Below are 57,671 nucleotides of genomic sequence, written 5' to 3'. Positions count from 1 at the left end.
TGGCTGTGGTAACCTATTGTGCTATCTCCATGTCCCGAAAAGACGAACCTTTCACGGAATTTTTCATAGGTGGCATCAGCGCTTTGGTTTTCTCTTTAAACTATCTGGCTTCTCTGATCGATGCGCCGATATCAGCCTCCAAAATAAACAAAAGGCACCCCAATGGAATGTTAAGCTGGAACTTAGGAAAAGAGTCCCAACTTGGGATTTCGCCTAAATTTACCTTTCGCTCCCTTAATCACACTGAAAAAATGCTAGGTTTGAGACTTCGCCTATCGCTTTGAACTGTACAATTCTCTCATTGCATTGGAAATAGTAGAGATTATACCGATTAATTCATTGCTTAATTTTTGCATTTGACCTCTCCCCTAGCCCCTCTCCCGAAGAGAGGGGAAAAATCTGCAAAATGAATTCATCCTGAATATTTCACTGCCTGACTCCTCCTCCCCTTGGGGGAGGAGGTTGGGTCAGACGATAAATGTCTGACTCTGACACGCAGTCGTCGAGAGGAGAGGTCTGCAGTTGAAATTTATATACACTTAATCGTTATAATGTCTAGTAATATCCACCGTTTCTGAATAACGATTAATTTATTTCCTCAAGTCGAAATATCCCCTGAAATCTTGTTAATTGAGGATAATATTTACTACTGAAATTACCGACGGTTTGTTTTTTTCGTAAGTTTGTCGCATTAAAACTCACAACGTAATTTTTGCCGGCATGAAGAGAATTACAACAATAATATTATCGCTGTCACTATTCGGCGCATTGGCTTTCGGGCAATCGTCTGAAAAGCTTTATACCGGAGAAAACAGCATCAACCAACCGACAATTACGATGCCGGTTGTCGATTCTTTGTCCCGGCAAAAAATCAGCGTCATAGCTCCTGCTCCGACAGCTTTGCCTTCGTTTTACCTGAACGACTCTTTATCGCTAAAAGCGCAGCAATTGCCAAAGCCGGTTTTCTCACGCGGACCCTTTTTCATCAACGAACAATTTTCGGTGGCGCTGGGCAAGTCGAGCTATAATTTCAAATACGAAAATATCACATCGTTCGGCACCTCATTTCTGCTCCGCCCTATGAACAAACTGACTTTCGAAGTAACGCCGGTGATTGCACATTACTTTTTCGGCAACAAGCAACTCTCCCCATTTACCGATTTCTCTTGCAGCTTTGGGGCGCAGTACGATCTCTCCGAGAAAGTAGCTGTAAAGGCTTTCGGACAGGTAAGCGCCTCCACGAATACTAACAAATTCTACGGTTATGCTCCTTTTATGCCTCAAAATGCCTATGGAGTGGGATTGAAATACAAGCCGAACAAAAGTCTGAGCTTTGAAGTCAGCGTCGAAAAATCGCAATACAACGGAATGTGGTATAACGAGCACAACGATATGCGGACAGCTTATTAAGTTGACGAAGCTACAGAAAGGGAACCGCCGCGATGGAAACATTGTAACGGTTCCCTTTCTATTGCAAATAAGTGAAATATAATCCGTACCTTTGCATCCAGAACAATCAAGTGAGTATTGAATCCTTCTCTACAATGTTTTGCTCCGTCAGCTTTTGACGGAACTACCATCGTCAAAATCGACATCAAAATCAGCTTTCTTGTTTCGAAAGACCGGTCACGCAAGTAAAAATTGCATCGGCTTTACCCGACAAAAACAAAGACCGGCAAACAGATGTTTGCCTACAATAAGCTTTTACACCGATTCCGCGCCATCTCCCTTGTAAACAACTTATTGGCATTATTTAATTAAAACAAAGGCGGCTCAAACGCCATCGTACAATTCATGACATTTAAAGAACTTAATATTTCAGAGCCGATATTGAAAGCTCTGGCAAACAAAAATTACGAAAAACCGACACCCATTCAGGAACAGGCTATACCGGGAGCGCTCGACGGCCGCGACTTACTGGGCATAGCACAAACAGGAACAGGCAAGACAGCGGCATTCGCGATCCCCATTATCCAGCAATTAAACCAATCTCAAGTCAAAGGAAACAAGCGTGCAATAAGGGCTCTGGTGCTTACACCCACACGCGAGCTGGCAATACAAATCGACGAGTGTTTCACCGACTATGCCAAATATACAGGACTGCGCAACACGGTTATATTCGGAGGAGTAAACCAACGTCCTCAGGTAGAACAATTAACACGCGGAACCGACATTCTGGTGGCAACACCGGGAAGATTGCTCGATCTCATACAACAAAAGCATATCAAGCTTGAACATATTCGTCATTTTGTGCTCGACGAAGCTGATCGGATGCTCGACATGGGCTTCATACACGACATTAAGCGTTTGTTGCCCCTGTTGCCCAAGCAGAAACAGACTCTGTTTTTTTCGGCAACCATGCCTCCGGCAATCGCTCAACTGTCTAAAACGATCTTGAATAAACCACTACGTGTGGAAGTTGCACCGGTTTCATCAGTTGTTGATACCATTGAGCAACATCTCTATTTTGTGGAAAAACCCCAGAAAAGCGAATTGCTTGTTTCTTTACTTGAAAAAGCGCAGGACAAATCGGTTCTGATTTTTTCGAGAACCAAGCATGGAGCCGATAAAATTGCCCGTATTCTGGGAAAGAAAGGTGTTGGATGCGAGGCCATTCATGGCAATAAATCGCAGGGAGCGCGACAAAGAGCGCTGACCAACTTCAAATCGGGCGCTACCAAGGTAATTGTAGCTACAGATATTGCTGCGCGGGGAATTGACATTGCCAATCTGGAAATCGTCATCAACTATGACCTGCCCGATGTAGCCGAAACGTATGTACACCGCATCGGACGAACCGGACGTGCAGGAAACCGTGGCACAGCGCTTTCGTTTTGCGCGGAAGAAGAACGCAGTATGCTCCGTGAAATTCAAAAACTAACAGGCAAGACTTTGAATACAAGGTCTGTTCCGGCATAAAGAATCTCAAAATAAACAATAACCACTAAATTAATTTCAGTGAATAAAAAAGAATTAGAAAAGAAAAAAGAGCAGAAGAAAAAAGACAAGCTGAAACGCAAAGAAGAGCGTAAAGCCAGTGGAGGTAGCAAATCCTTTGAGGATATGATTGCCTATGTAGACGAATTCGGCATGATTACCGACACTCCCCCTGATCCCAATAAAAAAACAGAAGTAGAGCTCGAATCTATCGCTGTTTCCACCCTTAAAAAAGAGGATATTGAAAAAGAACCACTTAGAGGCCGTGTGGAGCATTTCAACACAGACAAAGGGTATGGATTTATCAAGGACATGGGAAGTGTAAACAAATATTTCTTTCATATCAGCAATGCTCCGGAAAACATTTCTGAAGGAAATATTGTTACCTTTGAGCTGGAAAAAGGCCAAAAGGGCATGAATGCCGTTCGAATTGAACTTTCGAAATAAGACTTTTCATCACATCAAGCCGTTAATCACTGGGTAACATTCCTGATGGCGATGATAATCTTCAGCAGCATAAAGGTCCATCAGCCAATTATAAAACAAATTATATACTGATGAATATTTACGTTTCAAACTTAAGTGACGATACAACAAACGACAGCCTGGAAGAGTTATTCGAAGAATACGGAGTCGTAACCTCGGCGAAGGTTATGTATGACAGAAGAACCGGATATCCCAAAGGCTGCGGGTTTGTGGAAATGCCAAATGACATACACGGACAACGCGCCATTGACAGTTTACACGAAACCGAATTTGAAGGCAACAACATTAGTGTGAGTATTGCTCGTCCCAAAACCGAACAAAATAACCGAGGTTATGGCAATCGTGGTGGTTATAATGGCGGACACAATAGCGGATACAATGGTGGATACAACCAAAGACGATATTAAGCGGCTTCGGGTTTAATCAACCCGAACCGTTTCTTTTCCGTTTTTATTCGCTTTGGCTAACAGGCAGCGAAAACTATCATTGAGAAGTTCAACGCTATAATTTGAATTGCGCAATGTCTTCCACCACCTATGTTTTTCCTCCACGAAAGGCTGAAATTGCCAATAGCATCACTCATGCATTCGGCATTATTTTCAGTGTGATAGCGGTTTTTCTGCTATTTCGAAGTACCGCCATGATCTCCGAAACCCGTTTCGGCATTCTGGCGTTTGCCTTTTGCATGTTCGAAATGTATAGTGTTTCAACAATCTACCATTGGGTAAAACCGATAAAGTTGAAAACAACTTTACGCTTATTCGATCATATCTCCATCTATTTTCTGATAGCAGGAACGTACACTCCGTTTATATTGCTCTGTTTGCAAGGTTCCCTCAAATGGGTATTACTCTCCGTCATTTGGGGTATTGTGATCTTAGGAATTGTATACAAACTGGTGTGGTGGAAAAAACACCCCAAATTATCGCTCTACATTTACCTTGCAATGGGATGGATCATTGTTTTTTTCATCCGACCGGTATATGAAGCTTTATCTCTCGAAGGCTTTCTGTGGCTTATTGCCGGAGGAGTTCTTTATAGTATCGGGACAATCTTCTATGCCAACCGCAAACCCTTGTATAATCATGCCGTTTGGCATTTGTTTGTGCTTGGCGGGAGCGCCTGTCATTTCATTTCAATCCTGACGATCTGAAATTATTCAACAAGACCAACGATATCAAGACTAATTATCTGATGTAAAGAAAGTTAAAGAAACACCGTAAAACAGGGTGCTTTGGTGATTTAATCTAAAAGAAATCTTAGACGATAAATAATTTTCTTCTATTGCATAATAATTCAACGTATTATGTGTATCTTTGCACCATCATTGAACAACAAGTCCGGGTTTATTCGCTATTCAATCCACTTCATCTTAGATTAGGATTATTAATAGAGTTTCTTTCTCTGCCTTTCTTTTCAATAACAAATCAAATTTTATTTAATCCTAATTTCAAAATGAACATTTTTGTAGCAAAATTAAGCTTCAACGTAAACAGCGCTGAACTTGGAGAACTTTTTACCGAATTTGGCGAAGTAACTTCCGCAACTGTAATCACAGACAAAATGACCGGCCGTTCAAAAGGTTTCGGTTTTGTTGAAATGCCGGACAACGATGCAGCTAAAGTCGCTATCAGCAAATTGGATGGTGCTGAAGTTGACGGTCGTCCTATTGCCGTTTCAGAAGCACGTCCTCGCGAAGAACGTCCTTACGGCGAACGTCGTCAGGGTGGTTTCGGTGGTGGTAACCGTGGAGGTGGTTACGGTGACCGTTCCAGAAGATATTAATCGTAAGATATTGATATTGAGAAATGCCTTTACTTTTTGTAGAGGCATTTTTTTTTGATTATCCGCTAGAGATTCTAACACGATCAAATATTCAGAATAACCGGGCAGCTTAATTCACCATCGCGTAATCAGAAAATCTTCATTTCAAAAATTCGTTATAAACTCACTGATTTAAGCATAAATATGTACTTTTGCAATCGTTTTTCGATAGCAACAATTACCTATGATAAATATGAAGAAACTAATTTCAATTTTCACTCTGCTGATTTGCATGGTAGCCATCTCAGCATTCGCTCAAAAAAGAGCCTTCACCATTGCCGATTTGTATAAAATAAAAGGTGTGGAAAGTCTGTCAATTTCTCCCGACGGAAATCGCATTGCTTTTGCAGAAAGAAGCTACGATCTCCCCAAAGGAAAAACATTTACCAACGTTTACGTGATGAATACCGAAGGTACCAACAAGGTTGCAATTACTACCAACGGAAAAGCTAACGAACCTTTCTGGAGTAGCGATAATAAGAATCTTTATTTCGTCTCTTCCGAAAGCGGCACACCACAGGTTTACCGTTATTCGTTTGCTGACGCAAAAACAGAAAAGCTTACCGATTTTTCGATGGGCATTGGCGGACCGGTTTTGTCGCCCGATAACCAACTGATCGCATTCACGGCTGACGTATATCCCGAATGTGGTGCCGACAGCCGTGCAAATGCCATTGCCGACTCGCTGGCTACCAACGGTCCTACTCAGGCTTATCTGGCCGACCACCTGTTGTTCCGCCACTGGACATCCTACTCTGAAGGAAAATGCTCACACATCATCATCTATAATATTGCAAAACAAACATACACAGACCTTACTCCGGGCAATTTTGTTTCTCCGATTTTTATGCTGGGCGGAGGCATCGGCTTTAATTTCTCTCCCGACAGCAAAGAATTGTGCTTCGTTTCCAATCACACCGATCATCCCGAAGCCAACACCAATGCCGATATGTTTTTAATTCCGGTTACAGGCGGACAAGCGGTAAACATAACGAAAGAAAACACAGCCTGGGACGGTTCGCCCATCTATTCGCCCGATGGCAAGTACATTGCTTACCGCAAACAACTGGTACCGGGACATGAATCGGATCGTTTCCGTCTGGCCCTCTACAACCGCCAAACGGGCACTTCCGAAATCATCACCGACGCATTCGACAACTGGGTGACCGATTTCAAATGGAGTGCAGACTCGAAGTCTATCTATTTTGCGGGCGACGTAACCGGCAACCAACCGATCTACAAAATTGACATTGCATCAAAAAAGATCACTCCGGTTAGCGGAGACAAAGCTACCTTTGCTTTTGATCTCGATAACAAAGGCAACATTTACTATACCGCCAGTTCTACCGGCAAACCAGTTGCTCTTTATCGCCAGAACCTTGCCAAAGGCAAAACCACACAGATTACCTTCCTCAACGAAGAGTTGGAGAACGCCGTGGATATCCGTCCGTCCGACACACTTTGGGTAGCCGGAGCCGACGGTCGCAAACTGGAAGTGTTTATCGTGAAACCACACAATTTCGATCCGAACAAGAAATATCCGTTGATCCTCAATGTTCATGGCGGTCCGCAAAGCCAGTGGATGAACTCATTCCGCGGCGACTGGCAGGTATATCCCGGCGCTGGTTACGTGGTGGCCTACCCCAACCCGCACGGTTCTACCGGTTACGGACAGGAATATACCACTTCCATCTCGGGCGACTGGGGTGGCAAACCGTTTATAGACCTGATGAAAGTAACTGATGCACTGGCAAATCTTTCGTATGTGGACTCTACCCGCATGGGTGCCATGGGATGGTCGTACGGCGGCTACATGATGAACTGGTTTCAGGCACAAACCAAACGATTCAAATGCCTGGCCTCAATGATGGGCTTGTTCGATCTGGAATCGATGTGGGGAACAACCGAAGAAGTTTGGTTCCCGAATTTCGACCTGAAGGGTCAACCCTGGAATTCAAACTTGTACAAGAAATGGTCTCCCTCGGAATACGTGAAGAACTTTGCTACTCCGACCCTGATTATCACCGGCCAACTTGACTTCCGGGTATCGTACAACCAAAGTCTGCAATACTTCACCACCCTGCAAACGCTGAATATCCCGTCGCGCCTCATCATTCTGAAAAATGACGGGCACTGGCCTAACACAGTAAAATCGATGCCGCTCTACTACGATGCGCACCTCGACTGGTTCCACAAATATCTGGGTGGCGATCCGGCACCGTATGACGTGGACAAACTGGTAAAAAACCAGGTATTCAACACGAAATAGCATCATTCTCATTCTACCGAGCAGATTAAATTATCCTGTAATCAGCAGATATAAAATACTTTATATATATATCGCGGCACAAACATTCTATACGCCAATGAAATTTTAAGTAATGAGACATATTTTTCTCTCAATTATTTGCAAAACATCAAAAAACATTATACCTTTGCATAAGAATTATCGCCCTTAGGTGGGAAAAACTAAGGCTTACCCTCTGCTTGTCAGAGGGTTTATTTTTATATGGGAACAGAACAAGAAAAACAAAAAGTCATTGTTTATATCGATGGATTTAATTTCTACTATGGACTAAAATCTCCAAAGTGGAAAAAGTATTATTGGCTTGACATCGTAAAGCTGTTCGAATCTTTTATGCGTCCCAATCAAGAACTCATTGCTGTCAAATACTTTTCTGCAAGACCTACAGATATTGGCAAAAGCAAAAGACAAGATGCTTTTTTTCAAGCCAACAAAGAAAACCCCAAATTTAAACTTATTTTAGGCAAATACCTCAAAAAGGAAATTGAGTGTTTCAAATGCCATAATATTATACACACCTACGAAGAAAAAGAATCCGATGTGAGAATAGCCACTCAAATTGTGGCTGATGCTTATCAAAAAAACTGCGATGTTTCTATCGTTGTTTCCGCAGATAGTGATATGGTTCCTGCAATAGAACTAGCAAAAGAAGCCAACCATAGAGTATTTATTTACTTTCCTCCTAATCAATATTCCAATAATCTTGCTACTTGTGGAAGTGGAACAATCCTGCAACTGCAACGATATGAAGTTCGATTTAAACATGCTCTTCTACCTGAGACTGTACATTTAGGACAAAGCAATTTTGATATTACAATTCCTGCTGCATGGAAAGCATACAAATAAATTTCATAAGGATCTTACCCTTAGGCTCTGAGAAATAGGCAAAATATATTTGTCTATTTTCGTTTTATAATCGATACAATCCTATCAGCTGACGAATAAGATGTCACGCTCACTTATCTCTACGCAACAATCCGCAAACAAAACTCTTTGGTACGACAACCTTCGGGTGATTGCCGCCATCGGGGTGATCGGCATCCACGTTTCGTCGGATTACCAACCATCGTCCGGTTCTATCTCAGAATACAACTTCTGGATTGGTAATATTTTCGACAGCCTGTCGCGTTTCAGCGTGCCGGTTTTCGTGATGTTGTCGGGCGCACTGCTTTTGTCAAAAGAGTATCCTATCGGTGTATTTCTAAAGAAGAGATTGATGCGATTGGTGATTCCATTCCTCTTCTGGAGCTGCATCTACATCGCCAAATCGCTTTGGGATATGCACGACGAAGGCGTTCTACTGACGCCCTACTCCATTGCACGAGAGATTTTCGTACAGTTCCGCGACGGCAGTTCGCTTCACTTCTGGTATATCTACATGATTGTCGGTGTCTATCTCTTTATTCCCATCATCGGGAAATGGGTGCGCAACAGTACGGAGAAAGAACAACTCTATTTTTTGGGGATATGGGCTTTCACTATCGTTTTCGGACAACCAATACTTGAGAAACTGAAACCGGATATTGAGTTGAGTTATTTCAGCGGATTTCTCGGCTATCTGGTGCTGGGTTATTATCTCAACAAGAAAAATTTCAAAAGCCGGAGGCAACAAAACACACTGGCTCTGAGCTTCCTGTTTGCCGGATTACTGTCGACCATCGCCGGCACCTACCTCATCTTGCGGGTCCAACACGAGTATGCCTCCACCTTTTATGAATGTCTTTCTCCCAACATTTTACTCTATTCCATGGGTATGTTTCTTCTATTGAAAGACAAAGATATCCGTTTCCGGCCGTTGGTAAAGGTGCGTGATTTTATTTGCCGCTACAGCTACGGCATCTTTTTGGTGCATGTGCTTATTTTCTTCCAGCTTGGAGATTACGGCATCAACTGGCAACTTTTCAATCCCCTTATCGGCATTCCGGTCACCATTCTGGTTTGCCTCGTTATCTCGTCGGCCATTATCTTTGTGGTCAATAAGCTTCCTTACGGAAAATATATTTCGGGGTAACATCCATAACCATCAAGAAATGAAGGAAAATTCAGGAGTAACATAACGACCCAAAGAGCCCTCTTTTTAAAACAACAAAGCCGCAGATCAAGTTACCTGCGGCTTTGTTGTATAAAGAGAAACCGATTAATAGTAAACCGGAGTCGGATTTTCGCGATTGGTGTTATCTACCGGGCGAACCGTCGGACGGGCATCGACCCATTCGGAAACAACTCCACCAAGGGTTCTGTTGAGCAGCACCACCTTGATAGGATAATAACCTGCTGTAAGTGGGACGGTAATATCTGTCTTAGCATTTTTCTTCATTCCCGGATTTGCGATCAACAGCTTATCGCCTAAGAAAAATTGATCGCCGAGGCAATGGAGAATGTAAGAACCATCCTTTTCAACATAGATGTAACCCTCAAAAATAGCAGCGCCACCAGCCTGTTCCTTTTTCTTTAGTTTGAAAAAGTCGTTCAAAGTGGTTACCACGGTATCTTTCCAGTTGGTCACCGATGCCAGTTGTGCTACCGTTTTGAAATCGCCGTCCTTTACAAAACGCATCTTCATTCCTTTTTGCAAACCATCTACTTTCTCAACTCCTCTATAAGGTTCAACCTTGGTTAGTTGGATAGTTCGCACCGGACTCAGTTTGCCCTGAGGCAACACACTCCTGAGTTTTACGACAGAAGATTTATCGATAGTAATCGGCTGGCTATACACGGCTGATGCGGCTGTAGGTTCAGAACCGTCAAGCGTATAAACCATTTTCACCGGGCGGTTACTGGTGAACGGCAGAGTCACTTTATCCTTAAATTGAATGTAGTTCATATTACCTTCCGGCATCGGAATGTAATAGTTGATGTTGTGATAGTCCCAACGCACTTGTTGATCATCAAGACGTTTGATAAAATCATCCACATTTTTGTTAGCTTTCTGCGTCCAACCCACTTCGGCAATAGCAGGCACTCGTGGAAATAACTGAAACTCGATCTGGTTAGGCTCATACATATACTCTTGCCAGAGATTTCCCTGTAAGCCTAACACATGATGCGATTTATCAGCTGCAATGGCTTTTGGAATCGGATCGTAACCATAGACGTTCTGTAAGGTAGAAAAGCCACCAATTTTCAACTGTTCGCACAGCAAATCGCCCTGATAATGGTCGAGATAAACATATCCGGTGGGAGTCATCACCACATCATGACCGGCATTGGCAGCATCGATACCACCCTGCTCACCTCTCCACGACATAATCATTGCACTCGGAGCAACACCACCTTCGAGGATTTCGTCCCAACCGAAAAGACGTTTGCCTTTAGTAGCAAGGTACTTTTCCATCTTCTTGGTGAAATAGCTCTGCAGTTCCATTTCGTTTTTCAGACCCTCTTTTTTCATTAAAGCCTGACATTTTGGACATTCATGCCAACGCACCTTCGGACATTCGTCACCACCAATATGGACATATTTAGAAGGGAATAATGCGCAAACTTCGTCAAGGACATTGCAAAAGAATTTATAGGTATCTTCATTACCGACACAGAACACATCGTCTTCTACGCCCCAGATGGTACGAGGCTCGAAAGGACCGCCGGTGCAGGAGAGCTCCGGATAAGCAGCAAGAGCAGCAAGAGCATGACCCGGCATTTCAATCTCAGGAATAATCTCGATGTTGCGAGCAGCAGCGTATTTGATAACATCTTTGATCTGTTCCTGTGTATAGAAACCACCGTAAGGTTTACCGTCATCAATACGGTTGGATCCTATTTCAGTCAGCTTCGGATAACGTTTGATTTCGATACGCCATGCCTGGTCTTCGGTGAAGTGCCAGTGAAACTTATTGATTTTGTACATGGCAAACATATCGAGCATTTTCTTTATTTCGTCGATCGTACTGAAATGACGGCAGCAGTCGAGCAGCACACCGCGATACGAGAAACGGGGCACATCTGTAATTAAAACACAAGGCACCTTCCAGGCGGCAGCTGTTTTTGTTTTGCTTTCCACTTGCGGAGGCAACAGTTGCAGCAACGATTGAGCGCCATAGTACAACCCGTTTTGAGTAGCGGCCTCAATACTGATTTTATTCTTTTCCACTACCAAACGATAGCCTTCTTGTCCGAGTTCGCTGCTTTTTACCAAAGCAAATACGATAGCAGCTTTTTGTCCGGCTTTATTATTTTGCAACGTGATCCCGGCTGCAGAAGCCAGTTTTTTTACCAACAGGTTTTTTCCTCTGCAATCGGGCGGAGCCTGTATTGTCATCCCGCTTTTAAAAACGAAGTCACCGTCATTCACGGTAATCTGATTTGGTTTCGGGATAATGGCAATGTTAGATTCTCCCGCCATACAATGAGTTGAAAAAAATAGCACACTGATTATCAACCCCAGCAATTTCAAGTTTTTCATCATCAACAATTTAATCAGGTTATATAGTTATAAAATTCAAATTCAAAGTTGAATGTTGGACTCCAACTACTTCAATCCATCAAATATGGTTCAGCATTTTGCTGCGCGCCAACATGCAGGCCCCCATAACGCCTACATCGTCGCCAAGTTTGGTAAGCCGCACCACGGTATCTTTATTCACCAGATTGAGCGAATATTTCCGAATGGCTGACCGAAGAGGCAACAGCAGGTAATCGCCAACCATAGAAAGTCCGCCTCCAATCACGACCAGTTCGGGATTGAAAATATTGATCAGACCTGCAATGTGTTTGCCCAGCGTTGAAGCCACGTATTCCACCATTTCTATGGCCAATACGTCGTCGTGAAGAGTGGCTGCCACAATATCTTCCATAGTAACACTATTCTGTCTGAATTTTTCCTCCAGACTGGTAGTACTGCCGTTTTCGATCTTCTCCTTTATCATCCGGTAGATAGCCTGCCCCGAAGCTTCGGTTTCAAGACATCCTTTTTTCCCGCAATGGCAAAGAACTTCGTTATCGGCCGCATGGAAGTGTCCAAATTCGCCGGAGAAACCCGAACGGCCGTAATAAAGTTGTCCGTTCAGAATCATACCCAGCCCAAGACCCCAGCTGACATTGACGAACAGAAGATTTTTCTCACCGTTGGTTGCACACATATACTCGCCATAGGCCATCGCGCGTGAGTCGTTGTCAACGCTTACCGGACAACCGATGCGTTCCTCTATTTTTTGAGACATCGGAGTTTCGTCGAAATAGAAAAAACTGTAGCTATAGCCCGACTCAGAATTGACACGACCCGAAATATTGATCGCCACATTTTTTATCTTCTCTTTCGGCACACCTACTTTGGAGATAAAATTCTGGATAATCACACAAAGCTGATCAAGGCTTGCCGGTGTATTTTCGAGTAAGAAAGGAATATCGTGCTTCACTTTGATAACCTCTCCCTTGAAATTTGTCAGCGCCACATTCACCCGAAAACGACGAATATCCACTCCCACAAAATAGCAAGCTTCAGGGTTCAGTCCGTAAACACTCGGACGACGACCTCCATTGGTCTCCTGTTTACCGGAATCCACCACAAAACCCTCGTCCTGCAATTCACCCAACAATTTGGTAATGGTAGGCACACTCATATCCATCTCTTTTGCGATTTCAGCAATAGGAAGATCACCCTGATCGATAAAGGTGTTGATGATAGCCTTCTTGTTAAGCGCATTTTTGCTGGACGATTCCAGATCTGTCAGAAAACTTTTTGACATAGTATTCTATTTCGAATTTAAGATTTCAAAATTAGAGATAATGAGGCAATTATCCTATTTTATTACAAACACTTTTTTCAGGAGGTATTCTGCCGAATTTTTACCAATGCAGAGCGAATACTGTCCGTTGTAAATCTTCCATTTATGGGTTTTCAGATCCCATTTCTGCAGGTCTGCAACAGGAATCGACAGGGTAAATGTTGAGCTTCCACCCTTTTCCACCGTCTGTTTTTTGAAGGCTTTCAACTCTTTCAGCGGCATCCGTTCCACGCCCGGATATTCGATATAGGCCTGTAACACTTCATCTGAAGTGTAGTTACCAACGTTCTTTACCGTTACGGAAAACTGAATCGAATCTTTAACCGTATATTTTTCTTTGGGCTGTTGAGCCCATTCGTAATCAAACTTCGTATAACTCAATCCGTAACCGAACGGATAAGCAGGAGTTCCCTTGAAATAACGATAAGTGCGACCCTGCATGGCATAACTGGTAAAATCGGGCAGATCGTTTACTGATTTATAAAAAGTAAGCGGCAAACGTCCGGAAGGAGAAACTTTGCCAAACAAGATATCGGCAAGCGCATTACCACCTTGTTCGCCCGGATACCAGGCAAGAATAATAGCATCACAATAAGGTTCGATAGCAGTCACATCTACAGCACTACCGGATGTGACCACTGCAATGATTGGTTTGTTATGAGCCGCACGAAGCTTCTTCATAAACAAAATCTGAGCTTCGGGCAAACTCAAGGTTGTTTTATCTCCATTGGTTTGCGACAAAAACGCATCACCTTCTTCCCCTTCGAGCAATGGCGACAAGCCAATGACAGCTACGGTCAAATCGCAGCATTGCGAAGTCCAGATACCTCCGAAATGAAGTGTATCGGCATTATCGCAACCCTGATCGTACTGCACGGCACAGCCCGGTCCGGCAGCCTTGGCGATTCCTTCTGTAAAGGTAACCAAATTCCCATTTATCCCATGATAATTTCCGACCAAAGCTTCAACAGAAGCACTATTAACACCGGTAACCAGCATCGATGCATATTTCTCTTTTGCAATAGGAAGCACTCCGTTATTTTTCAGCAGCACCATCGTCTGCGTGGCCGCTTTACGGGCTAGCGCAATGTGCGCTACATTATTGATGCTATCCTGGCCATAAGAGGCGTATTTGTTGAACGGGCTCGAATCAAGCAATCCGAGCTTCATCTGTGTTTTAAGCGTATTGTACAAAGCGCTATCTACCGAAGCCGGAGTCAACAGCTTCTGATTGATGGCTTTCATCACATCCTCCTGCAAAATATTGGCACAGTCCATGTTAACTCCGGCACGCACGGCAGCAGCGGCTACCTCTACCCGTGTCGGAATGGTTTTATGACGAGCCCAAATATCGTCAAGAGCCCAGCAGTCGGTTACCACCTGACGGTCAAATTTCCACTCTTTCCGCAAAATATCCTGAAGCAGTGTATTGCCGGTACAACATGGCTCTCCGTTCAGCCGGTTATAACCACACATCACCGACTCAACTCCTGCATCGATCAGTTTTTTGAAAGCATATAGATACGTTTCCCGCAAATCCTTTTCATCGACCACTGCATTGAAACTATGACGTAAAGCCTCTGGACCACTGTGAGCAGCAAAGTGTTTGGCACAAGCCGCTGTTTTCAGGAAATGAGGATCGTCACCTTGCAGCCCCTTGATGAAAGCAACTCCCATATTGGCAGTCAGAAATGGGTCTTCCCCATAGGTTTCCTGTCCACGTCCCCAACGCGGATCACGAAAAATATTGATATTGGGAGTCCAGAAATTTAATCCCATGTATTGATTATGACGATTCATGGCAATGGCAACGTTGTATTTAGCACGGCCTTCGGTGGAGATTGCAGAAGCCACCTGATTGAGCAAGGGCGTATTGAACGAAGCTGCCATGCCGATAGCCTGCGGAAAAACGGTTGCCTCGCCACTACGTGCCAATCCATGCAAAGCCTCGTTCCACCAGTTATAGGCCGGTATTTGCAGTCGGTCAATACCCGGAGAGACATAACCGAGTAACGAAATTTTCTCTTCCAGCGTAAGTGTTTGAAGCAAGTTTTTGACGCGCTGATCATACGGCAACGATGTGTCGCGAAATGGGAATTTAGTCTGAGCAAAGCCTGTCTGCACGAAACAGATTATCAATAGAATAAAGGAAAACCGCTTATTTATTTTCATCATATTGTTTGTTTTTTACCATTAAGGAATTAAGAGCTTTAAGTCGAAACTCAATGCATCTTAACTCCTTAATGTTTTATTTTCTTCGGATCTCGTAATCGTTTATTGAATTATTGTACCGATATGGTTTGTTTCTGCACATTCCAACCTTCAACCGTCACTTTACCCTTTTCGGTTCCGTTGTACTCAAGACGAATAGTTTTGGAAGTTCCGGGAAGTACGGTTACATAATTGTCGTCATAGAATACCGGCATCAAGCGTTTGCCCGTAGACGGATCGACTAAGGAAATGCGATTGAAGAAAGCCAGCGGATTGCCTGCCGGATTCTCCATCTTCACTTCAATGGTATTGCCCGACACACGATGAGCAGAGACAGACAGGTCTGCTTTTTTCATCTGCTGCAAACCGCTATAATTTCCGTTAGCATCGGGTAACCAGTAGATATTTTCACTCAAAATAGCCTGTTTTGCATCTACGATTTGTAGTTTCACAAAAACACCCTTTTCGGCTCTCAGTTTATCCATGTTTGGTTTGATGGACAAGTATGGCTGCACTGTAGTCGGACTAAGTTCCAGCATCAGATTGGTTTCCGGAGTTTCTTTGCCATCTAGGTCAAAATAAGAGATTTTCAACATCACATCGTGGTAGGGATGGAAAGTGTTATTCACAATCATCACCATGCCATCTACCGGATTGCACATCACATGTAATGGTTCACTACCGTTTCGAAGTCCATACAGACAAGCATTTACATCGAGATAATAATCGTACATCTGTCCACGAAGCGCTGTCCACGGATTTTGCGTTTTCCAGATAATGAAACCGGTGTACCAGTCCCAACTGTGAGCGCTGAAGCCTTCGGCCAATGCACGGTACTGATCATAGTTTACCAACTGCGCAATATCACCAAACTCTTTAATATTCTTTGGATTGCCATACAGCGAAATCCAGTTACCATAACCAATATCTTTGTGGTAATCCCAAACCGAATCGATTTTGTTATTCGCATAATCGGGAACTGCCTGATTTTCTTTCGGAAGAAAACGTTCGAGAGATTCGGCATCACCAGTCCCTACCGAACCCACTTCAGAATTGAACGGGAAAGTGCGGTAACTCCAGAAAGTTTTCGGATCCTGGATGGTATAAGGGCCATCGCCGTTTCCTCCTATCGAGTTGTACGACATCTTATCGCTGTTGGAATAGGGGAAGAAATAACGGGTGCCGTCCAGTTTCGGGAGGATAGAATCCTGCAACGGCAGCAAAATATCTGCCGGAGGCGGGATTTCGTTACCACCGCACCAGATAGCCAATGAGGCGTGATTACGGATCATCTTCACCATGTCGGCCATCGATTTAAGCGACAACGCGTGATCGTCAGGATATTTGCGGCGTGTCCACTGGTCTTCACTCTTCATGGGGTCTACCCAGCGACCGTTGCAGTCGCCCGAGAACCAGAAGTCCTGGAATACCAGCATTCCGTATTTGTCGCAAGCTGCATAAAATTCAGGACGTTCGATAATAGCACCACCCCAAATACGAATCAGGTTGAGGTTCATATCGCGATGAAATCGGATTTCGGCATCGTAACGCTCAGGAGAGAATCGAAGCATTTCGTCGGAAATAATCCAGTTACCGCCTTTGATGAATATTTTCTGACCGTTAACCTCAAACTGCATGCTACGGGTATGGTCGTTCCATACAGGGGTAATTTCACGCACTCCGACTTTCACTTCAGTATCGTCCAATACTTTTCCATCAGCAGTTACAAAGCGAAATTTCAGATCGTACAACGGATGAGCTCCATACATGTTAGGCCACCAAAGTTTCGGATTTTTCAGCGTAAAATCAGCAAGTTTCACTTCGGTGGTTCCGTTTGCTGCCAACACAGCCGATTGTTTCACAGTCTGACCATCGATGGTATATTCCACAGTTCCGCGGATGGCTTTTGCCTGCGGATTTTCCACTTCAACAGTTGCCTTGATAATAGCCGGTTCCTGTGATTTTGCTTCCGGATCGCGTTTACCCGGCACCAATGTAATAATGTGCGGATTGCGCAATACCAGGCCGTGTGTTTTTTCTATTGTCACCTTGTCCCAGATACCGGTATTGCGGTCGCGGATAGGCTGAATCCAGTCCCAACCAGCGGTGTACTGATGAGTCAAATTTTTGGCAATGCGACCGTCACCACCCTGGCCTCCGTTGGGATTGCCCACCGGATCGGGAGGAAATACGATGACTGCCAAACGGTTGTTGCCGTCTTTTGCCAACAATGAAGTGATGTTGTACGACTGGCGCAGTTCCATCCCGAAGTGACGTTCTTTGTTCACCCGTTTACCGTTCAGAAAAATATCGCAGGCGTAATTGACACCGCGCAGATTGAGGTAAACCTGATCACTGCCGGCAGCAGGCATCTCTTTGAACTCTTTCACAAACCAATAGGTGTAATAATCACGTCCGGTATAATAGATATCCTTGATTTTGTTGTTGTTCATACCAAAGAACGGATCGGGCACCTGCTTGTTGTTAAGCATAGTGGTGAGTACGGTACCCGGCACGGTAGCCGGCTGCCAGTCGTTCAACGCATAGCCCGACAGACTGAGCTGTTCGCCCGTCACCGACACTTGCTTCATATTTTGACATTTCCAGCCACTTTTCAGTTCGTACTGCTCATGAGCAAAAGCTGTTACGAAGAAAAAAGCAAGCAGAAAAAGTGAAATTAATTGCTTCATAGGTTTTAAATAAAATCAATGCACACGAAATACGCTGATTGTACAGATATACTCGAAGGATTCGTACATTCAGGGTATTCCGCATGCTTAAAAATTAATATACTTTCGATTGCGGACGATCTTCCGGTTTTGCACCAAAATTCTTATTTGGTTGGTCTCCCATTACAAACTCCAGAGTTCCGCCAGCCATAATTTCTTTATAAGTGATAAACGACCGACTATAGGGTTTGCCATTGAGTTTTACCGACTGAATATAAATATTGGTAGCGCCTGGCTTACGAACATTGATAGCAAATTTTTTCCCGGCAGGCAAAACAAACGATGCTTTGTCGAACAACGGAGAGCCGAAAACGAAACATCCGCTGGCAGGATTTACCTGATAAAAGCCGAGTGACGAAAGAATATACCAGGCCGACATCTGGCCACAGTCTTCGTTTCCGCTCAAACCGGCTGGCTGATCGTGATATTCGTTATTCAGTATATAATTTACCTTTTCGGCGGTTTTCCACTGTTGACCTGCAAAAGCGTACAAATAAGTGATGTGGTGACTCGGTTCGTTACCGTGAGCATACTGGCCAATTAGCCCCGAAATATCGGGAGAGGCATTATCCCCCATATCGCCCTGCACGATAAACAGGCTATCCAACTTTTGCACGAACGGTTTCTCTCCTCCGAAAAGAGAAATCAGGCCTTCCACATCCTGCGGAACCAACCAGGTGTACTGCCATGCATTTCCTTCAGTATAATCGCCCCATTCGTGAATCGATTTGAACGGATCGAGAGGTTCGCGGAATTTTCCATTATCCAGTTTCGGACGCATAAAACCTGTTTTCGGATCAAAGTATTCGGTATAAGCTTTTGCCCGTTTTGCATAATACTCATAATCGCTTTGCTTTCCGAGTTTTTGAGCCAATTGAGCAATTGCCCAGTCGGAAAGAGCATATTCCAGTGCCTTGGAAACTGATTCTTTTTCTTTATCGGCAGGAATATAACCTTTGGCTTTAATATAGTTCATCCCGTAATCGTCGCGCATAGACGAAGCTTTCATTGCTTCCAGCGCCAACTGCGGATCAATACCTTTGAATCCCTTAAAAATAGCATCAGCAACAACCGGAACTGCCGGATAACCAACCATACAGTCGGTCTCGGAACCCATCAACGGCCAGATTGGTAATTTACCCTGTTGTTTGTAAATGGCCAGCAGCGATTTCACCATATCTGAAACCCGGCCGGGCTGAATCAAAGTATACATCGGCTGACAAGCACGATAGGTATCCCAAAGAGAGAATACAGTATAGTTGTTGAATCCCGGATTCTTGTACACTTCTTTGTCGGTTCCCCGATAATCTCTATTATGGTCATTAAACAAAATTGGAGACGTAAACGTATGATACAATGCTGTATAAAAAGTACGGAGCTGGTGTTCGTCTTTCGTTTCAACGCTCACGCGTCCCAATTCCTTGTTCCATTTGGAATAAGCATTATCCACTACCTGTTTGAAATTCCAGGCTGGGGCTTCAGCCGCAATGTTTGCTAAAGCATTCTCTTCGCTCACAGGAGAAACACCGATTTTCATCATAATCACTTCCCCTTCGTCCGTTCGGTAGTTAATAACCAAAGCTGCAGAGTCACCTTCCAAAACGTCACCTGTTTTAGCATTCATACCGTCGAACAATAACGCAGCATCGGCTGGGCGCGACAGTTTGATTGCAAAATAGAGGCGTTGATCTTTCGACCATCCGGTTGAGAATCGATAACCTGTATATGTAGAAGCGTCTACTTTTTTGATGAACGTCTTCACCGGTTTGTCCCAGCCAATGCCCATTGCCAGATTAATACCGATATGAGCCTCAGCCGACTGCGGGAAAGTATATTTATGAAAAGCGACACGTTCGGTTGCCGACATTTCAGCATTAATCAGATATTGCCGAAGATTTACCGAAAAATAACCGGGCTTTGCGATCTCATCTTTGTGTGTATATTTGGTTGCCCAACCTGACAATGGAGCTTTCTCTGTGCCCGGAGCAAACTGTACCTGGCCTGTATAAGGCATCACCAGAATATCCCCCAAATCGCCGATACCTGTTCCATTCAGGTGCAACTGCGAGAATCCGGTCAGGATGCTGTCGGAATAGTGATAACCGGAACACCAGTCCCAACCTTTCACATAATTAGTCGGACCTACCTGTACCGCCCCAAACGGCACATGGGCACCCAAAAATACATGGCCGTGATCGCCTGTACCAATATAAGGATCAACATACCGCGCAACATCCCTTGTTTGCGCCTTTCCGCTCTGCAATGCTGCAAACAGCAGAATCGTAATAAATAGCAAACTCTTTTTCATCATCATGTGTTTATTGTGTTTTAATTCAGTCAAAGTATTATTCAAGCTGACAAAAGAGCCTTGTGATCTTTCGCGACTTTGATAATCAGCTCACCAAACAAGGTATTGGCCCATGCAAACCACGGACGCGTAAACCTGGAGGCATCGTCTTTATGGAAAGTTTCGTGCATAAATCCGGTATCGGCATCAGTTGCCACCAACGTTTTCAGACACTTTCCTATCTCCTGTTCGTTGGTCGAAGTCAGCGCCTGCATGATAAAACTCATCGGCCAGATCCAATCAAGACCCACGTGCGGCCCCCCAATACCAGCAGCTGCTTTTCCCGAGAAGAAATAGGGATTGTCGCTGCTCAACACCAAACGGCGTGTATTCTGATAAACAGGATTGGTAACCTTTATAAATGAACAAAGGTAAGGTAAGCCGAGCAGGTTAGGCACATTGGCATCATCCATAAATACATGACCGCCAAAACCATCCACCTCGTAAGCATACACTTTTCCGTATTTTGGATGAGTGGCAACTCCATATTTATCGACTGCCGCCAGCACTTCTTTTGCAAGTGCCGAACATTTGGCTGCAAAGGTCAGATCACCGGTTACTTTTGTCGAAATTTCGGCCAACTGATTCAACGATTCAACGGCAAACAGGTTGGACGGAATCAGGAAACTAAAGAGCGTTGAGTCGTCCGACGGACGGAAGGAAGAGCAAATCAGCCCGACCGGTTTTATCGGACTGCCGAAGCCTTTGTTGAGTACCGTATCGCTCTGTTTATCGGTGTCGCGGGTAAACGAGTAGGGCGTATCCATCGTTCCGTTTTTACGCTGTTGTTCTACAAATGTTTCGTAGATGCGTTTAACGGCATTGCGCCAGTCGGTATCAAACATAGCCGTATTGCCGGTCTGTTTCCAGTAATAATATGCCAGACGAACGGTATAGCAAAGTGAATCGATTTCCCACTTGCGCTCGTGCAATTCGGGAATCATCTTGGTATGGTCTTTGTCCCATTCGCTGCCGGTTGCCTCTTTATTGAAGGCATTGGCATACGGATCAAGGTTGATGCAAAAGCTCTGACGACGGATAATTCCTTCAATCATCAGGCTCAGTTGGCTGTCTTTGGATGCCAGTGGCAAATAAGGAAATACCTGTGCCGACGAGTCGCGCAACCACATGGCATGAATATCGCCGGTGATGACAAAAGTATCGGGTTTGCCGTTTTTCATGGCAAATTCCACCGTTGTATCGAGCGTGTTGGGATAGCAATTCTCGAACATCCATGCCAGTTTCGGATTTTTGATCTGAGGTTTTATCTTCGCAATCTCCTCTTCCACGGCTTTGGAGGTAAAGTTACGTTTAGCAAGCTCCGGACGTTTGCTCACATAGGTTAGTCCGGCAGCATCTTTTGATGACATTGTTCCGGCAAAAAGGGAACGGCTCATAGCCAAACCTGCCAATGCAAGGCCTCCCGAACGTAAAAAATCTCTGCGTGAACTCATAAATTAGGTATAAGGGATTAGGTATATGGTAAAAGTAATTTGATAGTTATTTCTGATGCTTTGTCAATGACGAAGGTATGTCAGATTCTAAAGTTCCCCGCTTTGTATTGGGAGTGTCACTCATTTGCAGTTTGAAAGTTCCTCCGTCACGTATCTGATCGAATGTCAGATAGTTTTTCGTGAAATTCTTTCCATTCAACGTCGCATTCTGAATGTAGACATTCTCCTGACTATTATTAGAGGCATCAATAACAAATCGTTTCCCATTTTCGAGTGTGATAGTGGCCTTTTTGAACAATGGACTGCCCAGCGCATATTCGTTGGTTCCGGGACAAACCGGATAAAAGCCAAGTGCAGAAAAGACATACCATGCCGACATCTGTCCGTTGTCCTCATCACCACAATAGCCCTTCGAACCTGAATTGTAGAGTTTGTCCATCACATTGCGAAGGTGGTATTGAGCCCGCCAGGGTTTATTCAGATAGTCAAAAAGATAAACCGCATGGTGAATCGGTTCGTTGCCATGACCGTACTGCCCCATATTGAGCGCGGCCATCTCTGCCATTTCGTGAATCACAAAACCGTAGGTACCCACTTTGAACGTATTCGGAGCCTGAAACATTGAATCGAGCAGAAAAGCCATTTTTTCATGTCCTCCCATCAATTGCGACAAACCTTCCGGATCGTGCATCGCGCTCCAGTTGTAGTGCCATGCCGAACCTTCGGTAAAAGGACCGCCCCACTCCGTAGCATCGAAAGGACGACGCCATTCGCCCCTGGCATTGCGTCCATTCATAAAACCAGCCTCCTTGTCGAAAACATTGCGGTAATTCAAGGCACGTTTGGCATAGATATCAGCAGTCGGTTTGTCGCCGGTTGCTTTTGCCAACTGATAGATGCACCAATCGTCGTAAGCATACTCCAAGGTACGGGCCGAAGCCTCGTGATATTCGGGATAAGGCACATAACCCAGTTCATTGTACTCTTTGAATCCATTGCGCCCCACCGTGGAGATCGGACCCTGATTGTTGGCTGTATGAGTCATCGCCTGCAATGCCTCTTTCGGATCGAACGAACGAATACCCTTCATCCAGGCATCGGTAAGCAGCGAAACGGAATTATTGCCCACCATGCATTCGCGGTGACCCGGACTGGCCCACTCGGGCAGCCAGCCACCTTCTCGATAGGCATTGATAAGAGCTGACGTAATTTCGGCACTGATATGTGGATAAACCAGTGTAAATAGAGGATGAACAGCACGGAAAGTATCCCAAAAACCGTTGTCGGTATACATGTAGCCATCGTGTATTTTACCATCATACGGGCTGTAATGCACCGTTTTTCCCTGCGCATCCAGTTCGTAAAACTTACGAGGAAAAAGCAAGGTGCGGTAGAGACACGAATAGAAAGTGGATTCCTGTTCGGTGGTAGCTCCGCTGATTTCCAACTTATTCAGTAAAGTATTCCACGTCTGTTGTGCTTGGTTCTTTACCCCATCAAATGAAGTAGTACCGATTTCACGTTGGAGGTTGAGTTGTGCTTGTGCATTGCTGATAAACGATGACGCCGTGCGGATAGTGAGCGCTTTGCCTTTGGTATCGAATTTCAGGTAAGCATACAGATGATCGTCGGACGCGCTCTGAGCCTTCGAATATTGTTTTTCGCCATAATAGAGTCCATAATCGGCAATTGGCTGATCGAATTCAATAACAATATAATTTGCAAAGTTGGAAGGGACTCCACCGCTGTTGTTTTTTACAAAACCGGTAATCTTCCGCCCTGAAGGATCGATGGTAAGACTTCCGCCTCCATTATAGGCATCAATTACAATGTATTGTGCCTCATTGTCCGGAAAAGAAACTCGAAGAGAAGCAGCACGTTCGGTCGGAGCAATTTCGGTAGTAATTCCATTATCAAATTTCACGCTGTAATAGTAAGGCTTTGCCGTTTCGTTCGCATGAGTGTAAGCTGCACCTCTCTTTTTGTCTGCGTAAACCAAAGCATCAACTTCCGGCATGATCGAGAATGTGCCATAATCGTTAATCCAGGGACTGGGTTGATGTGTTTGCCGGAATCCACAAATCGTTTTTTGTGCGTAGGAATACATCCATCCGTCACGATTGGCTCCGGTTTGAGGACTCCAGAAATTCATTCCCCAAGGCAAAGCAATAGCCGGGTAAGTATTTCCGTATGAAAATGCATAGGTCGACTCGGTTCCCATCAACGGATTGACCTTATCGGCAGGATTTGCCGAAAACAGTGGTTTGCTTGCTGCTAAAACAAGCAATAAAAATATATTTTTAAACTTCATTACCTTCATCAATAAATAATCAAACTGCACATTTATAATGACTTCCAAATATAAACATTATATAACAATCTATATCTCACCTAAAGACAATAAACTACTTGAAAACTGTGAGTGATTGTACAAAAAATCAAAAAACCGGAAGCGGGCTTCCCCAAAATTAGCCTGACTAACACTCAGCAAAGATGAGTTTCGTCATGAAGATTATATTAATTACCTTCCGCTTCCGGTTAAACCCAAATTAATCAATAGAAAAATTTATGTTGATTAATCGACGATTTTTGCAGATTACCTGCAAAAATGTCGGGGTTAACCCTGACAAAAATATTATTTTTCGTCAGCCCTTCGGGCAAATTCCGCTATTGCGGAATTTGGGTTAAATCCGTAAAACAGCTACACAATCTCTTGCCTTACGGATTATTTGAGAGCACATCCAACACAGGTTGCTCCACGCTCTTGACAACAGATGGAACATTGTCATTCTGTTGCTCGAAAATTACAATTTGGTTGGTACCATTAATTAACCAGCAACCCGGCAAATAAAGGGTTTGCTGAGGTCCTACTTTCCAATAGCGCCCCAAATTATGCCCGTTTACAAAAACAATTCCTTTGCCCCAGCCTCTCATATCCAGAAACATATCTCCGGCTTTATCCACGCTGAACGAAGAAGAGTAGATTGCTGGCAAGCCGGATTTTGCAGGCGTTGCATTCGCTACAATTTCAGGCGTTTTATCCATCGGAATTTTGTACATCTCCCAGTTGCCTGTGATTTCAAAATCATTTATTTTCACGGCCGAAATAATGCCCTTGGTATTGTTAGGGATTTCAGCACCATAGTTGATGCGCCCCATATTTTCCACCAGAATATCGAGTCGTCCGTTGAATGGAATATTTACCTCCAGATCGAATTGATTGTTCTGCCGGTTGAGTTCTCCCACCTTTTTGCCGTTCACATACACCAACGCATAATCGCGAATGCCCGGAATCGTCATTTTTCCGTTCAACGGTTGTGTAAAACGTTTACTGTAGAGCACATAGCCACTCCCCTGCCCCAACTGTTCGAACGACATCGGCGTATCGTTGTAAACCGGCTTGATCGATTTTTTCCAATCGAACAGATTCGTGCTTTTCTCGAATTTGATATCAGGCACGGTTATAACCGGAATACGGGCCGGAATTTCAGGCACAGGATAGTTCACCGATTTTTTTATCAACTCACGCAAAGCCATATATTTGGGTGTTGCCCAACCGGCTTCGCTAATCGGAGCATCGTAATCGTAACTGGTAATATCGGGTTGAATGGCGTGCTCTTCGTTGTAGTTTGCTCCTGCTGTAAATCCAAAATTGGTTCCGCCATGAATCATGTAAAAGCTGAAGCTGATTCCGTTTTGCAGGTATTTCTCTGCCTGCTTCACCGTCTGATCCGGCTCGATATGAGTAAATGGCTCCGCCCAATGGTCGATCCACCCGGGATAAAACTCGGCCACCATGTAAGGACCGCCGGGATAGTGTTTGTCAACGCTCTTCTTGAGGTTATCGATATTATCTTCGCCGTTGGCCGTTGGCAAAACGCCTTCTATTGCGCCATTGTCGAACAACCAGGAGCCGTCGGAAGTAAACATCGGTGCATCAAAACCGGCATCTTTCAGCATTTTCATCACCGACAGGTAATACTGGCGATGCTGTTCACGCGGAATATCTGTTCGTTGCGACATGTAAGAGCCAAATTCATTCTCTACCTGCACCATAATAATCGGACCGCCGTGTGTTACCTGCAGGTTACGCACCTGTTCGGCCAGCTTGTTGACATATACCTTGCACGAATCGAGAAATGGCTGATTATTGCGGATCGCAATGTTTTTATTGTTCTGCAACCACCACGGGTAGCCTCCGAATTCCCATTCGGCACAAACATACGGCCCGGGACGCAAGATCACAAAGAGACCTACCTCCTGAGCAGTCTTTATATATTGAGCCAAATCGCGGTTCTCCGACTTAAAATCCCAAACACCGGGAGCCGTATTGTGATAGTTCCAGAAAACACAGGTCGACACCGCATTCAATCCCATTGCTTTCATCATCTGCATCCGGTGACGCCAGTATTCTTTGGGCACACGTGGGTAGTGCATCTCTCCGGAATGGATTTGAACAGCTTTCCCGTCGTACAAAAATTGTCCGTTGGCAATCTGAAATGTATGGGACTTCTTTTGAGCAAAACCGACAGAAGCACCGGCCAACACCATGAGTATTAAAACGGTTATTTTCTTCAACATAAAGAGGTTATAGTTTTGAGAATTAATAGATTTCTATAGCCGAAATTACCGGACAAGCTTTAGAGCCTGTAATGTTTACTCTTACCTTGTCGGTTGTTACCGGATCGAGTTGTAAGATGCGTTTATGCCCAATGGTAGTTTCGTCTGCCACTTTTGTCCATTGTCCGTTTTTATTTACTTCAACATTAAAGGTTTTGACGCGCTGGCCTAGTTTAATGTATTCTTTCAGAACAACATACTTCACTGTCTCTGCTTTTTTAAAATCCAGTTCAATGGTACCCGTAGTCATATTATCATCTGTTGCCCAGTAGGTTTCTTTGTTATTGTCGGTAAGGTTTGCCCTACCATAAAGCTTCGATTTTCCACGTACAGAGCTTACCTTCACTTTTGCAGTACGCGCCAGATCAGTTCTGAACTCACGGTCGAGCAAAGCCCGGAATCCTTCAAGTGCTTTCACATCATTTGCGTGAAACATTCCCCGACGATCGGGTGGCACATTGAGCAACATCAACGATCCACGACCCACTGTTTTCATATAGATATCAAACAGCTTTTCGGGTGTCTTCACCAAACTATCTTCCTTGGCATGATAAAACCATCCCGGACGAATGGAAATATCCGACTCTGCTGGAATCCAGCTGGTTCCATTTTCGGCACCAGTGCCCAGCAACGTTTCAACTCCGGTTTTACCGGCATATAACGTATCTGGCGTAATCGTGTTCCAGTTCGTAGTGCTGACACGGCCTTCTTCATTACCACACCAGCGCACGCCGGGACCTGCATCACTAAAGAAAATGATATTGGGTTCCATACTCCGAACCAGCTTCAGCGTATTAGGCCAGTCGTAATAGTTGGTTTTATCCACGTTGCGTGTTTCGTTGGCACCACCGTAATAACCCGAACCACCGTTGGCTCCATCAAACCACATTTCGAAAACCGGCCCGTAGGTGGTAAACAATTCTTTCAATTGATTGCGGTAATACTCTATATATGAAGGCTGTCCGTAGTCGGCCCGATTACGATCCCAGGGAGAGAGATAAACGCCGAATTTCACCTGTTGTTTCTTACATTCGTCGGATAAATCCTTTACGATATCACCTTTTCCATTTTTATACGGACTGTTTTTGATAGAGTGTTCGGTATATTTCGAAGGCCAAAGGCAAAAGCCGTCATGGTGTTTGCAGGTAAGAATAATTCCTTTGAAACCGGCTTTTTTCAACACCGACACCCACTGATCGGCATGAACACCGGAAGGATTAAAAACTGATTCTTTTTCGCTACCGAGGCCCCATTCCAAATCGGTAAACGTATTTGTTGTAAAGTGAATAAACGCATTCAGTTCCATATCGTGCCAAGCAAGCTGGGCATTGGAAGGTATCGGTAGCACCGGAGTTGGTGGAGCAACATTTTTCCGGGCTGAAACTGAGAAAGCCAGTATCAAAAAGGCCAACATCCAAAAATTCTTCATTGATTAGGTATTTGATTTTTACAATTAACGCGAAACAATATCCACGTTGTCAATATAATAGATTGCTGTTTGCACTTGTTCGTCGGCTCCGGCAAGAGGAGGAGCTACCTGCTGATTCGGTGTAGTACGGTCAGGTTTATTTCGATAAGCTCCCGTGCAGAAAGAAAGTCGTTCTACGGACTTAACAGCCTCTGCCAACTGTGCATTTTTCAATACCGTTTCGCCATTAACCACGACACTATAATCTCCTTTCAAAGAGGCATTGACATCGATTGCAATCTCGTACCATTTTCCGGAAACATATTTCTGCAGCAATTTCGGCGTATTGCCGTCTTGTGCATACAAATTTCCATTTTCATTGAACCATAAACGTACCGGACGATTGCCATAACGGTCGTTCACGTCGATGCACAACATACCGTTGTTGTTCTGTTTAGGGTAGATCTTAAATTTTAGTCTTACATTCGTTCCTGTCTGGAAAATCCGAACCGCTTTGGCATAATCGTAAGGGTCGCTGTCGGCAAGTTCGAGACTCTTGTTTTTAGTGTCGGGAAACTCAACCACATTGACGGGCGCCCATTGCGGAGCATAGATATTCCAGTCTGGCACTGCACCGTTCACCTGAAGATTATCAAATGTATCATTTACATCTCCGGTTACTGCATAGCGTACAGAAAGCGGCACCCGGCTTACCCAGATATCTTCCTTGTTCACACTATAGGTGAGCCACATATCATTGCCCGGAGGATTACCGTTTCCCTCCACAATACCACGGGTATAGTTGGGACCAAAATCCTTCCAACGACCAAAGAAACGTCTGGCAGGCACTTCGCCGTGTACGACCAGCATATTATCGTAAATTATGCCATCATCGCCGGTTACCACAATCAAAGGATAACGATACTCCTGTGTAGCTATCGGATTGTAAACCATGGCAAAACGCCCGTCCTTCGTCTGCTGCCCCCAGTTTTTTCCTCCCGGCATAATCAGTGTCGGCGCTTTCACTGGATGAGAGACTGTTGCTCCTTCATTATCCGAAAGAGCGCACATCGATTTTTTCCATAGAAACACCACTTTACCGTCTTTACGATGATAGAAACTGGTTGCTTCCAGGCTGTCACGGGCCGCTCCAAGCGGAAAATAATTGTCGTCTTTACCGGTATCTTCGTCAAGCCATTGCAATGTCATTAGTTTGTCGGCCAGCAATGATTTACAAGCAACAACAAACCCTTTATCGGTCGATTTTGTATAAAACGGATAGCTGGTATTGCTTTCGTTCCAATTGTTATAACTGCTGTAACGGATAAAATAAATGGGGCCAAACGAGCCATCCTTGTAAACTTCGCGCACTACCCTGCCGATTCCGCCTTTACCGAAAGGATGTTCTGTGTGCCCATAAAAGCCCAGAACCAGCAAACGACCATCCGGAGCCACGTAAAAGCCCATCCGCTGATGCATCATGTAGCCGGTATAACCTTCGGGAATTTTAACCCCTGCCGGTGCTTTATATTCAGGGAAAACAACCTGAGGCTTTGACCAGTTTCGCCCATCAGGAGAGGTTGCCAGCATGGTGTGAACCGGAGCTACATGTTCGTCAATTGCACCGCTGATATATTGCAGAAAGAACCTCTTGTTCCAATATGCAATATTGGGAGCATGATTGTAGGTCCAACCAAAGTTGTCTGCCATTTCCGGATGCATACGGTTTGCCCGCAACACCTGACGGTTTTCCACTCCAACTGCCAAACGCAGTTTGCCATCGTGCACTGTAGGATCGGCAATTTCGCCACCTACATAACGCACAGGCTCGGCAAAACTTCCGGTTTGGGCAGATGTCATTACCGGAAATGCAATCAGCCCAAAGAATAGTATGAAAAGTTTATTCATCTGAGTTTTTTTATATCTGATACCGGAAAAACATTATAATTCCGGCAGATACATCAACAACGCGTAAATCAACAGCACCTGTCATTCTTTCAGAATGCAAATGCGAGAGCAGGATATTCTCCTTTTTTAGAGAAAGATGCAGGCAAGGTTACTTTGACAATGTCACCCACGACAGTCCATTTCACTTTTGTGCCGGAAGAGATCAACATCATTTTAGCTCCTTTTTTAGGCACATTCCCTTTCCACTCAACGGTTTTTGGAACTGATTGTCCTTCGGGCAGGCAAACCAAAGCGTACTGAGTTTTGCCATCTTTGCTCTGAGTAAAGAACGTATTGCCGTCTCTTAAAACAGAGCTGATGCGGGTTCCATAAATAGCCTGGCCATTAATTTTCATCCAGTCGCCTATCTGTTTCAAAATTTTTACTTCAGCAAGTTCAACAGTTCCGTCAGCACGTGGACCTACGCCCAACAACAAACTGCCGCCTTTAGCCACAATTTCTATCAGTTTATGAATCACCTTTTTCGGAGATTTATATTGTTCGTTAGGAACCCAGCCCCAGGCATTGCCCAATGTTATGCAACTTTCCCACGGGTGATCAAGTGCCTTGTCGGGAATAGTTTGTTCGGGTGTTTGATAGTTTTCATACGGGCCGGCTACTGTACGGTCGACCACCAGTAAGCCCGGTTGAGCTTTTCGGGCCATTGCGGCAATACGGGGAATGTCCACCTCCTGATTCCATGCGGGAATGGCTGCTCCCCAGGAACGCACTTCATCCGTTACTGTTTCCAACGGACGCACCCAGCCACCATCAAGCCAAAGCAAATCAATAGAACCGTAATTATTCATCAATTCACTGATTTGATTATAAGTAAACTGTTTGAAACGATTCCATTTCCATGGATACTTGCGTATGTCGTAATTGGTATTGCGATCCGGAGTCGCGTATTTCGACCACCAGAAATCCTGCGAATGCCAGTCGGGTTTTGAGAAATAAGCCCCGATCATGAAGCCCTGATCACGGAATGCCTGAAAAACATATTTTGCCACATCAGCACGGGGATTGGAAGCAAACGGACCGTTAGTTATTTTGAAGTCGGTCTGTTTAGTGTCAAACATGCAGAAACCGTCGTGATGTTTGGTTGTGAACACAACGTATTTCATGCCCGCATCTTTTGCGGCCAGAGCCCACTGTTCGGGATTGAATTTTACAGGATTGAAATCCTTTTTAAGTCCCCAGTACCACTGTTTGTATTCATCATACGTCATGGTACTGTCGCGTTCAATCCAAGGTTCAGAGCAAATTTGCCACGACTCGATAATGCCGGGCACTGCATATAATCCCCAATGAATCAACATTCCAAACTTCTGATCCTGCCAGGTGTCCAGCTTAGTCCTCACTTCGGGATCAGTAGGCCATTGGTAAGTTGACGACTGGTGATGCAGATTATTTTCCTGAGCACAAAGATCAACAGGAAACAATATTACCGCAAAAATCAAATAAATAAACTGTCTCATAAATATTTCAAAATAAAAAGCTAATAATCATCGTCTCGTTTCATCAAAAGTTAGCTCCTCCGGTATCCCACCACACACGTGTTCCCCCGGTATCCGGTCCTCCTAGCAAGAGCAGACCGCCTGCAATTCCATCAGGATTCGTCAGGTACTCATCATCGGGATAAGGCGTTCGACGTACAAAATCTTTGGTACTGATGGTTCCTCCGCTATAATTCACTACTACCGGCAACAGTTTCGGATAGCCGGTACGCCGGAATTCGGACCATGCTTCCTGCCCGTCAGGGAAAAGGGCAATCCATTTTTGGGTAATAATCCGTTCCAGTTTTTGCTCCTGAGTTGCACTCTCATCCCACTTAATTGTAATATTGCTGGAAGGAGCAAAATTATTTGTCGCATTCTTTGGATCAACGTAAGACGCAAATGTACTTGTACTGTCATTCGAGTAAACCGGATAGTTACTTGACAATCCGTATTGGCTTAAAGACAGGTTTATCCCCTGATTATAGAAATAAGCCGCAGTCCCCCTCATATTCCATCCTCTCAGAGCTCCTTCTGCTCTAAGGAATGCCACTTCAGCAGCGGTCATTATCTGCACATATTTTGTTGTCTCATACATGGAACCGATACTTGCAAAATCCACATATGTGCTCTTCGAGGGGATGTCAATACCCTGACGAATGCCTACATATTTACCCGCTATAGAAACGTCGGTTGCCGGGCTGAAATAGATGGGCAAACGGGGATCTTTATATCCACCCAAAATTGAACCCATCGTAGCACACATACGGGAGTCGCTCCACCCATTACTGAAAGTCCATAATGGATGTGTATAACTGTTGAGAGCCACCATGAAATTATCACTGTTATCTTCAATCACACCATAAGACTGACTCACAGCTTTTTCAGCTTCAAGTTTCGCTTTTGCGGGATCCACTTTTGAGATACGTATGGCCAGACGGAGCCGCAGAGAGTTGGCTGCTCTGATCCATTTCACCACATTGCCGCCGTAAACAAGGTCAAACTTTTTGAAAACGCCTGTACTTTGCCCCGCATATGAACTGAGCATATTAATGGCCGAATCCAGTTCTGAGAAGAACGAGTAATAAACTTTTTGTTGTGAATCGTAATTGATGATAGCATCAGAAGATCCATAATTGCTGTAAATAATCGGCCCATAATCATCTGTCACCCTGTGCATGGAAAAAATTTTCAGAACCGTTGCCCATGCATAAAAATTCGGATATTGTTTATCTATCTTTAAGCGCTGGAAGTTGAGAATTATCGGCATTACGTTCGCGTAATCGTTGTTCCAGCGATTGCTATACCATACAAATTTATAAGTCAGGTTGTTCCTGTTCGACATAAATGGAGTCGGAGTAACCATGTATTGAGCAAATGCATCTCCGGTCAGGTTTTGCTCTACCTGCAGGTCTCCGTAGATGGTATATATATATTGCTGTAAACCATAAAAATAATTGCCCACAATCATATTATCCTGCAACAAATCCTGCTGCGTCACACCGTAAGGATTGGTATTCGTCTCCTCAAAAGTACCGGTACAACTTCCAAGGATTAGTATCAACAAGGGTAAAAATAATATGTTGCGCATTTTTGCCACAATACAACAATTACATGTTCAGTTTAAGATTAAATGCATAGCTTCTTACAGGAGGCAATCCGAAATTTTCCACAGCCTGTGTTCCATTACCCGTACTGATTGTCATGTTGGGATTCCCGGGTGCCTTTTTGTAAAAGAAGAACAGGTTCGATGTAATCAATGAAAGTGTAAGATCTTTGAACCATCGGTTTTTTGCCTTATTAAAGCTAAATGTATATCCTAACGCAGCCTGACGCAAACGTACATTAGTAGCGTCATAAACGTATTGCTCCATTATACCTCCGCGACCTGCCGTTCCCGTATAATATTCCTTCGCATCAACCATCCCCGACCAGGGCGTTCCATCGGTCATTACTCCTGACACATAAACTCCTCCCGCATTTCTGGCATCCGCAGTAACCTTGGTAACTCCATTGCGATCAAGATAAGCCTGTGTCATTGAAATATACTTACCGCCAAACTTACCATCGACAATAAAACTAAACTGAATATTCTTATATGCAAACTTATTATTCCATCCCAACATCCAGGCCGGATTCGCATTCCCTACTTTTTTTTCTATAGTTGTTTTGACCGGCACATGACGATCGTCAAGCACAATATTGCCTTTCGCATCACGAACATATGCAAATGTATAAAGATCTCCCATCGAGCCTCCGGTCACTACCTTCATATCATAACCCTCTCCTCCCCCAGGAATGGTATAATAGCCGGTTAACTGATTACCCAATGTTGTGATTTTATTATGGTTCGAACTAAAATTCACAATCGAGTTCCAGATAAACGTTTTGTTTGATACCGGCGTTGCTGTCATAGCAATCTCAACTCCCTTCGTTCGAACATTTCCTGCATTGACATAATATGCTGTATATCCAGACCCCGATGGCGCCTGCAATTGCAGATACTGATCTCGGTTTTCAATCTGATAACAAGTAAAGTCTATACCCAACCGGTTACTAAACAGTCTGAGTTCCAAGCCGGCTTCATAATTATCAGACATTTCAGGCTTTAGTTCCGTAAACGACTTCACAAAACTACCGGTATAGCCGTTGGAAGAAACACTACCGGTCACGTTGGTCATAAACGACGGGATTTCGTTACTGACTTCTGCAAATGAAGCTCTTAACTTAGCAAAACTAACAAATTTAGGCAACCTTAGCATCTGACTCATGATCAAAGACACTCCGACTGAAGGGTAAAAATAAGCCAGATGTCCTGTAAACGCCAATGATGAAGCCCAGTCGTTACGCCCGGACAAATCTAAATACAGCAATCCTTTGTAACCCAGTGATATATTTCCAAAAACCGATTCTTTAGCAATCCGTGATGAAATCGTTTGGGAGTTATTAAATGCTAATAGAGATGCTATGTTTTGTATTGTAAAATTATTGACGATAGTCAGTCCGTAAACATTGCTATCTATATAAAGACCATCACCCACTACTTTTTTCTGATACGCTGCACCTAATACAGCATGAAGGTCAATATTTTTTGAAATCGGGTTATCAAATGTCAGTAAAACATCTCCGTACGCTTGCCAACTGTCGAGATTTGAGTAAATATAACGGCCGTTGTCACTCACCAACACAGGACTGGAAGTAGCTTTCGCCTTCATTTCATACAGCTGATTAGTATAATCATAGTTACCACGTGCTGAGATTGTCACCCCCTTCATCAGATTATATTTCAGAGTAACATTACCTATTATACGTTTCGTTTTTGTATCATCCGGATCATTGTTCAATATCCAGTAAGGATTCATCTCTCCTTCTGCATTACCCGTTATCGGCCAGTTTTGAGCCATTATATTACGGGTAGTATTTAGTTTCTGATAATTGTTCTTGTAATATGTAAAGTCGAGTCCCCTGGGAAAATTATACAATCCCAAAAGAGGATTCCAGTAATACCCGTTCAATATAGTATTATGAAGGCTTTCGGTTGTCAGCATCACATTTGACGAAACCGAGAGCCGGTTTTCGAGGAATGCCGAAGTTTGACGGAAACTGACATTGTTCTTCGCATAGCTGTTGGTAGGCATTACGCCCGAGGAGAAAGCATTGCCATAAGAAAAATAAGTCGTCATTCTGTCGTTACCTCCGCTCAAAGCAATACTGTTTTGAATCGTGGTTCCTGTATTAAAAAAATCTTTGATTATATTCTTGTAATTCCCTTTTGCGCCCCAGCTGTCATCCGCACCCAATGACGTTTGTCCATATTCATACTGTAACTGAGGATATTCTGAAACAGATGTAAACTTAACACCCGAATTCAAGGTAATTTTAGTATTCCCTGCTATCCCTTTTTTTGTGGTAATCAGAATTACTCCGTTTGAGCCCTGACTACCATAAAGAGCCGCCGCATTTGCACCTTTCAGTATGGTCATGCTTTCAATTTCGTCAGGATTTATATTGGATAATCCATCACCACTGTCACGACCGGAATAAAATCCATACGGATCTGATGTCTGGTAATTAGATACCGGAACCCCGTCAATGACAAAGAGAGGCTGGTTGGTTGATGTAATGTTTTTGGGTCCTCTTAAAGTAATTTTGGTTGAACCTCCGGCTCCCGATTCACTTTGCAATAAGTTAATACCTGATACTGTTCCACTCAGGCTTGAAGCCAAATTCATATCTCTCCCTTTTGATATTTCATCCGCGTCAATAGATTGAGATGAATAAGGAAGCGATTTTTTATCTCTTTTAATATCTAATGCAGTTACTACTACTTCACCCATTTCGCGGTCATCTTGTTGCATTTGCACTTTCATGCCATTATATGCAGGTAACTCCAAAGGTAACATTCCCAGACATGAGAATTGTAACGTTTTTGTATCTGCCGGGATATTGAGTGAAAATCGCCCGTTTTCGTCGGTAATAGTTCCAACCCGGGACCGTCTCTCTCTCACTACTACGTTCTGCATCGGTTGGCCGTTTTCATCAGTAACAGTACCATTCACTTTTCGATCTACTGTGGTAGTCTGGTTTTGTTGCGACAGGCTAAAATTAGTTTTTCTGGTAATGACTATATGATCAGACTTCAGTTCATAACAAACCTGCTGACCGGCAAGTATAGCGTCGAGCGCCTCGTCTATTGATTTTGACTGTAACTTCACAGACACACTCTTATTCAGATCTACATCACGGGTATTGAACCACAGAGAAAGATCTGTTTGTTTTTGTAAGACTTCCAATGCTGTTTTTACAGTGGCATTTTGAAGAGTTATGGTCACTTTTTTAACCTGGGCGAATACCACAGTTGAGTAACAAATCACAGCTAATATCAATAAACGCTTCATCGTTTTGGGTTAGTGTAGATTATTAAGCAAATATAGTACGAATACTTTTACTTATCTGATCGGGAAGTCGTTTTATTGAATTGCGTTTCCTTTATAATCATCTCGTTTTCACCAACACTCGGTTATCAATATACAACTCATTGAATATCAACAGAGATAAAAAACATCTGTTTTTTTACTTAAATAGCCCTTCCGCAAATAAATTGCGAAAGGGCATGAAAATCTATCCTGCATGCTTTTCTTTCTCTCTGGCTATACTCTCCATCAACACATCCTCATTACTCTACACACAATCAACAACACATAGATGAGGATTCATCAGCACTTTCAATTAGCGAGAAAAATATATTTACCAACAGACTATACGAGATAAATGATGGGTATTTGTTCCTAAATCTGTCAGCTATACTATATTAATTCATAGGTTTACACAGAATAGACCTTTAAGAAGAGTCCACTCCCATAAAAGGAAGTGCACTCATTTTTTTGAATTAGAAGTTTGAGGCTGCTCCGGTATCCCACCACAAACGGGTAGAAATTTTATCCGGGCCACCAAGCTTTGTAATTGCATCGGCAACACCAGCTGCATTACTTGTTCTTTCACTATCTACAAACGGCATACGTTTGATGAAATCGGTAGCGCCAATTGTTCCCCATGTATCATTGCTGTCATTTTTAGCATTGAAAGGCAATTTAGGATAACCGGTTCTACGCATATCAACCCATGCTTCGAGTGAATTGGTAAATGTATTAATCCACTTTTGAGTAATAATTTTTTCCAATTTCAATTCAATAGGATCTGCATTATTCCATGCCACGGTCACAGTTGAACGAGTGGTAAAACTATTTCTGCTGTCTTTTGGGTCGATATAATTGATAGGAGTGCTTGTTGCATCAGCAAGGTATGCATCTACACCACCTGCGCCCCAATCAGAAAACGACAGTTTAACACCTGTTTCATAATCAGTTTTAGCATCACCTGCGCCAGCCCAACCTCTTAACGCAGCTTCTGCCATCAAGAAATAGGTTTCAGCAGCAGTAAAGTGCTTTCTGTAAGTTACAGAACTGAAGCTGGCATTAATTTTAGAGAAATTGATATGCTGGCCTTTGCTATCAAGATAAGCGCCATTACGAATACCCTTGTAAGGATATGAAGGATGATCAGAATATAAAGTATTATCAGCAGCTGGTTGGAAATATTTAGCAATACGTCCATCATTCAACCCAACGAGGAATGATTCCATTGCAGCATCCATGCGAGTATCATCCCAATCGAAACAAATGGTAGCAAGCGGCAATTTACTTCCATTTAAGCTGGTGGTAAAATTATATTTGTTATCTGTAATCAGACCGGCTGCATCAGCGAGTGCTTTTTCACCCTGAGTTTTTGCTAAAGCCGGTGCCACTTTTGCTAAACGGATAGCCAGTCTCAAACGCAATGAATTAACTAGTCTCATCCAGCTTGGAATATCTCCATTATAGCTGGCATCGAATTTTTTGAAACCAGTGTAAGCACTGTTAGCCTTGAAATCAGCCTGAATAGTATCTAACTGAGCAAAGAAAGTGTTATACAAATCCGATTCTTTATCATAAAGAACAGTTGAACCCTGAGTTCCATATTTAGAATAGATAAGCGGACCATAAATAGCAGTTGCTTTAGACATAACCAAGACACGTGCTAATTTTGCCCAGTCTGCAAACATTGGCAAATTATATTTCTTGGCATTTTCAATCACTTTCTTAGTTGCAGACATAACTGTATATGCTCTTTCACTCCAGAAAGTATTCCAAGTAGGATAATAAGTGGTATTATTAATTCCACTGGCAAAAGGAGTTCCGGTTGCCATTTGACGGGCAAAGCAATCGTTTAACAAATTATCATCAACCTGAAAGCCAGATAAGTTAGAAAGTATGCTGGAAAAAGGAGAGCCCAATAAATTATTATCCTGAGTTAGCATTTGCTCTGAAAGCGTATACGGGTTTTCATTCTCTGTCACAAAGTTGCCGGTACAAGCAACCAGAGAAACCAACATAAATGCTGAAAATATTATTTTTTTCATAAAATTGTACATTTTAAATGTTAGAAATTAACCTTCAAGTTGATTCCATAATACCGTGATGCCGGCATACTGAAGACTTCATTAGACTGCATCGAATTGCTTGTGCTCATCGCACTTTCCGGATCGTATGGAGCTTTTTTGTAGAAGAAGAACAAATCTCTACCTACTAAAGATACTGAAGCATCCTGCAATGGCAAGTGAAGTTTCTTAACATTAATATTGTAGCCGATTGAGAGCTGTGACAAACGAACATTTGTCCTGGAATATACATAAGGCTCCATGATGCCGTTTCTATCACCTACTACTGAATAGTATTTTACGGGATCGACCTGATTAACAGCAGTAGTTCCCTGAATTGCATTAACGGCAACATAACCTAAATCTCTGGCATCACCAGTAGTTTTACTTACTCCATAAGAATCAAGGAATGCTTGTGTTTTAGAGATACAAACGCCGCCAAATTTACCGGTTACAAGCATACTCAAAAAGAAGTCTTTATATGAAACGGAGTTGTTCCATCCCAAATTCCATTTTGAGTTTACGTTTCCTGCATAAGTCTGTGTTCCTTCTGCAGTTGGTTTGCCATTTGCATCTAAAATGATCTGACCTGCGCTATTGCGAGCGAAATGATATACATAAAGGTCATTGAAAGAACCGCCTGCTTTAAGAATAGTCTTAAAACCTTCATCATTACTACCTATTGCATAATTAGGGTCTGAAGCAATTAACTCTTCAATTTTATTCGTATTCATTGAATAGTTGACGGATGTTTTCCAACCAAAAGTTCTTGACTTAATAGGTTCTGCATCAAGAGTCAATTCAAATCCTTTGTTTACTAATTTTCCTACATTCAGGAACTGATAATCATAGCCTGAACCTGACGGAGCCGAAACCTGAACAAATTGGTTTTTGCTTACATCATAATAGTATGTTGCTTCCATACCAATACGACCGCTCAAAAATCTCATTTCAGCACCAACTTCGTTACTTGTTATCATTTCCGGTTTAGCATTGTTGAATGGAGCATAAGTAGGAGCTGTTGTTCCACCTGTTTTGTTGGCTACTGTATACCATTTTTCAATTTTATTGAAAGGCACATCATTTGCAGTATTAGACCAAGAAGCACGTACTTTAGCAAAAGAAATTGCTTCCGGTAATTTGACCATTTGGCTAATAATACCGGTAAGACCTACTGCAGGATAGAAATAAGAATCATTTGGAGTTAATGAGAGAGTCGAAGCCCAGTCATTTCTACCAGATAAATCTAAATACAACATATCCTTATATCCTAACTGAACATTAGCAAAAGCACCTTCTTTGATTGATCTGTCAATTGTATTTTGTACAATTGCTGCAGCAGGAAGATTTTGTAATGCAAAGAAATTCGGGAAAATCAAGCCATCACCTGCGTTAGAATTTGCAGAAATACCATTGCTAAAAGTGTTGTTTTGATAAGCCAACCCCGCTAAAGCGGTTACACTCAGCTTACCAAATGTATTGTTGTAACTTACAATTCCATCCGTATATAATGCCTGGTCGTTATAATTGGCATAAGTCCAGCTGCCTGTCGGTTTTACTGAAACAGAGTTACCTCCGGCTGCTAAACGATAATCTTGCAGCTTATCAGCATAGTCAATATTACCACGAACTTCCAATTTCAGGTGTTTGTTTATCTCATAGCTTGCTTTCATATTAGCGATTACACGCTTTGTTTGATCAAGTTTTGAATCTTCATTAAGAATCCAGTAGGGATTGTTTTCTTTTTCTTCAGAAGAGAACCAGTTCATTACATTCAAGTTTCTGTCTGAATTGAACTTAGCGTAATTTGTCTTGTAATAGTTGAAATCGCGTTCGCGAGGGAAAAGGTACAAACCTGTTAACGGGTTGTCATAATAACCTGCGCCCGGTCTGTTTTTAGTCTTTTCCTGAGCAAAAATGACACCTGAGCTCAGAGTCAATTTATCATTCAACAATTTAGTAGAAGAATTAAATGTAAAGTTGTTTTTTACATATGAGTTGGTAGGCATAGTTCCTTTAGCATAAGTATTTGCATAAGAGAAGTATACCTGTGTCTTAGCATTACCGCCAGTAACTGAAACTGAATTGATGGTATTTACGCCTGTTTGGAAGAAATTTTTCACATAATCTTTCTGATAGCTATCGCTTTTTGTAGTTGACCAGCTATAATCAGAACCATTTACAGCACCATATGTATATTGCAGTTTAGGTAACTGAGATACATTTTCAAAAATCGTACTTGAGCTGAAACTAACACTCACTTTGTCTGCTTTTCCCTTTTTGGTTGTAATCAAAACAACACCATTAGCACCCTGGCTACCATAAAGAATAGAAGCATTAGCTCCTTTCAGAATGTTGATGCTTTCAATATCGTCGGGGTTAATCTGAGACAAACCATCACCAGTATCTGTTCCTCCGTATGAACCCGGCTGGTCATGCTTGTTATTTACCATTGGGATACCGTCAATAACGTAAAGGGGTTCGCTAAGACCTGAAATAGATTTATTCCCTCTCAACACGGCTTTGGTTGAACCGCCGGCCCCGGAACTGCTTGTCTTAATATCGATACCTGCAGCTTTTCCACTCAAAGCATCCATGAAGTTCATATCGGAAGCTTTTTTGAGTTCGTCGCCACCAACCTGCTGAGACGCATAGGTAAGAGTCTTTTTATCGCGTTTAATACCTAAAGCAGTTACTACAACTTCTTTCATTTGCTTTGTATCCGACTTCAGTATTATTTTCATTCCGTTTTGAGGTGCAGCTTCTGTCGCAACCATCCCAACGTAGGAAAATACCAGTGTTTTAGCACCGGAAGGAACGTTGATAGAAAAAGCTCCATCAACATTGGTTACAGTACCCACAGAAGTTCCTTTTGCTACTACAGTAGCACCAATAACAGGCTGCCCGTCATCAGCAGAAACCACAGTACCAGTAATCTTTGTTTGAGCCGAGGCCCAACATATGCCTATGAATAGGCATAGCAAAGTCATTGTTTTTCTCATACCTGATAAAAAATTAAAATTAAAAATTGATGTGTGTGTCGCTCATATTATATGCTCCCGGGCAATGCAACAATAAAACCGTTACACATGCCACGGGATATAATATTCAATAATGTTTAAGCACTGACCTTTTCATCCGTCACATTTTCATCTCTCTTCACCCTCACATATTCAACCCCTCGCCAAAGTACCCGAATATTAAATCCGAGACATAACCTAAAAAAGTATTGAATTTATCTAAGCATATAATAGCTGTATGAGACTGCTATTGATTACTTAAAAAAACAATAGTATTTCCCTTTCTCGTATAGTGAAAGTTTTGTTTGGAAACAACAATATTCAATATATCATCCAAAGGCTGAGTTTTTTTGAACTTTCCGTAAAATCTCAAATGTTTAATTGCTTCGTCCTTAAATTTAACCGTCACATTGTATTCTCTTTCGATACAATGTGCAATCTGATCCAGCTCTTCATCGTCAAAGAGCAAATTACCACGCATCCATTCATTGGCGTTGCTGGCATCTACTTGCTTAACAACCAATTTACCCGATTGTTTATTCAGGCTTGCTTGTTGATCAGGCTTAAGGGTACATAAATCAGAAGGTACTTCCTGCGAGTCTGTAAGCCGTACAGAACCTTCCATCAGTGTCACATTTACTTTTGCATCTTCTCGATAAGATCTGACATCAAATTTGGTTCCGAGAACTTTGACCGAAACTTCGTTGCCACGGACTACAAAAGGACGGGACGGATTTTTTGTAACCTCGAAGTAAGCCTCTCCTGTAAGGGTTACCTTTCTGATTTTATCGTTAAAACTACTACCTTTATATGCCAGACTGCTTCCGGAGTTTAGCCAGACTTTTGTTCCGTCAGGAAGAACAGCCTGCTTTACAGATCCCCGTGGAGCAGAAATTATATTTTGCGCTTCGAGCTTGCTTTTTGACTGGTTATGTTGTAAAAAGAAGAAGATGGCCACAATGGGTATAATCAGAATAGCCGCTATCTTAGAAAATCCGATTACAAAGCGTCTCATCGCCGATTCCTTCTTCTCTGCAATATCAATGGAACTATGAATATTTTTCAGTACCGAATCAAAACGCTCTTTGTCTCCTATCGCATCATCATCAGTCAGGTTCCATTGCATTTTCATAATATCCGACAATTGCGCGTCGAACCCTTCTCTCCCGAAGAGCTCCTTCATTTTTTCCAGATCTTCTCTGGTGTAATTCCCTCTATAGTATTTCACAATCAAATTCTCCATTTTTGCCTTAATCTATATGTATAACGTTTTACTCTTTATTAACCCCTGCTCTGTTTGTAATTTTTTTTTCATCAAAATGCAATATTTATTTTCATGTCTGTACTTTTGTATGTATCCCGTAAAATACATTAAGTAACAAAAATAGCCGCTCATCTTCCAATTTAGACTTTTCTCATGTTAATTATTTATTTTTCAACGAGATTACTTCTTATTTCGAACTCTGAGAATTTGCTCTAACATTACACAGAAACTTATTCCGGCTTCTTTTTTCAAAAAAAATAACAACCAGAATCAAACATGCTATAAAACAGATTCGTTTAAAATAGAGGTAATTTGTCTATTTCTATTTTGCCAGCCGACTAATTATGCCGTGTTTTGCTTAAACACAAACACGGAATTTGTATTTGCAGCAAGGCAATAGCAATAAGCTACCTGCTGACATTAAAGAGAGGGGTGACGCTGTGGTTGCAATGAGAAGAAAATGACATTGCAAACCGTGCTATTCGAGGTGTAAATCTCAAATCGTTTATTCAACAAAAAGGAAATAGAAAAGGAGAGTCCAGATACCGTAATTGCTTAACTGCTTTTTCAGATAAGTCAGGGCTTTGGTTATATGGTCTTCCACGGTTTTTTCGCTAACACCTTGTCTTAATGCAATTTCTTTATTACTAAGACCTTTTTCTCTGCTCAACAGAAAAATTTCTTTCCGTTTCACAGGCAGTGTTTCCACAAGTTGTTCGTACTTTTGCCGCAGAAAAACATAGTCGGTTTGCTCTTCTGTATCGAGAGCATTTGAAACAGCCGACTCTGAAAGGTAATCGAGGTATTTTTGTTCGCTAAGCCGTTTTCTGAAAAGAGACATTACCGCATTTTTTGCAATCGTAAAAATAAATGCGTCAAAATTTGTATCCGATTTCAGCGAAAAACGCGCTTCCCATATTTTTATAAACACCTCCTGTACAATATCATACGCATCGTCTTCATTTTTAAGATAAGACACAGAAAACCGAAATATCTTTATGTGGTATAAAGCAAATATTTCATCTATCACTTTCTTATCGTCGCTACGCAAACGATCGGCAAAATTCTTTTCAGTGTTTATCATACAATTGGGCAATAGCAATCCGATACAAAACGGATTGTCACTCGGTCTCTTTATTTTTGGGAGAGAAGAACGGATCTTTAGTTCAAAGTCTAAATCTGATTATTAGTCAAATTTACCAACTCCGTGATAATAAAAACCAATAAGTGGTCGAATTCAATATGTAAAGTTATACATAATTTCAGTTGAAACTATAACCAGAACAAAAAAAATTATCACCACATTTTATTAATTAATGAGCCACCAAATGTTAAATAAAAGCAACTATATCACAAGAGCATATTAGTAAAAAACTTGTTAAAAACAACAACATCTACCATGTCTTATATTTTGATAGAAACAGCTGCCTTCACACCTAAAGCGGCTTTAGTTGCGGCCAATAACGGAGCCGATCGGATTGAGCTTTGTTCCGGTTTTGCTGAGGGAGGACTCTCTCCTTCTGTCGGAACCATTGAGCTCGTACGCGAATCCGTAAGCATTCCGTTCCATGTCTTGACTCGTCCACGGGTTGGCGATTTTGTTTACGACAACACCGAACTTTTAGCAATCGAAAAAGAGATTCAGATCTGCAAGAAGATGGGCGTTAACGGCGTCGTGATCGGTGTGCTTAACAGAGACGCCACCATCAATACGGAAGCTCTGAAACGATTAATCGACGTTGCACGACCCATGTCGGTTACCTTTCACCGCGCTTTCGATCAATGCGTCGATCCGCTTCAGGAACTGCAAAGGCTGATCGGATGCGGTGTTGAGCGGGTGCTCACCTCCGGTTGTGAAAACTCCGTTATGGAAGGACTGCCCATGCTACAACAACTGGTAGAAGCAGCCAAAGACAAAATTATCATCCTTCCGGGAGGTGGCATTACCCCCGACAATGCCAAAAACATCATTAACACGTTAGGGGTGAAAGAGCTTCACTTATCCGGAAAAAAACGGGTCGAAAGTCCGATGCAAGGATTGACCACACTGTCGCTTTGTTCTCCCGGCGAAGTAAAAGATTTCAGCTGGTACGAGTGCAACGGGGAAAATATTGCTGCCGTCAAAAAAGCCTTCGAATAGTCTACGTTCGCCAAAACCATTTGATTTTTGAGAAAAACATAGTGATCATCGTTACCAAAGCGGTGATCACCACTCCCTGCAAAAGCCCCCACCAGCCATCTGCACAAAATTTGAAAAAGAGAGGCAATAGTCCCAGAATATTGAACAGGGGATAGATAACCATATCGGCGCCCACGTAAGCAATCATCGGGTTTTGTCCCGAAAGCGTCAGAAATGAGGTTGCCTTGTGCCAGCCGAAGTAGTCGCACAGGACTGAGAACGTCATCAAAGCCATAAAGGCAAGTCCCGACGTAACAAAGAAATAGCTGAAGGTGGCGTAATCTTTACGAATACCGCCTTCAAACGCTTCGAAAAAGAGGCCCAACAAGAGCAACAACGCCCCGGCACGGAATAACTTGCGCCACAACAAAGCAAAAGATGACTCAGCACGACGTACCAAAAATCCTCCGCACACCAATAAAACAACAGTCGCACCCAGATTAAGCACCAAATGACGACTGAATAGTCCGTATAGGTTAACAACAATCAGAATAACTCCCAGCAAAGCCAATGCGCCAGCCATCGGTTTCTCTTTTTCTTTACCACTCTCAGAAGCCGGACGAATAAACCACTCCCGCACATACTCGCCCGCAATGGTTCCCGGAATGACAATAAAGAGGTATTTCAGAAAGTTGAATTTATACAACCATGGAAACGGAGAAAAATCGAACAACGCCTTTTGCCACGAGCCGTTGAAAGCATCGGTTGAACAGAGCAAAATGGCCATAATGAATAGCAAAACTGCCACCCGCAACCACGGACGTGTACGTGTCATCAGGTAGATAGCCGAGCCGAACACCGCCATATTGGCAAGCAGCAAAATAATAATATTACTGTAATTCAAGTCGAACTGTTTTCCATCGGCATACCGAACTGTCGCCAACATCACCACGGCAATCAGGTAAGCCCCCACTTTTACGGCATGATGCGTCCAAGTCGGCATCTGCGATGGCAGACGCATAAACATGGGAAACAGCAAGACAAAAGCGCTCAGAGTGGTAAACCAGGCCCGGTAATCCTGCGGATTGCTGAGTGAGAACGAGTACATGTGCTGGATGAAGATGGCGAAAAATGCCAGTTGCAGCCCACGAATCAACGAATCGAAAAGCAACTTACGGAGTGGCACCCCTTTCTCCGCTTTCGAGCCCAACGAAAAAGGCATGGCCGCACCCATTGAAAACAAAAAGAAGGGAAAAACCAGATCGACCCACGAGATACCGTAAATGGCCGGATTAAATATATGATCGGGTGGCGGCGTCTGCGCATGATACATCCAGGCCGGCAACGTATCGGCCACAGCACCCGACAATACCATTGTCAATATTGCATATCCCCGCAACGCGTCGATAGCGTTGGATCGTTTTTGAATTGCCATAAAAATCTATTTATAAATCATCGCTCGTTCCACCCAAACGTTATTGCCGGTCGATCTTGGATTGTTATCGCCGACCGTCACCAGTCGCAAGGTGTGCTTGCCGGGTGTCAGATTCAGTTCATGATAAAGATGAGCACGGTTACCAAAGTAGATGCCGGCTTCTTCACGGTAATAAAAATCGATCGTTTTGATATATTTACCATCAAGATAAACTTTTGCCATTCCTCCATTGTTGTGACAATAGCCTTCGAGAAGGATGGCTTTTCCGGTAAAGGACAGCGTACATTCATTGCCCGGAGTCACCGAGTTCTTGAAAACAGAGTTGTCACCACGCCCGATCACAAAATCTTTCCAGGCACCTTTGAAACTCCAGTCTTTCGGCTGTGTCACCACCGTTTCGTAGCTGTAACGAATATTTGGGAACGAATGTTCGAGCGGATAGAGAGCCACCGGTTGTTGCTCCCGGATTAAAAATGCACCGCCCGCCAATCGGCCTCCATTCTTTTGCACATTCTGTTTGGCATACTGAAAACAACGGTCGATGGCTTTGTGGAAAGTATAGTTGGTATAAATAAAATCCTTATCAGCAACCTCTTCGATATACTTTTTTGATTCGGCATCCAAAGTACCATATCCTTTCATTACGCCCAACACGCCTGCTGCAGTAGCCGCATTGCAATCGGTATCCTGCCCACACCGAACGGCAATTTCCATCGTTTTCAACATGTCACCATTACCGTAAAGAAGCGCCAGCACCACGTAAGCCCCATTAAACTTGGCATCTTCATTGAAAGGATGGTTAGGGACACAAATATCGGTTTCGCCCCATTTATCGGTAAACTCTTTCCAAGTTTTGCGCCAGTCGTCGGGATGCTGTTTGTAACCTGCCAGAATTTCCCGTACACATTGTGCGTACTGGCTTTTGGCCGGAATTGACTTCAACGCCTGACGGATCACCGTTTCTACATTGTTCTCGAAGAAAGCCTCTGTATGCATGGCGGCCACAAACGTTCCACCGTAAACGCCGTCGCCGTAGTTCATAATGTGCCCCAAGCGGTTGCACAAGCGTTCAGCAGTTTGAGGCATTCCCGGATTAATGAAGCCTGCAAAATCGGACTCGATCTGGAAATCGATATCATCGGCATGCATGTTGTATTTCGGATTGCCGCTCAGAGGAGGCATGATGCCCTTCCAATAGTTGCGACGAGCCATTCGATTGGCATGGCACAACTCGAATTTAGCATTAGCGAGCGAAGCCGCCACCGCTGAAGCCGGACAATTGAGTCCCAGGCTATCGATCACCATCATAAAACTCATCTGAGCGTATAAGTCGTCGTTGGCTAACGCCTCTTTTACCTTGGCCTTATCCCAGGGCACTTCACCTTCAAACAGTTCATTATCATGCACAAATTCAAAGGCTGCACCATATTCCACGCCAATCATTTTGCCAGCCCAACCGCCGGCCACTTTATCTTTATACGTCTCGAACGAGATATGCTTCAACGGCTGCTGTTGTCCGGCAAATGCCGACAACGAAAACAACAAAGCTCCTGCAATTATAATTTTCTTCATGTTGCTAAATTTTCGAGGAATTAAAATAGTTCATCTATTACCAATCAAATCTCACCTATATTCATTTTGACCTCTCCGGGATACTAAAACAAGAAAGCTCTCTGCTTTTTCAGGCCCGTTCCTCCTCTCTTCGGGAGAGGAGGTTAGGAGGAGAAGTCTGTTTTTTTTTGTAAAAGCAGACCTACACCCGAATACCGTAGTGTTCGCAATACAATTTATAAAGATTTCCGGCCTGCTGATAAGCCGAATTCGGACTCATAAAATGCGAAAACTCAAACGTAATCGCTTTTTCCATACCGGCTTCCTGCGAATGCTTAAGCTTCTTAATCAGCTTATCCCAACGAATGGGAAGAAAACGGATCGGCATGTCGCGGTCAAACGATTCGACATTTGTCCAGCAATGCATTCCAAACTTGGAAGCTAGCTCTTTGTTGGCAACCAGATACTCCTTCAATTCGTGATAATCCACCTGTCCGTCCTGAAATGCCAGCGTATCCACAGAGCCTTTGATAGCCGAGAGTATTTCCGTCCAGTCTTTCGTGTGCTGCTCTACCGTGGTTGCCTTATCTCCTCCCATCACCTGATCGGTTTTTACGCCATGGATAAACGGTGAGATAAGACAGGGTTTTCCACCCGACACCTCTTTGGCATGACGGCCGATTTCGGCAAACGATTCGATAATTCCACCCAAGCGACGACTTACCTCCTGCGATAAATACCAGCCGTAAAACGATTTGTGATGACCATATTTCGACCAGACCTCGTCGATGAATAGCTTATTGATTTCCACTTCTTTCTTGTAATCGCCGGTTAACCAATAACGACCGGTATCGAAAATACCGCAATAGAAATTCATTCCGTATTTATCCGCCAAATCCAGAAACATTCCAAGCAGATCCTGAGCCGGTTCATACATATAGTCGCCTTCGTACTTCATCAGCATTTCCGAGCGAAAAGTCATATAGCGACCGAACGCCCCACGGATCATTACCACTGTATCGATACCTGCATGTTTCATTGCCGCAAAATCCCGATCCCAGGCCTCCACGCCCCAGTTTTGCGAAGGAATATCCCATGTAATTTCATCCAAAAAGGTTCCGGTAATAGGCAATCCTTCCCCTTTTGGAATGATGCGGTATTTATCGTCTTTGAAATGAGTTTTATCTGCTTGTTGTTTCCGCTTCTGTTCGTCGTTCTTCAAATTATAGAGAAACTCCAGATCAGGATCGTTGGGTTTATAATCGGCGCTGATGAGCGATGCACCCATTCCGACAGCCGCCGTTGCGAGGGCTGCCTTTTTCATAAAATCGCGTCGGGTAGAAGACATAAGTCAATGGTTAATGGTTAGTGATTAATGGTTAATGAAAGTCACCTTTGAAGTCGACTTGTTTAAGGACAAACGGATTGATCGACTTATCGAGTAGTACGGCCAGTTGCAAACGAGTGATCGGTTTTTCCACATCGTAGCTACCAAACAGTTTTTGCCATTCACGACTGACTTCCCCTGTAAAGAAGGACTCGTCCACCGGCTGAATCATCTTTGAATAGAGCAACCAGACATCTTTCACCGCATCGCCAACCGTCAGCAATGTTTTTTCTTTGACAGAGGGAATAATGCCCGGAGCAAAATCGTCAATGCCGGCACTGAATTCAGCTTTCGTGACAGTCGTATCGGGTTTGAACCACATGCGGTTTTCCCACTGATAAGCTTCGGGAATTCCTTTGATAATGCCGGTAGCACCGATTCGTTGGACACTCTCCCAGAAAGGGCTTTCGCGTTTCACATCGAGATAGGGCATAATAAAGGCTTTGCTCTGCACAAGAACCGATTGCCATGCCCGAATATCGATATCTTTCGGACTTTTAGCCTCCTTCACTGCCAACGCTGCCAACGCTCCTGCCGCCTGACCCAGTTCGATCACAACCGGTTGTAAACGGGTACTGCCATTCACGATATTAGTGACCGAAATCGATTTTTCGGCAACCAGCAAGCCATCTACATCTTTCGGAATCATTACTCCGGCCGGAATGCTGAATGCAGGAATAGAGCCCGTTCCTTCTAGCTTTGGCGGATTGGGGCAACACTTGATGCGATGATGATCACAGGGATAGTTACCCACGGCGATGCCGGTACGGTAATATTTTTCGGGCAAATCGTAAGGTGTTTTAATGTCCTGAAAGCGGAACTGTACCAATCCGTGAATGCGTCGCGACTCGCGGTGATAAGGTATCAAGGCTAATTTATCGGCAGTAGGGAACTCATCGTCGGCCAAACCGAGATTCTTCAGTCCGAGCTTTGTTTGGAGAAAATAAACGTAACCCAGCGTAAACAAACGGGCTTTATCGTAAGCTACCTTTCGTTCCTTATCGGTCATCTCAATGGAATTGACATAATAGTCGTTGCCCTGACTGGGCCAGTTAATCATATACTTACCATTAGGTAATTTTCCATAAGTCATCATATCCTTACAGGAATTCATCTCGGTTATTCGGGGATTGGAAAAGTCATCACAAACCTCTTTGCAGGTGCATGCATATTCTTTCTCGTTGTAGCCCTTCGGTTTTGGGATGGTTTTATCGGCGCCCTGGCCGTAATCTTTCAGGATAGCCACCATGGTCATATCCTGAATATAATCATTGCCCTTTTCGAGCGCCTGCGGTTCGCCGGTGAGGCTACGGGCATCCATCCCGATATCGTACTTCACGCCACACAGTTTTGCCACATCACCCAGTTCTGTGCCGTCGATCACGATTTTTGCAGTAATGTTTGTCTGCGATTTACCCTTGACCACAGCATGCCAACCTTTTTCGTTTTTGTGTAAGCTCAACAGCTTGGTACTGTAAAGCACCTGTATGCAAGGATATTCAGCCACCATCTGTTTCCAAATACGGTTCCCGACCGACGGTTCGAAAAGCGTATAACTCACCCAACCGGTATGCACCGCTTCAGGACTACCGTAATGAGCATACAACCGTTCGCGAAAATCACCCCAGAGACCTGATGACAACTGGTGATTGCCGTCGGTGCACGAAACGCCGGCGGCCGTCAGCATGCCGCCCAACCAAGTCGTTTCTTCCGTCACCACCACCTTCACTCCGGCACGTGCCGCCTGAATGGCGGCGGCTGTTCCGCTCGCTCCTCCCCCAACGATCAACACATCAGTATTGATCGTCTTTTGTCCGTAAGCAAAAAGGCTGCTTACAAGACTCATCATCACTAAAAAACGCTTCATCTATTTATTGTGTTTATTGTTCGTCGAATATCTCGTTTACCCATTCTTGCAACGGGGGATTCCGCCCGATCACGTTTCAATACAGCTATTTAATCTCCACCTTGGGTTGCTTTCCTTCCAGATCGTCATTGGCAACTACTACAGTAATCGTTTTTTCTTCGCCCGGAAAAAGGGAGACATAGTTGTCGCTCCAGAATGAAGGGAGTATTTCTTCCTTGCTTTTTTCATCCGTCAACGATAGTCGATTGAAAAAAGAGAGTTGACCGGTTTCATTTTTCAATCGGATAGTCCACTGTTTCTCCCTGCCTTGTTCAGACATCGTAATTTGCTGTTTTAATTGAGGTTTAGCAAGCGATGCCAACGCTGAAAAATCCTCGTGTTGCGAACACTCCCAGTAGAGATTATCAGACAGCAGTTTACCAGCAGCATCTTTCAATGCGAGTTTCACAAAATAAATGGGAGTACCGCTCGTCTGTTTCGGAACGGAGGTCATTTCGCGGTAACTATCAGCTGCGACCGATACGGTATCGGTTCGGCTCCACACCGTTTTCATATCGAAACCAACAACGGAAGCTTCCACCGTCAACCGGTTCCGATCGTGATGTGTTGCATTGATAACCGACACCATCCGGCTATCGGCATTCATCTGAATGTGCAACGGCTCCGTAGCCTTCTTCGAGAAATAGTAGGCCGCGTTCGGTTGCAAAAACCAGTCGTAGATTTGCCATCCTACATCGGGCCAGCAGGAGTTGAGTTTCCAGAGCATCACGCCACTGGTAATGTTCCACATCCGGTGATTGGCAGCCTCAAACATCGCCCGGTAGCTATCGGCATTGACCAGTTGTGCCCGGTCGGCATACTCTTCGGCTGTTGCGGGATTGCCATACAAGGTTCTAATCGCGTTGTCGTATGAACGAAAACAGTAGTTATTACCATCCCAGGCGCCATGTTCGGCCCACAGGCTATCGAGTGGATAGATCGGATTGCGGGTCTGACTCCGGGGAATCGTCACTGTTGGAATAAACTTTTTCAGGCTACGGTAAACAGGTATCGAAGGCACACCCAGTTCGTTGCGGAACATCTGCAGATGTACCTCGTTCACCTTGTCAAAATAGTATGCCGGAGGATTCCAGTTGTAATCGGGAGCACCGTCATCGGTCATGCCCGTTGGCAAATCATCTTGCATATACGGCGTTAACTTCTCTACATTCCAGTCGATGCTGGTGGTGGGGATAAAGGGACGTGTCGGGTCGAGTTCCTTCACCGTAGACTTCGCAGCACGATAGAGATCCTCATCCACAATCACCTCGTTGGCCAGAAACCAGGCCGTCACCGACGGATGGTTACGGTAGCGCAACACCATGTCTTTGGCTTCGGCTTTGGCCAGCGCGTGATCGAGTGGATAGTGAGCCCAATCGCTTCCGGGGTACATACGCCAGCACTGAAAGAAAATTTCCCAATACATCAATCCGTACTTGTCGCACGCCTCCATCATATCGTCGGTAGGTGTCGGCATATCTTCGCTGCCTATCACGTTCATTCCGGCTTCCGCCAGCAGGCGTGCCTCATCAAAAATCCGCTTGCGGCTCATATCAAGCAACATGTCGGGCTGCAACCAGCCACCTTTACAAAAAATACGTTTCCCGTTGATACGAAAAACCCGTCCGGCCTCATCGCCGATCCGTTTCAGCTCGGTGGTCACCTGCCGGATACCGAAGGTCAGTTCCTTCACGTCCGACTCTCCGCCGACGGTACGGAACGAAAGCCGCAACCGGTGCAAATATTGTTTGCCATAACCGTTAGGATACCATAGATAGGGATTATGAATCGTCAGTTTCGCAAATTCTGCGGGCGACAGTTCCACCTCTCGCGTTTCTCCCGGTTGCAGCAACAGCTCTTTTCCCACCTCCACCGAATGCATCGATCCGCCCAAGTGCTTGGTATACGATGGAAATTCCAATTCGTTAATCAACTGAATATTGGCCACCAGTATTCCTTTTACCGGATGACCGGAAAGATTCCTCAACTCCGCTTTGATACGAATATCGGCCCGCGATGTATCGGGCAACGGTAAGGTGGTGGTTACGTACGGGTGTTCCACGACAACATCGCCTGTTGCCTCTACAAATACATCCTGATAGATGCCCATGTTGCGGTCGCGTACCACCGGAGCACAATCCCAACCGCCGGACATTTTCAGTGTTTCGTCCTTGAAAATATCGGTAGCATGGCCGCGTGTGGTTCCGAAAACTTCAAACTGAGTACCCGGTTCGGGATCGTCCGGATGATCCACCTGATACATCTTCACGGCAATGCAATTTTTCTCTCCGGGCAACGCATAAGGTGTAATGTCGAAGCGAAATCGCCGGAACATGCCCGACACCCGACTGCTATCGGCCACCAGATGTCCGTTGACCCATATATCGACACGGTAATTGATCCCGTTGAATGCCAGCCAAACGTGTTTGCCTTTATACTGTTTCGGGAACATCGTCTCGGTGCGAAACCAGTAAGCATCCTTCCATGGATTTTGTTTGCTTTTGAGATAGCTGTATTTCGCCAATCCCAACCGTGCATTGAAGTTGTCCGACACATCGGGGATCAGGAAATTGTTCATTGCCAGACGAGGATCAGGATAAATGCCGTTTTTCACAAAGACATTGAGTACGGTTGTAGGCAGTGAGGTTGAATACCAGTCTGCGACTCCATAACCCACCAAAGACACTTGCTCGTCCATCCCTTTTACTTCGAGCGTGCTTTTTATTGCCCAGTGATCCGACAACTTCATTTTTTGGGCTGAAGCTGGGAGCAATAGAGCAAAGAAGTATAGAAGAAGAAAGTGTCTCATGGCTATCTTGTCGTGTGTTAATACATATTATTCACCTACAAAAAGAAGTTTATGTCATTTTTGATGTACCGGAATTAATTTGTTCTTTGCCTGCGGCAGGCCTTACTTTTTGGCGCAAAAAGTAAGCAAAAACAGTGACGAAAAGAACTCGTTCGCTCGGCCATAAAGCATTGCCTCAATAATAAACTTCAGTAGATGACCTACTCACTCAAACAGCTTTTCGTCGGTTTGGAATTTTATGTTTATCCCTTCGGGTCTGATTTTGCCAATAATTTCAAAAGCAAACCTGTTCCATTTCGATGTTACCTACTCATGCAGAGCTCAGTAAATCAGTGGTTTAAATTTTGCCGGTATACATTCCCGAAACGATCGGTCACTTTCACCTCAATTCGGGCATTTTTATCGTGCGGCGTTGCCCTGAAAAGGTGATCGGTGGAAAAGACGGAAATCCAGTCGTATTTCACCCGTTTCTTATCAGAGCAAAATGCAGCCGCGTCGGGGTCGCTTCCGGTGAAACGGTTCATTTCACCCTGAATCACCCCGTTTTCACTCCACTCCACCTTCCATGCCGAATCCCAGTTCCACACGTTGGCAATAATGTCGTTGGGATAGACCGTCACCGATCCAGCCGGATAAACCCGCATCTGATAGCTCTTCGGATAACCAGCACTCTTATAATACCACGAAACACTGTCGCCGTTCACTTCGTAAACTCCATAGCCACGCGGCGTACCGTCCAAACAAATATCGGTCAGCCACCAGGTTCCGCAAACAGCGCCGGTATTGTGTTCAATCATCGTTGGCGATTGCACCATGGTAAGATTGTAGTGCATGTGGCCATCGATAATGTGCGTTTTGAAAGGCTTCAACATGTCATACAGCACCGGATAATTGACCGTTTGATCGGCCACATTGGAGTAAGTATAGGCAAACTGCTGTTTCTGCTCGTTCAGCCGGGTCGGAATATGCATAATCAGGAAAACCGTGGAACCTTTCTGCACGTACGACAGATCCTGCTCGAGCCAGTGAAACGTTTTTTCATCCACATACCCCATGTAGAAATAGTCGCGACCGATAAAAAAGTTATTATCGATAACGATATAGTGCGCTTTTCCCTTGTTGAAAGAGAAACGCGTAGGGCCGAACCAATCTTCGAACGTGTGGGTCGAAGTCTCGTGCGAGCGACCGAAATAGTCCATATCGTGATTGCCGATAGCCCGAAAGACGGGAACATCCATGCGGTCAGCAGCCTTCAGATAGCCAGAATACAGACCGTGCGTATCACCCACAATGTCGCCGCAATCAACACCAAAAACATCCAGATCACGGTTCTGACGAATCAGATCGACACAGTCGGGAATCATCGCGTTGTACTGTCGCAAACAAGCAGTATCAATCAGTTGCACATCGGCCTGTACCAAAAACAAATGATGCGTATCGTCCTTCGAATTTTTTTCCAGCGCGAAATCGTACCTCTTCACACCGTTTTCTATTTGCTTGTAAAATACAGGAAGCGACTTCTTCCGTGGAGCAAGATAACCTGCCGGAGTAGATATATAAACAAAGCGAGCGTGTTCAGAGATCAGTCGATAGCGACCTTTGTTATCGGTCAGTGTACAGGTATTACCATCCGTAATTTCTACATTGGCAATCCCTTTACCATTGCACGAAACAGTCCCTTTCAGTTTTACCGCCCGGACATTCATTCCGCACAAAAGTAAAACCATTACAACGGGCAGCAATTTCGATGCAATATGATTTTTTATAGCTTTATATAATTGCATTACAAAGATTTAATCGAAAAATCGAGAAAGATTCACTCCTACAATTTGATGTATATTTTTTTCTTGTCGAGCAAAAGACCCACTACCCAGCAGGTTAGCATCCACCAAATGGCAAACAGGAATGAACCAAAATAGGCTCCGGCATGGATAAAAATATGATTGTAAAGCCAGCCGTAAAGTGATTCACCTCCAACCGGAATGAGGAACATTACAGTTACTCCCAGTTCGGCAAGCAGGTAAATAAACAGCGGATTTCGCCCGAATACCTGGAAGAAATAGGATCCCCGGGTAAACTTCACAAAATCCACAATGAAGATGACAAATGATAACAGCACACAGTCCAGCCCAACCGTCAACAAAGCATAAGAGCTGGTCCATAGCTTTTTATTGACTGGAAGAAAATCGTTCCAGCAATAGGCCAGAAACAACAGTCCGCATGCCGCAAGTAATATCCTGGCAATAGCCTCAAAAGAGAGACCCTTCTTCTGCAAGAAACTTCCAACAGCAAACCCTGCCACTACATTGAATATCGCGGATAATGTACTCAATAAACCCTCGGGATCGAACGGAAAGCCTTCGCCTGTGTACAAATGGCTGGTTCCTAATAAAACCGAATCAAGACGAAGCACGGCATTACCCGTTCTTGTATATTCTGCGCCCTGTACTCCAAAGAAATAGAGTAGCGCCCAATAGATGAACAACAAAGCGATACTGATCCGAATCGTTATTTTTTTATCGAAGAAATAAATCATCAAAGCTACGATACCATAACACAGTGCTATACGTTGTAACACCCCCATAATGCGGGTATGCGAGATGGGAGAAAGCATCAGGTGCGACTGACCGTCGAACGTAAAGAACGGAAACCAATACATCAGATATCCCGCCAGAAAAATGAGAAACGTCCGTTTCAGAATTGAATAAACTACCTGCCCCTGCGACATTTTATCCCATTTTTTCATGGCAAAACTCAACGCATTGCCCACTGCAAAGAGGAAAGAAGGAAACACCAGATCGGTAGGTGTAAAACCGTGCCAATTGGCATGAAGCAAAGGCCAGTAAGTCGTTGCACCATTACCGGGAGTATTGACAATAATCATAAAACACACCGTCATTCCCCGAAAAATATCGAGAGCGGTAAAACGTTGTGAAACTGATGTTGATAGATTTTGACTCATTGTGTTTAGGCTAACTATTAATCAAATCCTTTCCTATTTCTTTTGATATACTTTCACCCAATCAACTACAAAAACATCCGGAAAAACGGTATTTTCAAGACTTTTTCTGGTTTCTGGCAATTCCATGCTCAGAATCATGTATTCGGGAATATTTGAAATGCCACGGGTTTCTTCGTAAAACTTATATCCATCGATAAAAAAAGCATACTTTTCGGGAGTCCATTCAAAACCATACACATGAAATCCTTTGCTTAACCCTTTCAGATAACTCTTCATTGGTCCGACAGACTGCATATGGGGGCCGTACGCCCAGTGAAGAGAATGCGTTAAAGTATCTGTTCCGATCTCTTTGAAGAACTCGAAAATATCCATTTCCGTACCATATCTGGCAGGATCTTCACCCTTAAAGATTTCCGGGGACTGAATCCAGAATGCAGCCCAGACTCCTATCGACTCCTGCAGCTTTGCCTGGCACTCGAAATAGCCGTATTTCGGTTGAAAATGATTAGCCGTTCCAACGGCACTACCCAGAATGCTGTCACCTTTTTGCAGAGCATACAATTTGAGGTATCCATCTTCTACTTTTACCGCTTCTGCCGAATTATATCCGATCCGACGAGGTCCTACCCCACGCACATTCCATTTGGTTGTATCCAGCGATTTACCGTTAAACTGATCTTCCCAAACCAACGAGTAGCCCATCGATTTAGGTGTAACACGTTTTTGCGACATTGCATTATTTGTCATTTTAGTTT

36 protein-coding genes (2 of these 36 cut by a window edge) are annotated in these 57,671 nt (G+C 43.8%); 11 read left to right on the top strand and 25 right to left on the bottom strand.

What is annotated here, in order from left to right:
* The 10 genes from F8N35_RS14520 to F8N35_RS14475 all read left to right on the top strand — a co-directional run.
* Window positions 1-284, top strand: partial view of a hypothetical protein gene (locus F8N35_RS14520; protein ID WP_293054562.1) — the final stretch only. It extends 523 nt beyond the left edge of the window; the window shows 284 of its 807 coding nt (coding positions 524-807); its start codon lies beyond the left edge, outside the window; it ends in the stop codon at window positions 282-284.
* A 436-nt stretch (window positions 285-720) separates the two neighbouring features.
* Window positions 721-1,410 (top strand): hypothetical protein, encoded by a 690-nt coding sequence (locus F8N35_RS14515; protein WP_293054559.1) that lies wholly within the window; start codon window positions 721-723, stop codon window positions 1,408-1,410.
* 384 nt (window positions 1,411-1,794) lie between these two features.
* Window positions 1,795-2,919, top strand: coding sequence for a DEAD/DEAH box helicase (locus tag F8N35_RS14510; protein WP_293054556.1), 1,125 nt, complete (start codon window positions 1,795-1,797; stop codon window positions 2,917-2,919).
* A 33-nt stretch (window positions 2,920-2,952) separates the two neighbouring features.
* Window positions 2,953-3,384: a cold shock domain-containing protein gene (locus F8N35_RS14505; protein ID WP_293054595.1), complete on the top strand. Its 432-nt coding sequence runs from the start codon at window positions 2,953-2,955 to the stop codon at window positions 3,382-3,384.
* A gap of 110 nt (window positions 3,385-3,494) precedes the next feature.
* Complete coding sequence (locus F8N35_RS14500; protein ID WP_293054554.1) at window positions 3,495-3,830, top strand: RNA-binding protein; 336 nt, start codon at window positions 3,495-3,497, stop codon at window positions 3,828-3,830.
* 113 nt (window positions 3,831-3,943) lie between these two features.
* Complete coding sequence (locus F8N35_RS14495) at window positions 3,944-4,576, top strand: hemolysin III family protein (RefSeq protein ID WP_293054551.1); 633 nt, start codon at window positions 3,944-3,946, stop codon at window positions 4,574-4,576.
* Window positions 4,577-4,878: 302 nt separating this feature from the next.
* Complete coding sequence (locus F8N35_RS14490; protein WP_293054548.1) at window positions 4,879-5,208, top strand: RNA-binding protein; 330 nt, start codon at window positions 4,879-4,881, stop codon at window positions 5,206-5,208.
* Between the two features lie 232 nt (window positions 5,209-5,440).
* Window positions 5,441-7,516: a S9 family peptidase gene (locus tag F8N35_RS14485; protein WP_293054545.1), complete on the top strand. Its 2,076-nt coding sequence runs from the start codon at window positions 5,441-5,443 to the stop codon at window positions 7,514-7,516.
* A 240-nt stretch (window positions 7,517-7,756) separates the two neighbouring features.
* A complete protein-coding gene (locus F8N35_RS14480; protein WP_293054544.1) occupies window positions 7,757-8,398 on the top strand; it encodes an NYN domain-containing protein in 642 nt (213 codons plus the stop codon).
* A 100-nt stretch (window positions 8,399-8,498) separates the two neighbouring features.
* A complete protein-coding gene (locus F8N35_RS14475; RefSeq protein ID WP_293054542.1) occupies window positions 8,499-9,563 on the top strand; it encodes an acyltransferase family protein in 1,065 nt (354 codons plus the stop codon).
* A 126-nt stretch (window positions 9,564-9,689) separates the two neighbouring features.
* Here F8N35_RS14475 and F8N35_RS14470 read toward each other — a convergent pair whose 3' ends face one another.
* From F8N35_RS14470 to F8N35_RS14390, 17 genes are all read right to left on the bottom strand, one after another.
* Complete coding sequence (locus F8N35_RS14470; RefSeq protein WP_293054540.1) at window positions 9,690-11,894, bottom strand: family 20 glycosylhydrolase; 2,205 nt, start codon at window positions 11,892-11,894, stop codon at window positions 9,690-9,692.
* Window positions 11,895-12,033: 139 nt separating this feature from the next.
* Window positions 12,034-13,236, bottom strand: a complete 1,203-nt coding sequence (locus tag F8N35_RS14465; RefSeq protein WP_293054538.1) for an ROK family transcriptional regulator — start codon at window positions 13,234-13,236, stop codon at window positions 12,034-12,036.
* A 54-nt stretch (window positions 13,237-13,290) separates the two neighbouring features.
* Window positions 13,291-15,450: a glycoside hydrolase family 3 N-terminal domain-containing protein gene (locus tag F8N35_RS14460; protein WP_293054536.1), complete on the bottom strand. Its 2,160-nt coding sequence runs from the start codon at window positions 15,448-15,450 to the stop codon at window positions 13,291-13,293.
* A gap of 107 nt (window positions 15,451-15,557) precedes the next feature.
* Complete coding sequence (locus tag F8N35_RS14455) at window positions 15,558-18,176, bottom strand: glycoside hydrolase family 2 TIM barrel-domain containing protein (RefSeq protein ID WP_293054533.1); 2,619 nt, start codon at window positions 18,174-18,176, stop codon at window positions 15,558-15,560.
* 94 nt (window positions 18,177-18,270) lie between these two features.
* On the bottom strand, window positions 18,271-20,529 hold the full coding sequence (locus tag F8N35_RS14450) for a GH92 family glycosyl hydrolase (RefSeq protein ID WP_293054530.1): 2,259 nt from the start codon (window positions 20,527-20,529) through the stop codon (window positions 18,271-18,273).
* A gap of 35 nt (window positions 20,530-20,564) precedes the next feature.
* The gene (locus tag F8N35_RS14445) at window positions 20,565-22,016 is read right to left on the bottom strand and encodes a glycoside hydrolase family 125 protein (protein ID WP_293054527.1); all 1,452 of its coding nucleotides are present in this window, start codon (window positions 22,014-22,016) and stop codon (window positions 20,565-20,567) included.
* Between the two features lie 46 nt (window positions 22,017-22,062).
* The gene (locus F8N35_RS14440) at window positions 22,063-24,336 is read right to left on the bottom strand and encodes a GH92 family glycosyl hydrolase (protein WP_293054593.1); all 2,274 of its coding nucleotides are present in this window, start codon (window positions 24,334-24,336) and stop codon (window positions 22,063-22,065) included.
* Between the two features lie 398 nt (window positions 24,337-24,734).
* Window positions 24,735-26,597: a beta-galactosidase family protein gene (locus F8N35_RS14435; protein ID WP_293054525.1), complete on the bottom strand. Its 1,863-nt coding sequence runs from the start codon at window positions 26,595-26,597 to the stop codon at window positions 24,735-24,737.
* A gap of 22 nt (window positions 26,598-26,619) precedes the next feature.
* Window positions 26,620-28,065: an alpha-L-fucosidase gene (locus F8N35_RS14430; protein WP_293054522.1), complete on the bottom strand. Its 1,446-nt coding sequence runs from the start codon at window positions 28,063-28,065 to the stop codon at window positions 26,620-26,622.
* Between the two features lie 24 nt (window positions 28,066-28,089).
* Window positions 28,090-29,952, bottom strand: a complete 1,863-nt coding sequence (locus F8N35_RS14425) for a hypothetical protein (protein WP_293054519.1) — start codon at window positions 29,950-29,952, stop codon at window positions 28,090-28,092.
* An 89-nt stretch (window positions 29,953-30,041) separates the two neighbouring features.
* On the bottom strand, window positions 30,042-31,469 hold the full coding sequence (locus tag F8N35_RS14420; protein ID WP_293054516.1) for an alpha-L-fucosidase: 1,428 nt from the start codon (window positions 31,467-31,469) through the stop codon (window positions 30,042-30,044).
* 43 nt (window positions 31,470-31,512) lie between these two features.
* Window positions 31,513-33,078, bottom strand: a complete 1,566-nt coding sequence (locus tag F8N35_RS14415) for a RagB/SusD family nutrient uptake outer membrane protein (protein WP_293054513.1) — start codon at window positions 33,076-33,078, stop codon at window positions 31,513-31,515.
* A 19-nt stretch (window positions 33,079-33,097) separates the two neighbouring features.
* Window positions 33,098-36,385, bottom strand: coding sequence for a SusC/RagA family TonB-linked outer membrane protein (locus tag F8N35_RS14410; RefSeq protein WP_293054511.1), 3,288 nt, complete (start codon window positions 36,383-36,385; stop codon window positions 33,098-33,100).
* Between the two features lie 491 nt (window positions 36,386-36,876).
* Window positions 36,877-38,445 (bottom strand): SusD/RagB family nutrient-binding outer membrane lipoprotein, encoded by a 1,569-nt coding sequence (locus F8N35_RS14405; protein WP_293054509.1) that lies wholly within the window; start codon window positions 38,443-38,445, stop codon window positions 36,877-36,879.
* Window positions 38,446-38,465: 20 nt separating this feature from the next.
* Window positions 38,466-41,465 (bottom strand): SusC/RagA family TonB-linked outer membrane protein, encoded by a 3,000-nt coding sequence (locus F8N35_RS14400; protein WP_293054506.1) that lies wholly within the window; start codon window positions 41,463-41,465, stop codon window positions 38,466-38,468.
* 265 nt (window positions 41,466-41,730) lie between these two features.
* Window positions 41,731-42,726, bottom strand: coding sequence for a FecR domain-containing protein (locus tag F8N35_RS14395; protein WP_293054503.1), 996 nt, complete (start codon window positions 42,724-42,726; stop codon window positions 41,731-41,733).
* Between the two features lie 526 nt (window positions 42,727-43,252).
* Window positions 43,253-43,831, bottom strand: a complete 579-nt coding sequence (locus tag F8N35_RS14390; RefSeq protein ID WP_293054500.1) for an RNA polymerase sigma-70 factor — start codon at window positions 43,829-43,831, stop codon at window positions 43,253-43,255.
* 315 nt (window positions 43,832-44,146) lie between these two features.
* Between F8N35_RS14390 and F8N35_RS14385 the strand changes: the two genes are divergently transcribed.
* Window positions 44,147-44,887, top strand: coding sequence for a copper homeostasis protein CutC (locus F8N35_RS14385; RefSeq protein WP_293054497.1), 741 nt, complete (start codon window positions 44,147-44,149; stop codon window positions 44,885-44,887).
* 1 nt (window position 44,888) lies between these two features.
* Here the strand turns inward: F8N35_RS14385 and F8N35_RS14380 are convergent, their stop codons facing one another.
* From F8N35_RS14380 to F8N35_RS14345, 8 genes are all read right to left on the bottom strand, one after another.
* Window positions 44,889-46,295, bottom strand: a complete 1,407-nt coding sequence (locus F8N35_RS14380; RefSeq protein ID WP_293054591.1) for a DUF5009 domain-containing protein — start codon at window positions 46,293-46,295, stop codon at window positions 44,889-44,891.
* 12 nt (window positions 46,296-46,307) lie between these two features.
* Entirely contained in the window at window positions 46,308-47,873 is a 1,566-nt protein-coding gene (locus F8N35_RS14375; protein ID WP_293054494.1) for an ADP-ribosylglycohydrolase family protein, read from the bottom strand.
* A gap of 181 nt (window positions 47,874-48,054) precedes the next feature.
* The gene (locus F8N35_RS14370; RefSeq protein WP_293054491.1) at window positions 48,055-49,200 is read right to left on the bottom strand and encodes a DUF4434 domain-containing protein; all 1,146 of its coding nucleotides are present in this window, start codon (window positions 49,198-49,200) and stop codon (window positions 48,055-48,057) included.
* 31 nt (window positions 49,201-49,231) lie between these two features.
* On the bottom strand, window positions 49,232-51,106 hold the full coding sequence (locus F8N35_RS14365) for an FAD-dependent oxidoreductase (RefSeq protein WP_293054488.1): 1,875 nt from the start codon (window positions 51,104-51,106) through the stop codon (window positions 49,232-49,234).
* 85 nt (window positions 51,107-51,191) lie between these two features.
* Window positions 51,192-53,894, bottom strand: coding sequence for a sugar-binding domain-containing protein (locus F8N35_RS14360; protein WP_293054485.1), 2,703 nt, complete (start codon window positions 53,892-53,894; stop codon window positions 51,192-51,194).
* 389 nt (window positions 53,895-54,283) lie between these two features.
* A complete protein-coding gene (locus F8N35_RS14355) occupies window positions 54,284-55,738 on the bottom strand; it encodes a calcineurin-like phosphoesterase family protein (RefSeq protein WP_293054482.1) in 1,455 nt (484 codons plus the stop codon).
* A gap of 38 nt (window positions 55,739-55,776) precedes the next feature.
* Window positions 55,777-56,916 (bottom strand): DUF5009 domain-containing protein, encoded by a 1,140-nt coding sequence (locus F8N35_RS14350; protein ID WP_293054479.1) that lies wholly within the window; start codon window positions 56,914-56,916, stop codon window positions 55,777-55,779.
* 33 nt (window positions 56,917-56,949) lie between these two features.
* Window positions 56,950-57,671, bottom strand: the 3' portion of a protein-coding gene (locus F8N35_RS14345) for a glycoside hydrolase family 16 protein (RefSeq protein ID WP_293054476.1). Its footprint extends 58 nt past the window's final position; only the last 722 of its 780 coding nucleotides appear in the window; its start codon lies off the right edge, out of view; the stop codon is at window positions 56,950-56,952.

It is taken from the genome of Paludibacter sp., from assembly GCF_009712605.1.
Classification (GTDB): domain Bacteria; phylum Bacteroidota; class Bacteroidia; order Bacteroidales; family Paludibacteraceae; genus Microbacter.
The sequence above is the reverse complement of the archived record's forward strand: the minus strand, read 5'-3'. Positions and strand labels throughout refer to the sequence as shown.

What these genes read in the sequence shown, in the direction of transcription:
- F8N35_RS14435 (WP_293054525.1), bottom strand. Translation starts at nt 26,597, where the DNA reads ATGTTGAAGAAAATAACCGTTTTAATACTCATGGTGTTGGCCGGTGCT.
- F8N35_RS14415 (WP_293054513.1), bottom strand. Translation starts at nt 33,078, where the DNA reads ATGCGCAACATATTATTTTTACCCTTGTTGATACTAATCCTTGGAAGT.
- F8N35_RS14485 (WP_293054545.1), top strand. Translation starts at nt 5,441, where the DNA reads ATGAAGAAACTAATTTCAATTTTCACTCTGCTGATTTGCATGGTAGCC.
- F8N35_RS14465 (WP_293054538.1), bottom strand. Translation starts at nt 13,236, where the DNA reads ATGTCAAAAAGTTTTCTGACAGATCTGGAATCGTCCAGCAAAAATGCG.
- F8N35_RS14385 (WP_293054497.1), top strand. Translation starts at nt 44,147, where the DNA reads ATGTCTTATATTTTGATAGAAACAGCTGCCTTCACACCTAAAGCGGCT.
- F8N35_RS14420 (WP_293054516.1), bottom strand. Translation starts at nt 31,469, where the DNA reads ATGAGACAGTTTATTTATTTGATTTTTGCGGTAATATTGTTTCCTGTT.
- F8N35_RS14515 (WP_293054559.1), top strand. Translation starts at nt 721, where the DNA reads ATGAAGAGAATTACAACAATAATATTATCGCTGTCACTATTCGGCGCA.
- F8N35_RS14350 (WP_293054479.1), bottom strand. Translation starts at nt 56,916, where the DNA reads ATGAGTCAAAATCTATCAACATCAGTTTCACAACGTTTTACCGCTCTC.
- F8N35_RS14450 (WP_293054530.1), bottom strand. Translation starts at nt 20,529, where the DNA reads ATGATGATGAAAAAGAGTTTGCTATTTATTACGATTCTGCTGTTTGCA.
- F8N35_RS14500 (WP_293054554.1), top strand. Translation starts at nt 3,495, where the DNA reads ATGAATATTTACGTTTCAAACTTAAGTGACGATACAACAAACGACAGC.
- F8N35_RS14440 (WP_293054593.1), bottom strand. Translation starts at nt 24,336, where the DNA reads ATGAAGGTAATGAAGTTTAAAAATATATTTTTATTGCTTGTTTTAGCA.
- F8N35_RS14425 (WP_293054519.1), bottom strand. Translation starts at nt 29,952, where the DNA reads ATGAATAAACTTTTCATACTATTCTTTGGGCTGATTGCATTTCCGGTA.
- F8N35_RS14365 (WP_293054488.1), bottom strand. Translation starts at nt 51,106, where the DNA reads ATGAAGCGTTTTTTAGTGATGATGAGTCTTGTAAGCAGCCTTTTTGCT.
- F8N35_RS14460 (WP_293054536.1), bottom strand. Translation starts at nt 15,450, where the DNA reads ATGATGAAAATAAATAAGCGGTTTTCCTTTATTCTATTGATAATCTGT.
- F8N35_RS14455 (WP_293054533.1), bottom strand. Translation starts at nt 18,176, where the DNA reads ATGAAGCAATTAATTTCACTTTTTCTGCTTGCTTTTTTCTTCGTAACA.
- F8N35_RS14490 (WP_293054548.1), top strand. Translation starts at nt 4,879, where the DNA reads ATGAACATTTTTGTAGCAAAATTAAGCTTCAACGTAAACAGCGCTGAA.
- F8N35_RS14400 (WP_293054506.1), bottom strand. Translation starts at nt 41,465, where the DNA reads ATGAGAAAAACAATGACTTTGCTATGCCTATTCATAGGCATATGTTGG.
- F8N35_RS14355 (WP_293054482.1), bottom strand. Translation starts at nt 55,738, where the DNA reads ATGCAATTATATAAAGCTATAAAAAATCATATTGCATCGAAATTGCTG.
- F8N35_RS14445 (WP_293054527.1), bottom strand. Translation starts at nt 22,016, where the DNA reads ATGAGTTCACGCAGAGATTTTTTACGTTCGGGAGGCCTTGCATTGGCA.
- F8N35_RS14410 (WP_293054511.1), bottom strand. Translation starts at nt 36,385, where the DNA reads ATGAAGCGTTTATTGATATTAGCTGTGATTTGTTACTCAACTGTGGTA.
- F8N35_RS14510 (WP_293054556.1), top strand. Translation starts at nt 1,795, where the DNA reads ATGACATTTAAAGAACTTAATATTTCAGAGCCGATATTGAAAGCTCTG.
- F8N35_RS14480 (WP_293054544.1), top strand. Translation starts at nt 7,757, where the DNA reads ATGGGAACAGAACAAGAAAAACAAAAAGTCATTGTTTATATCGATGGA.
- F8N35_RS14430 (WP_293054522.1), bottom strand. Translation starts at nt 28,065, where the DNA reads ATGAAGAATTTTTGGATGTTGGCCTTTTTGATACTGGCTTTCTCAGTT.
- F8N35_RS14370 (WP_293054491.1), bottom strand. Translation starts at nt 49,200, where the DNA reads ATGTCTTCTACCCGACGCGATTTTATGAAAAAGGCAGCCCTCGCAACG.
- F8N35_RS14475 (WP_293054542.1), top strand. Translation starts at nt 8,499, where the DNA reads ATGTCACGCTCACTTATCTCTACGCAACAATCCGCAAACAAAACTCTT.
- F8N35_RS14495 (WP_293054551.1), top strand. Translation starts at nt 3,944, where the DNA reads ATGTCTTCCACCACCTATGTTTTTCCTCCACGAAAGGCTGAAATTGCC.
- F8N35_RS14395 (WP_293054503.1), bottom strand. Translation starts at nt 42,726, where the DNA reads ATGGAGAATTTGATTGTGAAATACTATAGAGGGAATTACACCAGAGAA.
- F8N35_RS14470 (WP_293054540.1), bottom strand. Translation starts at nt 11,894, where the DNA reads ATGGCGGGAGAATCTAACATTGCCATTATCCCGAAACCAAATCAGATT.
- F8N35_RS14375 (WP_293054494.1), bottom strand. Translation starts at nt 47,873, where the DNA reads ATGAAGAAAATTATAATTGCAGGAGCTTTGTTGTTTTCGTTGTCGGCA.
- F8N35_RS14405 (WP_293054509.1), bottom strand. Translation starts at nt 38,445, where the DNA reads ATGAAAAAAATAATATTTTCAGCATTTATGTTGGTTTCTCTGGTTGCT.
- F8N35_RS14360 (WP_293054485.1), bottom strand. Translation starts at nt 53,894, where the DNA reads ATGAAGTTGTCGGATCACTGGGCAATAAAAAGCACGCTCGAAGTAAAA.
- F8N35_RS14390 (WP_293054500.1), bottom strand. Translation starts at nt 43,831, where the DNA reads ATGATAAACACTGAAAAGAATTTTGCCGATCGTTTGCGTAGCGACGAT.